We start from the raw sequence: 55167 nt of genomic DNA, 5'->3' as shown, positions 1-55167 counted from the left end.
CCGCCGCGCCGTCCTGTTCGCGCTCCTCGTGCTGGTGCAGGCGGCGATCGGCATCACAACGCTCCTGATGGTGGTTCCGATCGACGTGGCGCTCACCCACCAGGGCATAGCTCTCGTCCTGTTGTTCTTCGCCTGCGCCCATTGGAGGGCGGCGAAGGGACCTTATCCCGTGCCCGGCGGAGAGGCGTCGGCCGAGGAAGACGCGATCTACTGAAGCGCAGCGCGCACGGCGCGCGCCACGCCGAGGCTGCGTTCGGCCTCCTGCCGGTTGCCGTCCTCCAGATGCCATGAGGCCGAAAGGCAGGCATGCGCGAACCCGTAGAGGAGAAAGTCGCGCACCTCGCGCCCGAGCCGGCGGGCAAGCTGCCGGGCGAGCCGTTCGGCGCGGGCGGGATCGCCGCGCAGGTCATCCCTGTCGAGCGGGTTGTAGAAGAGGTTGGCCGCGTCGTAGCAAGCATCGCCGTAAATGCCTGTCGGGTCGATCAGGAGCCAGCCGCGCGGACCGTGAAGCATGTTTTCGTGGTGGAGATCGCCGTGCAGTGGGCGCACGTCGCGCTGGTTTGCAAGGAGCTCGCGGGCACAGTCCGCAGCGTCTGTGAAGAGCGTCTCGCCTCCGTTTCGCCGATCATGGTCGGCGCGGGCGAACAGGCTTCGGAAATGCTCCTCGAGCGGCGTCAGGCCATGCGGGGTGCCGAGGCCCGAGCCGTCGGCCAGCCGGACGAGCATCTCGGCGGCGAGTTCGCTCGCCGCCTCGTCGCCCTTCTCGTTCAATTCGTCGAGCAGGGTGCGCTCGCCGGCATATTCCACCAGATGGGCCTGGTTCTCCCAGCCCAGCAATCTGACGGCATCGCGACCGTTGCGCCATTGCAGGAAGCGCGCGCCGGTCTCCTCGTTCTCGAGGCCGGCGGGCTTCAGATCTTTGACCACGGCGCGGCTGCCATCACCGCGCCTGACGTCCCAGACGAAGCTGGCAGGCGTATTGGCCATGAGCCGCGCCGAGACGATGTCCCACGCGTCGGGAAAGGCAGGCGGTTGCAAGGGAAGTGCCTCAGCCGCGCCCTTCCAGCATCAGGTCCATGTTCTGCACGGCAGCGCCGGAAGCGCCCTTGCCGAGATTGTCGTAGACGGCGATGAGCAGCGCCTGGGCGCGGGCATCGTTGGCGAAGACATGCAGCGTCATGGCGTTGGTGCCGTTATGCCGCTCCGGATCGAGCTCGGCCGTGCGCTCCATGTCGCCGAGCGGCGCGACGTCGACCACACCGCCCTTGACGGACCCGTAGTGATCGGCGAGCGCGGCATGCAGCTCGGCGCCGGTCGGCACGCGGTCGAGCCGGCCGAGATGCAGCGGAACGGCGGTCAGCATGCCCTGTGCGAAATTGCCGACCGCCGGCTGCATCAGCGGCGCGCCGGAGAGGCGCGAATAGGCCTGCAGCTCCGGCACGTGCTTGTGCTTCAGGCTCAGCGCATAGGGCATGAATTCCGGCGCATCCTCGCCCTTGGCCTCGTAATCCTCGATCATCGTGCGGCCGCCGCCCGAATAGCCGGAAATGCCGTTCACCGTGACCGGCAGGTCGGCGGGCAGGAGACCGGCCGAGATCAGCGGGCGCAGGAAGGCGATCGGGCCCTGCGGCCAGCAGCCCGGGTTGGCGACGCGGCCGGCGGTGCGGATCGCATCGGCCTGCGCCCGGTCCATCTCGGCAAAGCCGTAGGTCCACCCGTCGGCGACGCGATGGGCGGTCGAGGCGTCGATGACGCGGGTGGTGTTGTTCTCGATCAGCGCGACGCTCTCGCGCGCCGCATCGTCCGGCAGGCAGAGAATTGCAATGTCGGCGGCATTCAGGAATTCGGCGCGGGCGGCCGGGTCCTTGCGCTTCTCGGCGGGGATCGAGATGACCTCGAGGTCGCGGCGCTCGGCCAGCCGCGTCCTGATCTGCAGGCCGGTGGTGCCGTGTTCGCCATCGATGAAGATTTTCGCCGTCATGGGTCTGTCCTGGGGTCTGTCCTGGAAAGGAATCGGATTTCAGATGGTTACGCGCTCAAGCGGAATCAATTCGTGAGCTTCTCGTCGCGTCGCTCGAAGCTTTATCGTCGGCGCTTGCCGGCGAGAAGACCCAGATAGTGCATGGCGATGGTCGCGCCGGCAATGGCCGTGATGTCGGCATGATCGTAGGCCGGCGCCACCTCCACCACATCCGCGCCGACCATGTTCAGCGCGCCGAGCTGGCGGATGACCGACAGCATCTTGGCGCTGGAGGGACCGCCGGCGACCGGCGTGCCGGTGCCCGGCGCGAAGGCCGGGTCGAGGCAGTCGATGTCGAAGGTCATGTAGACGGGCCGGTCTGCGACGCGTTCGAGGATCGCCGCGGCGATGTCCGAAGCACGCATCTCCTCGACGTCGTAGCCGTGGACGATCCGCAGGCCGCAATCCTCCGGCGCATGCGTGCGGATGCCGACCTGGATCGAGTGGCCGGGGTCGATCACGCCGTCGCGCGCCGCCCGGCCGACGAAGGAGCCGTGGTCGATGCGCCTGCCGTCGTCGAACCAGGTGTCCTGGTGGGCATCGAACTGAACGAGGGCGAGGGGGCCGTGAACGGCCGCGTGTGCCTTCAGGAGCGGCCAGGTGACGAAATGGTCGCCGCCGAGCGACAGCAGGAAGGCGCCGGATTTGAGGATCTTAGCGGCCTCGCGCTCGATCACCGCCGGCGTCTTCTGATGATTGCCGTAATCGAGCAGGCAGTCGCCATGGTCGACCACCGCCAGCGTCTCGAACAGGTCGCGGTCGAACGGATACTGCGGGTCGTTGTCGAAGATGGCCGAGGCGCGCCGGATGGCCTGCGGCCCGAAGCGCGCGCCCGGTCGGTTGGAGACCGCCGCATCGAAGGGAATGCCCCAGACCACGGCATCCGCACCCTTGAGGCTCTTGGTGAACCTGCGGCGCATGAAGGAGAGCGCGCCGGCATAGGTCGGATCGCTTGCCGCGCCGGTCATGGCGCGCGCGGTGAAGGCGTGGTCGATGCTGTTCGACGGCATGGCGCTCCTCCTGACGATGCGCGCTGTATGGGTAGGGTGAATAGCAGTCCGTGCGCAACAAAAAAGCGGACCCGAGGGCCCGCTTCTTCGTTCGGTCTTGCCTTGAAGCCTAGCGCTTCGAGAACTGGAACGAGCGGCGGGCCTTTGCCTTGCCGTACTTCTTGCGCTCGACCACGCGGCTGTCGCGGGTCAGGAAGCCGCCCTTCTTGAGAACGCCGCGCAGCTCCGGCTCGTAATAGGTGAGCGCCTTGGAGATGCCATGGCGCACCGCGCCGGCCTGGCCGGAAAGGCCGCCGCCGACAACGGTGGCGACGATGTCATACTGGCCGTTGCGGTTGGTCGCGACGATCGGCTGCTGCAGGATCATCTGCAGCACCGGGCGGGCGAAATAGGTGCTGAACTCTTTCTTGTTGACCGTGATCTTGCCGGAGCCGGGCTTTACCCAGACGCGGGCGATCGCGTTCTTGCGCTTGCCGGTGGCATAGGCGCGGCCCTGGGCGTCGAGCTTCTGCACATGAACGGGAGCTTCCTGCTCGGCGTTCTGCGCAGCGGTCGCCGCACCCAGCTCTTCGAGGGAGTTGATTTCGGCCATTACTGGGCCCTCACATTCTTCTTGCTCATGGCGGCGACGTCGAGCGTCTCCGGGTTCTGGGCGGTGTGCGGATGCTCCGCACCGGCATAGACGCGCAGATTCTTCATCTGGCGGCGGCCCAGCGGCCCGCGCGGGATCATGCGCTCGATGGCCTTCTCGAGCACGCGCTCGGGAAAGCGGCCCTCGATGATCTGGCGCGCCGTGCGCTCCTTGATGCCGCCGGGATGACCCGTGTGCCAGTAATACTTCTTGTCGGTGTACTTCTTGCCGGTCAGCACAACCTTCTCGGCATTGATGATGATGACGTTGTCGCCATCATCGACATGCGGGGTGAAGGTGGCTTTGTGCTTGCCGCGCAGGCGGTTGGCGACGATGGTGGCGAGGCGGCCGACGACGAGACCTTCGGCGTCGATCAGGATCCACTTCTTCGTCACCTCCGCAGGCTTCTGCGAAAAGGTTTTCATGGGTCTGTCCACTTGACTGATCCCGGCCCGAAGGCAGGGCGTTTCTTGTTGCTTGCGTTCGCACAGTGCCTGCACGAACAAAACCGCGCCAAAAGGCCGGCGCAGCGGCTGTTACCTACAGTCGACGCGGGTCGGCGTCAAGAGGCTATGATGCGTACGCTATAAAAATAACCCAATAAAAACAATGCGTTGGTTTTGTGGTATTTTAATACCGTAAATTTCGGGCTCTTTCACGGCGGATTCGACCGCTCAAGCCCCGCTTGCGGGCGGGGCGGGCGGGATCGAATAGGTGCCGGTGGCGTGGGCGACGATGTCCCCGTCTGCGCCGGCGACGAGCTCTGCCTCGAAGATCATCAGCCTCTTGCCGAGCTTGAGAATGCGGCAATGGCCGTCGACCGTGCCGGCCGGAGCCTTGCGCATGAAGTTGATGTTGAGGTTGGTGGTGACCGCAAGCGCCTCAGGCCCGACATGCGACAGCGCGCAGACATAGCCGCCAATGTCGGCGAGGGCGAAGAGGGAGGGGCCGGAAACGGTGTCGCCGGGGCGCAGGTGCTGGAAGCGCGCCTCGAGCCGCACCGAGCAGCCGCCCGGCCAGACCTCGAGCGCCCGATAGTCGGGCGGCTCGCCGCCGCAGGCCTGCGGAAAGACCTCGCGCAGGAAGCCGTTGACCGCCGCAGCGTCCATCACCGGCTGAAATCCCTCGCGCCGCCGTGCATCCATACCCTGTCTCCTCCCGGGTCTACCGCCTGAAGTGCCATGTGCCCCAAGCGTTCAGGAGAATTGCCGCATTGCCGCCGCAAGACAAGCCGCATTATGTTGGGGATTGAACAATCTCGGACAGGAGGAAGCATGATGGGGGAGGCCGTTGCAGCCGTGGAGCAGGCCGTCAGGCCGCTCGTGTCGAGCACCAGCGCCGACGGGATCCTGACCCTGGCGCTTTCCAATCCGCCGGCCAACGCCCTGTCCATCGCTCTGATGGAAGCGCTGAAGGGGGCGCTGGAGCGGGCGCGCGAGGATGATGGCGTGCGCGTCATCATCGTGCGCTCTTCCGAGAAGCTGTTTTCGGCCGGGCACGACCTGAAGGAAATGACCGCGCATCGCGGTGACGCCGACCGGGGCCGTGCCTTCTTCGAGAGGACGATGCTGCTCTGTGCCAGCCTGATGCAGGCGGTGGTGCGTCACCCCAAGCCGGTGATCGCCGAGGTGGACGGCGTCGCGACGGCCGCCGGCTGCCAGCTCGTCGCCTCCTGCGACCTGGCGGTGGCGAGCGACGTGTCGCGCTTTGCGACGCCTGGCGTCAATATCGGCCTGTTCTGTTCGACGCCGATGGTCGCCCTGTCGCGCAACGTCGCGCGCAAGCATGCGATGGAAATGCTCCTGACGGGTGGCATGATCGATGCGCAGACGGCCCGCGACATCGGCCTCGTCAACCGGGTCGTGCCGCGCGAGACGTTGACCGGGGCAGTCAGGGATCTTGCGCAAACCATTGCTTCCAAATCGCCTTTGACGCTGAAGATCGGCAAGGAAGCGTTTTACGCGCAGGCCGAGATGGGCCTCTCGGAGGCTTATGACTACACGGCTCGCGTGATGGTCGAGAACATGCTGGCGCGCGACGCGGAGGAGGGCATCGGCGCCTTCATCGACAAGCGTCCGCCGGAATGGAAGGGAAAGTAGGATGGAACAGCGCGTCTCCATCATCACGCTGGGGGTCGAGGACCTCGAACGCTCGGTGCGCTTTTACGAAGCCATGGGGCTGGAACGCAACAAGCAGATCACGGAAGGGGTCGCCTTCTTCCAGATGGGTGGCCTGATCCTGGCCCTGTGGCCGCGTGAGGATCTGGCCGCCGACGCCGGCCGGCCAGTGCGTCGGGCGGCCGGCGCGGGCGCCGGGCTGCCGAATGTGGCGCTCGCCTACAACACGCGCACCGAGGGCGAGGTCGCCGCCGTCCTGCGGCAGGCGGAAGAGGCGGGCGGCACGGTGATCAAGCCGGCCCAGCGCGCCGAATGGGGCGGCTTCCAGGGCTATTTCACGGACACGGAAGGCAATCTCTGGGAGGTGGCGCACAATCCCGGCTTTCCGATCTCTGCCGACGGGTCTGTCAGCCTGCCGGAGTGAGGCGTGGCATCCGGCCGGCAACAGGGCCGACCGGACATCGAGCCGCGCTCTGCCCCGGCGATCACGCCGGGGAGCCTAGTGGTCTGGCCGAAACAGATGGTACCCATCTGTTTGGACAAGTCAGCCCACAAGCTATTGATCTGGTGGGGCGATTTTTCTCAACAGATGGGTACCATCTGTTGGGATCGCACCACTAGTCGTCGTTGTCGCTGCTGCACACGAAGAGCGGGCAGCTCATCGTATCGGACGCTGGCACGTGAAGCACCTTGATGTTCTGGAAGATCGGCTGGCACTCGGCGCTGTTGGCCACGAAGCGGTCGTATCGGGGAAGATCGGAGCGGCTTGGCGAAGGGTAGCGCAGGATCGTGGCTCCCCGCGCCTTGACGGTGCTCTGCATCTGGCCGCAGGTCGCGGCGTCGGCCTGTAAAGGGGAGGCAAGCAGAAGCGTGCCGAGGGCGAAGGCAATGGCATTGCGCATGGGACGTCCTTTCTGACTTTGCGTTGATCTGCCGCGCGGCCCGGCTGGCTACCTGACCTCGCAAGCGGCGCGGCTCGATCTTCGTATACAAGGACAAATCCTCGAAAAAGCGCATATATGCTTAAATAAACAAAGCATTGAATATGGTATTCAATATAGTATTCGCAGGGCTTGCGAAATCGGATCCGGCGCGGCGGCATGCGCCTCCGGCAAGCTCGGCGCAGGCGGTGTTGCGATGTCGCGTCGGGTCAGTTGCCGAACACCCAGGGGCGGCGGAACAGGCGCTCGCGGATCTCCGGCTTGCAGCGCAGCACCGGGCAGGACGGCGTGTCGGCCGTCGGGATGTGGGCGCGCACGGCGATGTGGCCGGCCGGGCACAGATACTCGTTCGCCACATAGCGGTCGTAGAGCGTCAGGCTCGGATTGCGCTGCGAGCGATAGCGCATGATCGCCGCGCCCTCGCGGGCGATCCGCGCTTGCACCGACGAACAGCTCATGGCAGTTGAGTTGTAACGGGATATGGCCTCCGCCTGACCGGTGAAGGCGAGCATTCCCAGGACAAGGGCGGCATATCTCAACATGGTCGAACACCCTCAGGTTTGCGCGGACCGGCTGTGAAGCTTAGCACAACCGTACAGCAGCCGATACGATGCGGTTGCCGCACGATGCCCCACTGGAGCGATGATGAATCACGATTCTTATGACGACGCCTATATTTCCGGCATCTTGAACACGGTCAGGACCATTGCCATCGTCGGGGCTTCTGCGAACGAGGTGCGGCCGAGCTTCTTCGTCGCCAAATATCTGATCGACAAGGGCTACCTCGTCCATCCGGTCAATCCGGGGCAGGCGGGCAAGGAAATCCTGGGGCGACCCGTGGTGGCGCGGCTCGCCGACCTGCCGGAGCCCGTCGACATGGTCGATATCTTCCGCCCGTCGTCGGCCATTCCCGGCGTCGTGGAAGAGGTGCTGGCGATGGATCCGCTTCCCAAGGTCGTCTGGATGCAGCTCACCATCCGCGACGACGTCTCGGCGGCGCGGCTGGAGCGGAAGGGCATCAAGGTGGTGATGAACCGCTGCCCGAAGATCGAGTATGCGCGCCTGTCCGGGGAGATCGGCTGGAACGGGGTCAACAGCCGGGTGATCTCCTCCAAGAAGCCGCTGATGCGCAAGGGGTTTCAGAGCTTCGGCATTCGCCAACGGTGAGTTTTTCCCGATTTGCCGCAACGGCGGATGAATCTTCTTTGCCTGGGAAAGCGGCCTCTGTATTGATGCGCAAAGATCGCGTTGAACACGGAGGAAATGTCATGAGCGAGCGCACGCCTGGTTTCAACACGCTGGCCGTCCACGCCGGAGCCCAGCCGGATCCCGCCACCGGCGCCCGCGCCACGCCGATCTACCAGACGACCTCCTACGTCTTCGACGATGCCGACCATGCCGCCTCGCTGTTCGGGCTGAAGGCCTTCGGCAACATCTACACGCGCATCATGAACCCGACCCAGGCGGTGCTCGAGGAGCGCGTCGCCGCGCTCGAGGGCGGCACGGCTGCGCTGGCCACCGCCTCCGGCCATGCGGCCCAGCTCCTGACCTTCCACACGATCATGCAGCCGGGCGCCAACTTCATCGCCGCCAGGAAGCTTTACGGCGGCTCGATCAACCAGTTCGGCCACGCCTTCAAGAATTTCGACTGGCAGGTGCGCTGGGCCGATCCGGAGGACCTGTCGACCTTCGAGAGCCAGATCGACGACAAGACACAGGCGATCTTCGTCGAGAGCCTCGCCAATCCCGGCGGCACCTTCGTCGATCTCGAGAAGATCGGCGACATCGCCCGCAAGCACGGTCTGCCCTTCATCGTCGACAACACCATGGCCTCGCCCTATCTCCTCAGGCCGATCGAGCACGGCGCCGACGTGGTGCTGCATTCGCTCACCAAGTTCATGGGCGGCCATGGCAATTCGGTCGGCGGCGTGATCGTCGACGGCGGCACCTTCGATTGGTCCAGATCGGGGAAATACCCGATGCTGTCGGAGCCGCGCCCCGAATATGGCGGCATGGTGCTGCACGAGACCTTCGGCAACTTCGCCTTCGCCATCGCCGCGCGCGTGCTCGGCCTGCGCGATTTCGGGCCGGCCATCTCGCCCTTCAACGCTTTCCTGATCCTCACCGGCATCGAGACGCTGCCGCTCAGGATGCAGCGCCATTGCGACAACGCCCTGAAGGTGGCCGACTGGCTGCGCGGCCACGATCAGGTCTCCTGGGTCTCCTATCCGGGGTTGCCCGAGGACCCGAACCATGCGCTGATGAAGAAATACGCGCCCAACGGCGCCGGTGCCGTCTTCACCTTCGGCCTCAAGGGCGGCTACGAGGCCGGCATCAAGGTGGTCGAGGGCGTCGAGCTGTTCTCGCACCTGGCCAATATCGGCGATACCAAGTCGCTGATCATCCATCCGGCCTCCACCACCCATCGCCAGCTCTCCGACGAGCAGAAGGTGGCCGCCGGTGCCGGACCCGACGTGATCCGCCTGTCGGTCGGCATCGAGGACGCCGAAGACATCATCGCCGATCTCGAGCAGGCGCTGGCGCAGCTCTGAGGAGCTTCCTCTTGCGTGGCGGCGCCGGTTCTGCAGGCGCCGCCATGCTGTCAATCCTGCGGCAGCGGCAGGGCGCCGTCCGTCTTGACGGCCCGCATGGAGAAATTGGAGCGGATGTCTTCCACCATCGGCAGCTCCAGCAAAACATTGCTGAGCAGCGCCTCGTAGGCGGCAAGGTCCGGCACCACCACTTCGGCGACGAAGTCCGCCGCCCCCGACACCATGTGGCACGACACCACCTGCGGTATCGCCAGCAGCGCCTTCTGCAGGGCGTCGGCGCGGGCCCGCGTGTGCCGGTCGACCCGGATCTCGGTGAAGATCGTCAGGCCGAGCGAGATCGCAGCCCGGTCGAGGACGGCGCGATAGCCCCGGATCACCCCTTCCTGTTCCAGCCGTTTCACCCGCCGCAGACAGGGCGAGGGCGACAGGCCGACCCGGTCGGCAAGCTCCACATTGCTCAGACGGCCGTCCTCCTGCAGGACGCGCAGGATGTTGCGATCTATGGCGTCGAGTGAAATTGGCATGGATAGCCTTTTCAATCTTTGAAATTGGCAGGATATGCCATAAGCCAATCATTTTAAGGTCAAATAAGCAAGGACATGCGCCGGGCTTCCGGTGAATCATGCCGGCCGCCGGAGGATGCGCCCCCGGCGCTGCCCCAGGAGAGCACCATGTCCCAGCAATTGTGGCTGACCTTCATCCTCGCCTCGTTGCCCGTGCACTTCTCGCCGGGTCCGAACAACGTGCTGGCGCTGTCGCGCTCGATGACGCACGGCTATTGGGCCGCGCATCTCGGATCGCTCGGCCGCTACCCGGCCTATCTGATGATCTTCCTCGCGGCGGGGTTCGGGCTGGGCGCGCTGCTTGCCGCCTCGCCGATGGCCTTTGCGGCGCTGAAATGGGCCGGCGCGCTCTACCTGGCCTGGATCGGCTATCGCCTGCTGCGCGCGGCGCGCACGGCCGCTCCACTGGCCCCTGCCGGTGGGCGGGAGGCGTTCAGCCTCACGAGCTTCATGCGTGGCGAGTTCTTCGTGGCGATCATGAACCCCAAGGCATTCATCTTCGCCACCGCCTTCTATGCCCAGTTCATCACGCCGGGGCAGGAGGGCTTCGCTGTCCTGTTCGCCAAGATGATCGCCGTCTCGCTGACGCTGGAATGGATCGCCGCCGGCTGCTTCTGTCTGTTCGGGGCGAAGGTGGCGGGAGCGGCCGGTCGCACCGGCCTCCTTGCCTGGATCATGCGCGGCCTCGGCGCTACGCTGATCGGCTTCGGCCTGCTGCTGGCGGCGTCCTGAGGCGGGCCGTCAGCGCCAGGCGCAATCGAGCCGCGTGAGGCCGTGGAAATGATATGTGTCGCCGTAGCGCGGAGCCTCCGAGAGGCTGATCTGCGGCAGGCGGTCGAACAGCACCTTCAGCCCCACCTGCATCTCAAGCCGCGCCAGGGGCGCACCGATGCAGAAATGGATTCCGGCGCCGAAGGAGACGTTCTTCTGGTCGGCGCGGTCCGGCCAGAAGCGGCGCGGCGCTGCAAAGGCCGCCGGATCGTTGTTGGCGGCGCCGAGCAGCAGGCCGACCTGCTCGCCCGGCTCCAGGGTGATCCCCGGCGCGATCTCCACGGCCTCATAGGCGTAGCGCGTGAACATGTGCAGCGGCGGATCGAAGCGCAGGCATTCTTCCACCGTGGCGGCGGTGCCCTCCGGCGTGGCGAAGAAGCGGCGTGGATCGCCGCCCTGCGCGAGGATGGTGGCGATGGCGTTGCCGGTCTGGTGCACCGTCGCCTCATGGCCCGCATTGAGCAGCAGGATCGCCGAGGAGACGAGTTCGTCCTCGGAAAGGCGTGCGCCGTCCTCCCGTGCGGCGATCAGCAGGCTCAGGAGATCCTCGCCGGGATCCGACCGGCGCCGGCGCGCGTGGGCGCGGATGAAGGCGGAGAACTCCGCCGCCGCCTGGTTGGCGCGGTCCTGGGTGTTCCGGTCACTGCCGTGCATGTACATCGCCACCATGCGGTGCGACCACTCCACGAGCTGCGGTCCCATCTCCGTCGGCACGCCCAGCATCTCGGTGATGATGACCAGCGGAATCGGCGTCGCATAGGCCGAGATCATCTCCGCCGCGCCGTGCCCCTGCAGGTCGTCGATCAGCGCGTTGCACAGCTTCTCGACGCGCGGCCGCAGGCGCTCGACCTGCCGTGAAACGAACGCCCGGTTGACCAGCGTCCTCAGCCGCGTGTGCACGGGCGGCTCGAGCTCCAGCATCGAGTGCGCCTCGACGGCGTCGAAGGCGGCAAGGTGGCTTCGCCCGTTGCGCGCCGCCACGCCGTCCGGCTTCTGGCGCCCGAGGCGGCGGTCGCGCAGGCTTCGGTTCACCGCATCGTAGCCCGCCAGGCACCAGAAGCCGTAGTCCTCCCAGAAGAAGGCCGGCGCCTGCGCATGCAGGAAGGCGTAGGCGCGGTAGGGGTCCTGCACGAAACCCGGCTCGTGCGGATCGAGCCTCGCGCAGCGTCGGGTCGGGTCGAACAGGAGATAGGAGGGGGGCGTCATCCGATGGGTCATGCGCGGCAGCCTATTCGCTGCGGCGTCCGCAGGCCAGACGGAGATGCGAGGCCTCGACCGAGGCTGCCTGCCGCGCGAATCAAGGCGTTCGCGCCGCCCGCTCTTGCGCGAAGGGAAGGGGGCGTCCTATCTATCCCGTTGAACGTAACGATTCTGCCGCATTGCGCGCGCCGCAGCCCCGGGCGCGCGGTTCCAAACCGAAAGGTCTCTCTTCATGCCGAATCCTGTCGATACCGCCATGAATCTGGTGCCCATGGTCGTCGAACAGACGAACCGGGGCGAGCGGGCTTACGACATCTTCTCGCGTCTTCTCAAGGAGCGCATCATCTTCATCACCGGGCCGGTCGAGGACGGCATGGCTTCGCTGATCTGCGCGCAGCTCCTCTTCCTCGAGGCGGAGAATCCGAAAAAGGAAATCGCGCTCTACATCAACTCGCCGGGCGGCGTGGTGACGTCGGGGATGGCGATCTACGACACGATGCAGTTCATCCGCCCGCCGGTCTCCACGCTGTGCATCGGCCAGGCCGCTTCCATGGGCTCGCTGCTTCTGTGCGCCGGCCACAAGGACATGCGCTTCGCCACGCCCAACGCGCGCATCATGGTGCACCAGCCTTCCGGTGGCTTCCAGGGCCAGGCCTCGGACATCGAGCGCCACGCCCAGGACATCATCAAGCTGAAGCGACGCCTGAACGAGGTCTATGTCCAGCACACCGGGCAGGACTACGAGACGATCGAAAGGACGCTCGACCGCGATCATTTCATGACCGCCGACGAGGCCCGCGATTTCGGCCTGATCGACAAGGTGTACACGTCGCGTGAAGAGCTGGAGATGCCGGCGGGTTCCTGATTCGCGGACCATTGCACACGGCCGGCCCCGCCGAAGGGGCGCAGGACGACGTCCGGTGCGGCAGATATTTGCCGCACGATGCGTCATTTCTGTCACAAATTTGTGTTTGCAGGCGGTGTGCGAACGCCTAGGTTAAGCCTATGTTGAGTTTCCACGGCCAAGTCTTTGTTGGGGGGCTTGGCATTGTTGCCGCCGTTTCGGATTTGTGTTTCGCTCCGAAACGGAAGATGGATCGCAAAAGGGCGTCATGAGGGTGCCTGATGCGCTTCAACCATCCGGCATGCCGGTGGTAGTGAAAGGACGTAAGACATGAGCAAGGTCAGCAGCGGCGGCGGAGATTCCAAGAACACGCTGTACTGTTCCTTCTGTGGCAAGAGCCAGCACGAGGTCCGCAAACTGATTGCCGGGCCGACGGTGTTCATTTGCGACGAGTGCGTCGAGCTGTGCATGGACATCATCCGCGAGGAGAACAAATCCTCGATGGTGAAGTCGCGCGACGGCGTGCCGACGCCGCAGGAAATCCTGTCGGTGCTGGACGACTACGTCATCGGCCAGCCCTATGCCAAGCGCGTGCTCTCCGTGGCCGTGCACAACCATTACAAGCGGCTGGCCCACGCTTCCAAGAGCGCCGACGTCGAGCTCGCCAAATCCAACATCCTGCTGATCGGCCCGACCGGTTGCGGCAAGACGCTGCTCGCCCAGACCCTGGCGCGCATCATCGACGTGCCCTTCACCATGGCCGACGCGACGACTCTGACCGAGGCGGGCTATGTCGGCGAGGATGTGGAGAACATCATCCTGAAGCTCCTGCAGGCGGCCGACTACAATGTGGAGCGGGCCCAGAGAGGCATCGTCTACATCGACGAGATCGACAAGATCTCGCGCAAGTCGGACAACCCGTCGATCACGCGCGACGTGTCGGGCGAGGGCGTGCAGCAGGCGCTTCTGAAGATCATGGAAGGCACGGTCGCTTCCGTGCCGCCGCAGGGTGGCCGCAAGCATCCGCAGCAGGAATTCCTGCAGGTCGACACGGCCAACATCCTGTTCATCTGCGGCGGCGCCTTCGCCGGGCTCGACAAGATCATCTCCGACCGCGGCCGCAAGACCTCGATCGGCTTCAGCGCCAACGTCGCCTCGCCGGAGGACCGCCGCACGGGCGAATTGTTCCGTCAGGTGGAGCCCGAGGATCTCTTGAAATTCGGCCTCATCCCCGAGTTCGTCGGCCGTCTGCCGGTCCTGGCGACGCTCGAGGATCTCGACGAGGCTGCGCTGGTGCAGATCCTGACCGAGCCGAAGAACGCGCTGGTGAAGCAGTATCAGCGCCTTTTCGAGATGGAGAACGTGGAACTGACCTTCCACGAGAACGCGCTCGCCGCCATCGCCCGCAAGGCGATCGAACGCAAGACCGGCGCGCGCGGCCTGCGCTCCATCATGGAGGCGATCCTGCTCGACACCATGTTCGAGCTGCCGGCGCTGGAGGGCGTTCAGGAAGTCGTCATCTCCGACGAGGTTGTCGCCGGCAACGCCCGCCCGCTTTACATCTATGCGGAGCGCGAGAAGGAAAAGGGCAACGCCAGCGCCTGACGCGTTCGCCGCCGGATGAACCGTCCGGCGGCCGCTTCTGTGCGGCGAGCCGGCTCGTTTTCATGTGGGCAGGCGCCTGTCCGGTGGATTTTGCCGGCTGATTGTTTCGGCATCGCATGCCGGCACTTGATCTCACCGACCGGCGCCTCCAACTAAGGGAGGAAAAATGGTGGGGTGGCCTCCGACCTTGCATTGCGCAAAAATGCGGATGCTTCTGGCGGATAACACTCTGGCCGTTTAGACTCTGGTCCGCGATCGGCTCTTGAGCGGTCGCGGTATGAAAGGCTGAAAAATGACGCAATCCCCCAAGACTGCCGGCGAAACGCTGTATCCTGTGTTGCCTCTCCGGGATATCGTGGTTTTCCCGCACATGATCGTTCCGCTCTTTGTCGGCCGCGACAAGTCGATCAAGGCGCTGGAAGAGGTGATGGGGGCCGAACGGCAGATCCTGCTCGCCACCCAGATGAACGCCGCCGACGACGATCCGGAGCCGAGCGGCATCTACGACGTCGGCACGCTGGCCAATGTGCTGCAGCTCCTGAAGCTGCCGGACGGCACCGTCAAGGTGCTCGTCGAGGGCACCTCGCGCGCCCGGGTGAAGAGCTTCACCGAGCGCGAGGACTTTCACGAGGCCTATGCCGAGCTGCTGCCCGAGCCCGAGGAAGACGAGGTGGAGATCGAGGCGCTGGCGCGCTCGGTGGTCTCCGACTTCGAGAACTACGTGAAGCTCAACAAGAAGATCTCGCCCGAAGTGGTGGGCACGGCGAGCCAGATCGAGGATTACTCGAAGCTGGCCGACACGGTGGCCTCGCATCTGGCGATCAAGATTCCCGAGAAGCAGGAAATGCTCGCCACGCTCTCCGTGCGTGAGCGGCTGGAAAAGGCCATGGGCTTCATGGAAGCCGAGATCTCCGTCCTGCAGGTGGAAAAGCGCATCCGCTCGCGCGTCAAGCGCCAGATGGAGAAGACGCAGCGCGAGTACTACCTCAACGAGCAGATGAAGGCGATCCAGAAGGAGCTCGGCGAGGGCGAGGACGGCCGCAACGAGGCCGCCGAGCTCGAGGAGCGCATCGCCAAGACCAAGCTCACCAAGGAAGCGCGCGAGAAGGCCGAGGCCGAGCTGAAGAAGCTCAAGACCATGTCGCCCATGTCGGCCGAGGCGACCGTCGTGCGCAACTATCTCGACTGGCTGCTTTCGCTGCCGTGGAGGAGGCCGAGCAAGGTCAAGCAGGACCTGGCCTTTGCCGAGGAGGTGCTGGACGCCGACCATTTCGGCCTCGAGAAGGTCAAGGAGCGCATCGTCGAATATCTCGCCGTGCAGAGCCGGCAGAAGAAGCTGAAGGGCCCGATCCTGTGCCTCGTCGGCCCTCCCGGCGTCGGCAAGACCTCGCTCGGCAAGTCGATCGCCAAGGCGACTGGCCGCGAATTCGTGCGCATGGCGCTCGGCGGCGTGCGCGACGAGGCCGAGATCCGCGGACACCGGCGCACCTATATCGGCTCCATGCCGGGCAAGGTGATCCAGTCCATGAAGAAGGCCAAGAAGTCCAACCCGCTCTTCCTGCTCGACGAGATCGACAAGATGGGCATGGATTTCCGCGGCGATCCGTCCTCGGCGCTGCTCGAGGTTCTGGATCCGGAGCAGAACGCCACCTTCATGGATCACTACCTCGAGGTGGAATACGACCTGTCGAGCGTGATGTTCGTCACCACGGCGAACACGCTCAACATCCCGCCGGCGCTGATGGACCGCATGGAGATCATCCGCATCGCCGGCTACACCGAGGATGAGAAGGTGGAGATCGCCAAGCGGCATCTGCTGCCCAAGGCGATCCGCGAGCATGCGCTGGAGCCCAAGGAGTTCTCGGTCAGCGATGGCGCGCTGCAGGAGATCATCCGCACCTACACGCGGGAAGCCGGCGTGCGCAACCTCGAGCGCGAGCTGATGAAGCTGGCGCGCAAGGCGGTGACGGAGATCCTGCGCAACGCCAAGAAGGATGGCGGCAAGAAGTCCGTCAAGGTGACGGAAAAGAACCTTGCCGACTATCTGGGCGTGCCGCGCTTCCGCTTCGGTCAGGCCGAGGGCGAGGATCAGGTGGGCGTCGTCACGGGCCTTGCCTGGACTGAGGTCGGCGGCGAATTGCTCACCATCGAGGGCGTGATGATGCCCGGCAAGGGCAAGATGACCGTTACCGGGAATCTGCGCGACGTGATGAAGGAATCGATCTCGGCGGCGGCGTCCTACGTCCGTTCGCGGGCCGTCGATTTCGGCATTGAGCCGCCCGTCTTCGACAAGAAGGACATCCACGTGCACGTGCCGGAAGGCGCGACGCCCAAGGATGGCCCCTCGGCGGGTGTCGCCATGGCCACGGCGATCGTCTCGATCATGACCGGCATCCCGGTTCGCAAGGACATCGCCATGACCGGCGAGATCACGCTGCGCGGACGCGTGCTGCCGATCGGCGGCCTGAAGGAGAAGCTGCTCGCGGCCCTGCGCGGCGGCATCAAGAAGGTGCTGATCCCCGAAGAGAACGCCAAGGACCTGGCCGACATTCCCGAGAACGTGAAGAACGGTCTCGAGATCGTCCCGGTCAGCCGCGTCGGCGAGGTTCTCGAACATGCGCTGACCCGCCGTCCGGAGCCCATCGAATGGGTCGAGCCGGTCGACAATGCCGCCAAGGTGGACGTCGGCGCGGAGGCCGAGGGTCAGACGGTCGCCCACTGACCTGCAGCGCCGCACGTCCGAATGGACGCACAAAGGACGCCGCAAGTTCTTGAAACTGTGCATCGGCCCGGAAATCGATTTCGATCTCCGGGCCGATGCGTCAGACCCTGCTGCAGGGGGCGTTTCGGTCTCCAGAGGCAGCGGCAGACGGGAAAACTTGAAAAGCCGGGCGCTATAGCATTTTGCAGTCAGGTGGAAACACCTGACGTCCGCATAAATGCGGAAAATCAAGAGATAGAGCGTTCTTTGTGCGTCCAAAGGGACGCACGGCGCTCCAGCGCCCGGTTTTTCTGTCGAAAACCCCGGAAAACATGGGGTTTCAGAGGTTTTTCAAGCTTTTCTTGCTTGGTCGTAACAACACTTCTCCCTAGAGTATGCCGAGCCGAGTGAGTCGCATCATTCGGCCCTTATCAGGAAGGGGTAATTACATGAACAAGAACGAGCTCGTATCCGCAGTCGCTGAAGAGGCAAACCTCTCCAAGAGCGACGCCCAGTCCGCGGTCGATGCGGTTTTCTCCGTCATCGAGGGCGAACTGAAGAAGGGTGGGGACGTGCGCCTCGTCGGCTTCGGCAACTTCTCGGTTTCGCGTCGTGAGGCCTCCACGGGCCGCAACCCGCAGACCGGTGCCACCGTCCAGATTCCGGCCCGCAACGTGCCGAAATTCTCGGCCGGCAAGGGCCTGAAGGACGCGGTCAACTGATCGCATCCGCCAAGGACTGCAAGAAAAGCCGGGTCTCAGCCCGGCTTTTCTTTTGCCTGCCGCTTGCGGGCCGGGCCGAGGGCGCCGCGCCTCGGCCATCAGACGGCGATAAGCGTCAGCGCCACAGCTCCATGCGCAGGAGCGGGTAGGGGCGGCCGTCGCCATCGCGCTCGGAGCGTCCCGTCACCCGGAAACCCATCCTGCGATAGAAGCCGAGGCCTGCTCGTTCTGCTCGTTGACGTCGAGCGTCAGCCGGCCGGCGATGCGCCGGGCGTGGCCGATCAGCCGCGATCCGTGGCCCTTTCCGCGTTCCGCAGGGTCGACGAACAGGCTGTCGACATGCGCGCCGCTGAGGCCCAGGAAGGCCAGCGGCGAATCGTCCGCATCCGCCATCACCCAGAGCGTCGCATTCGGCAGATAGGTTTCCGCGACGTCGGCCTCGATGGCGCGAAAATCCTCCTGCGAGAGGAAATCGTGTGTGGCGCGCACCGAGCGCCGCCAGATGTCGAGGAGGCTGGGAAGATCGTCTTCTCGTGCGCTGCGAATCTGGGGCACGATCGCCTCCATGCGAAACCGGCTGCGGGCGGCAAGGGGGCCGCGGCCAGGTGCCGGATCGGCTGTTGCGCGGCGAGGCGAATGGTGGGCGATGACAGGCTCGAACTGCCGACATCTTCGGTGTAAACGAAGCGCTCTACCAACTGAGCTAATCGCCCGTTCCAAGCGGTCCGTTTAGGAGGTTCGGGCTCGGATCGCAAGCAAAAATCGGTTTCGGCGGCGCCGTTTGGGACAATCGCAACAAAGTACGACAAAGCGCGATGAGCCTGCTTGACAGGCCCTCAAGAACCGCCTAATTCACCGCCCATCGACGCGTTGCTGCTTCGGCGCAACGCCTCAAGCGCGGGTGTAGCTCAGTTGGTTAGAGTGCCGGCCTGTCACGCCGGAGGTCGCGGGTTCGAGCCCCGTCACTCGCGCCACTTTTCAATCAGATAGAGAAGTGGCGATCGCGCGAAGCAGGAAGGCCGGACCGGCACTTCCGCCTCCTAATCCCCTTTTACCGACTCTACCCCAAGAACGACCTACTGGACGAGCACCGGGCGCTCGCAATTGACGCCGGTCACCCGCACATCCACCTCGCCGACCTTGACGCCGGCCAGCGCCAGGACGTTGTAGAGCAGCGCGTCGACGGGCGCGGCGACGCTCGACAGGGTCGCGGCAAGCGCCGCCTTGAACAGGGGCTCGAGGCCGAGCGACAGCGTCAGGACGCGAACGTCGAGATCGAGCTTGCCGAGCAGCGTCGCGGTGATCGAGCCGATGATGTCCTTGGTCGACACGGTCTTCACCCGGCCCTGCAGGATGTCGGAGCTGGAGAAGTTGAGGCGGCTCATCTGGAGGTTCTTGCTTTCCACATGGGCGATGCCGGTGATCTTGACGAGGCCCGCGGCGTTCACCAGCTCGGCCCGGGTCACCCGGGCCCCGGTGGAGAAGTTCGACAGCACGGATGGATCCACGTTGCCGATGGCGATTTCCAGGACCCCGGGCACGGCATCGATGGCGACGCTGCCGCCGGTGGCGGAGGAGGGGCTGCATTGGATATCGGCGATGCGCGCCTCCGCATGCGCCACCTCCACATAGAGCGGCAGGCGGATCTTGGTGCCGGCGAGCAACTGCAGCCCGCTGATCTCGATCTCGACCTTCAGGCGCGTCTGGGCGGTGCGGACCGCAGTGCCGATCGGTGCCAGGGCATGGCTCGGCGTCCCCACGGGCGGCTCTCCGATCGCCAGGTTGATCCTGATCGCCCCGAGACCGAGCAGGTTGATGCCGCTGTCGATGCTGATCTGCGTGTCGCCGTTCGACAGGGCCGCTGCGGCGGTGATCATCTCGAGCACGCCGATCTTCATCTCCCAGGGGGCGTCCGTGGCGATGGTCAGCGGTCCCTTCGGGTCGAGGTTCAGGAGCTTTTCGAGCTTGAAGGTGCTGGCGTTCTTGGAGGTGGCGGTCTCCAGCGTGCGCAGCACGGCCTGCACCGCAGGCGGCACGCCGCTCGTCAAGCGGAGCGAGGAAAGCAGCTGCGGCAAGGTCAGGTCCGTTGCCAGGATCTGGTCATAGGTCAGGGCGGTCAGGTTGAGCCGCGTCGCCAGCACCTGGAGGAACGACAGCACGTTGACGTCCGCATCAAGCAGCGCCTCGTAGTCCATCGCCTTCAGCGAGATGGTGGTGCCGAGCAGCTGGCCGAGAACGCCGTTCAGGATGCCTCCGTCGAGGCTGGCGAGGCGCGAGCCGATCGAGAAGCCGGCGAGCTTTTCCGCCGAGGCCGTCCCGACCACGCCGATTTCCGGCGCGCTGGTGAAGAGGGAGCCGAAATAGAGCACGCCCTGCTTGCGGATCATCACCTTGGCGGCGTCCGGGGACGTCGCCATCTCGACGAAACGCAGGCTGGTGGCAATCGAGGGGTCGGCGAAGTAACGGCCGCGCACGAGGCGGGCTATGCCGTTCCTGGCCTGTTCGAGATGGTCTTCCGCCGAGAGATACCGGTCGTCGAGCAGCAGCCCGTCTGAGGTCTCGACGGCGATCTTCTCGTTGTTCAGGGCGAAGAACTTGGCGACCGCCTTTTCGGCGTTCCTGATGTCCGCCGCGGCGATGATGGAGGCAAGGTCGGCCGTCTTCTGCAGCCTGCGCTGCTGCAGCGTGAGGTTTCCGTAGTCGACGCCCAGTGCGAGGCAACCGATCATCACCGGCAGGATCAGCGCGAACAGCGTGGCGACATTGGCGCGCCGGTCGCGCAGCAAGGCCCGCAGATGAGCGAGGAAGATGGAGGCCATGTCACATCCCTCCCAGCCTTATGGTCGAAAAGCCGGTGATCTCCTTGCCCGGCATCGCATAGGAATACAAAGACCAGATCGGCAGATCCCGCGCGTCGTATTTCAGCGTCACGGTGAACTGGTTCGGGTTCGTCGCGTCGTCGACCGCGGCGATCTTAAGCTTGTGCGCATCGATGAACGGATGATGCATGGTCGATTTTTCGATAAAATTCTCGGCCAGGCTTTGCCGTTCCGACTGCGACAGCCCCGCGACCGCCGCCCGGGCCGCATCCGCACTCAATTGCTGCACGGAGTGAGCGGCCCCGAGATAGATGCCGTAGGCGATCATGGAAAACACCGTCAGGAAAAAGACCGGTGCGATGATTGCGAATTCAAGCGCCGCTGCGCCGTCTGTTCGATTCAGGAATCGAAGAGAATGATTCTTTTGCACAACACATACTCCCAAGCCCTTCGGGAGGATTCGGGAGGAGGAATAAACAAAGAATAAATATCGGGATTGGCTTCTAATATAGATTTTTGCAATCTAAGATTACATACTTTCTATTCTTACAACTTCAAATTGTCTTGTCTAAACATCTTAGGAAACAACTTAAAGTTATGCAAGAGGCCACCGCCGGATTCTTGTCGGGCGAGGATTCCTTGATCTGAAGGCTGTTGAGACGATTCCGCCTCGCGGAACCACAGCCGGGAATTGAATGTCGCGAACCCCTGCCGGATACGAGCGCGTTCCGGCGGACCGTCGCTCGGTCTTTCTCCTGCGCCGAAATGTCCCGAGGATCGGGGAACGTTTTTCTCCACGCTTCCCAGTGCCCTGGTCTCTCTTGGAAATTTCATGCACGGCGGCGCGTCCTATGGAATTTCCGTTCCGGAGCGGTGTCGTGCGAGGTGAGGGCGGCGCCAAGCTTGCCGGCGAGGTCGCCCTTGTGGGTCACGTCGACATCGTCGAGACCGAGCCATGTGGCCATGCGCCGGAGCTCGCCGGCAAGCGCTTCGGCCGTGTCCTGCGGCGCGCCGGTCTCCTGGTGCGCCGCCCGGACGCTGAGACGGCGGCCGGCACGGTCGGCCTTGAGGTCCACGCGGGCGACGATCCGCTCACCGAGCAGGAAGGGCAGCACGTAATAGCCGTGGGTGCGCTTGTGGGCGGGGGTATAGATCTCGATGCGGTAGTGGAAACCGAAGATGCGCTCGGCGCGCGAGCGCTCCCAGACCACCGGATCGAACGGGGCGAGCAGGGCGGCGCGGCGGATCCTGCGTGGCATCTGCGCGTCGCGATGCAGATACGCCTGGTTTCGCCACCCCTTGATCTCGACCGGCAGCACGGCGCCCTCTTCGACGAGCTCGCCAAGGCGCGCCTTGCTGTCTGCGGGGGAGAGGCGAAAATAGTCGCGCAGGTCGCTTTCCGTGGCGACGCCCAGGGCCCGCGCGGCGATCGCCATCAGGCCGCGCTGCGCGTCCTCGACCGGCGGCGTCGGCGTGTCGACGACCGAAGGCGGAAGCACGCGTTCGGGGAGATCGTAGAGCCGCTCGAAGCTCGGCCGCCGCGAATGGGTGGTGATGCGCCCCGCCCAGAACAGCCATTCGAGGGCACGCTTCGTGTCGCTCCAGCCCCACCAGCCGCCGCTGCCCTTCTCGCCGTCGAAGGCCGAGGCGGCGAGCGGACCGCGCGCCGCGACCTCCTCATAGATGGATTCGATGAAGGTGCGCTTGGTGCGGCCGAAATGCGCCAGGCCCTTGTAGATGCCTTCGCCGGCCTCGGCCCGCTCCATGCGCCAGCGCAGCAGCGGCTGCGTCTCCACCGGCAGCAGCGAGGCCTCGTGCGCCCAATATTCGAACAGCATGCGCGGCTTGCGCGACTGGGCGCGCTCGAGCAGGTCAGTGGGGTAGGGGCCGAGCCGCGAGAACAGCGGCATCAGATGCGCGCGCGCCACCACGTTGACGGAATCGATCTGCAGCAGCCCAACACGGTCCAGCACGCGCCGTGCGTGCTTGCGCGTGACCTCCGTTTCCGGAACGCGGTCGGCAAATCCTTGTGCCCCAAGGGCGATTCGCCGCACCTCGCCGGGCGTCAGCCGTTCCTTCTGCATCATCAGATTCCGTCACTGCCAATTCTTTTCAAAAAGAGGTAAACGCCCGCCAGCCCGTCCGCCACCCATTTGCCGCCCTGGAGCGCGAGTCTCCTGACATGAAATCGGGGGCTTTACATGGGCGGCCCGTCGATTAGGTGAAGGGTGAGGGCTGTGCACAAGCCGTCGTTTGGCCAGAACCGTCGCGGATGCGCCTCACAATGCCGCATTCCCGCCAAGGTTTGACTTGCGTCGCCAAGCGCCCTGCGCTAACCCTCGCCGCGTTGCAACATGAGCCTAGCCTTGCTGCCTCGGCTGAAGGGCGCACTGAGCCGGTCTCGGGCCTCGATACGCAGCCTCGCCCGCGGCGGGCAACGGAAAGTCGGACCATGAATGAGCTTCTGAGTTCATACCTACCCATAGTCATCTTCATCGGCGTGGCGCTCATCGTGGCTCTCGCGCTGGTGGCGGCCCCTTTCCTGGTGGCCTACCGCAATCCGGACCCGGAGAAGCTGTCGGCCTATGAGTGCGGCTTCAACGCCTTCGACGATGCCCGCATGAAGTTCGACGTGCGTTTCTATCTGGTGTCGATCCTGTTCATCATCTTCGACCTGGAAGTGGCGTTCCTCTTTCCCTGGGCGGTCTCCTTCGGCCAGATCGGCTGGCTGGGCTTCTGGTCGATGATGGTGTTCCTCGCGGTGCTGACCATCGGCTTCGTCTATGAATGGAAGAAGGGAGCGCTGGAATGGGATTGAACCAAGGCACGCTCGTGGCGCCCGCGCCCAAGGGGCTGATCGATCCCCGCACCGGAAATCCGGTCGGCGCGGACGATCCGTTTTACGCAGGCGTCAACGCCGAACTCTCCGACAAGGGGTTCCTCGTCACCTCGTCCGAAGCCCTGATCACCTGGGCGCGCACCGGCTCGCTGATGTGGATGACCTTCGGTCTCGCCTGCTGCGCGGTGGAGATGATGCATGTCTCCATGCCGCGCTACGACGCCGAGCGCTTCGGCATCGCGCCGCGCGCCTCGCCGCGCCAGTCGGATGTGATGATCGTCGCCGGCACGCTCACCAACAAGATGGCGCCGGCGTTGCGCAAGGTCTACGACCAGATGCCGGAGCCGCGCTACGTCATCTCCATGGGCTCCTGCGCCAATGGCGGCGGCTACTATCACTATTCCTATTCGGTGGTGCGCGGATGCGATCGCGTCGTGCCCGTCGACATCTATGTGCCCGGCTGTCCGCCCACCGCGGAAGCGCTGCTCTACGGCATTCTTCTGTTGCAGAAGAAGATCCGGCGCACCGGCACGATCGAACGTTAGAGGCGGATGATGAGCGAAGCGCTGAAGGACCTGGCGGCCTACGTCACGGAAAAGCTCGACGCGCAGATTCAGGACGCGGTCGTCGCCTATGGCGAACTGACCTTCCTGGTCGAGCCGGGCGACATTATCGACGTGCTGACCTTCCTGAAGAGCGACGTACAGTGCCAGTTCTACGCCTTTGTCGACATTTCGGGCGTCGATTACCCGGCCCGCGACAAGCGTTTCGAGGTGGTCTACCACCTCCTGTCGCCGCGCCAGAACCAGCGCGTCCGCGTCAAGGTGTCGACGGATGAGGACGCTCCGGTCCCGTCCGTCGTCGAGGTCTTCCCGGCGGCCAACTGGTTCGAGCGCGAGATCTACGATCTCTACGGCGTGCTCTTCACCGGCCATCCGGACCTGCGCCGCATCCTCACCGACTACGGTTTCGAGGGGCACCCGCTGCGCAAGGACTTCCCGCTGACGGGCTTCGTCGAGGTTCGCTACGACGACGACGCAAAGCGCGTCGTCTACGAGCCGGTCGATCTCAGGCAGGAGTTCCGCAATTTCGATTTCCTCTCGCCCTGGGAAGGGACGGACTACGTCCTGCCGGGCGATGAGAAGGCGAAAGAGTGAATGGTGAATAGTGAATAGTGAATGGAAGAGGCCAAACCAGAGCGGGAAAAGATCCACGATTATCGTGACTTGAACGTCTGGAAGGATTCGATGGATATCGCGGTCGACATCTACACAATCACGCGCACGTTTCCGCGCGACGAAATGTTTGGGATGACTTCCCAGATGCGTCGGGCTGCGACTTCGATTCCTGCGAATATTGCTGAAGGATTTGGACGAGCGCAGAGAAAGGTGTTCGTCCAATTTTTGCGTGTTGCTCAGGGGTCGCTAAAGGAACTTGAGACGCACACTCTTCTTGCCGCACGTGTTGGTCTGCTCAACGAAGGCCAGACGCGCGGGCTTGAAGCCAGATACGAGAAGCTGGGGAAGATGCTGGTGTCGTTCATACGCTCGTTGGAGCGCGGAAGAGGTGATGCATGACCATTCACTATTCACCATTCACTATTCACCTTTCACTCCGCAATCCCGTTGCTGGAGCGCGCTTCGATGCCTGAAACCTCCGTCCGCAACTTCAACATCAATTTCGGCCCGCAGCACCCGGCCGCGCATGGCGTCCTGCGCCTGGTGCTCGAGCTCGACGGCGAGGTGGTCGAGCGTGTCGATCCGCATATCGGCCTCTTGCACCGCGGCACCGAGAAGCTGATCGAGGCCAAGACCTATCTGCAGGCGATCCCGTATTTCGACCGGCTCGACTATGTCGCGCCGATGAACCAGGAGCATGCTTTCGCGCTCGCCGTGGAGCGGCTGCTCGGCATCGACGTGCCGATCCGCGGCCAGTTGATCCGCGTGCTCTACTCCGAGATCGGCCGCATCCTGAACCATCTCCTGAACATCACCACCCAGGCGCTGGATGTCGGCGCGCTCACCCCGCCGCTGTGGGGCTTCGAGGAGCGCGAGAAGCTGATGGTGTTTTATGAGCGGGCCTGCGGCGCGCGCATGCATGCGGCCTATTTCCGGCCGGGCGGCGTACATCAGGACCTGCCCGAGAAGCTTGTCGAGGACATCGGCAACTGGATCGACCCGTTCTTCGAGACCGTCGACAATCTCGACGATCTGCTCACCGGCAACCGCATCTTCAAGCAGCGCAACGTCGATATCGGCGTGGTCAGCCTGGAGGATGCCTGGGCCTGGGGCTTCTCCGGCGTCATGGTGCGTGGCTCGGGTGCTGCCTGGGACCTGCGCAAGAGCCAGCCCTACGAATGCTATCCGGACATGGATTTCGACATTCCGATCGGCAAGAACGGCGACTGCTACGACCGCTACCTGATCCGCATGGAGGAGATGCGCCAGTCGGCCAAGATCATGCGCCAGTGCGTCGAGCGCCTTCTGGGAGCCGAGCGCACCGGTCCCGTCTCCAACATGGACGGCAAGGTCGTGCCGCCAAAGCGCGGCGAGATGAAGCGCTCGATGGAAGCGCTGATCCATCACTTCAAGCTCTACACCGAAGGCTATCACGTGCCGGAGGGAGAGGTGTATGCCGCCGTGGAGGCGCCGAAGGGCGAGTTCGGCGTCTATCTCGTTTCCGACGGCTCCAACAAGCCCTACCGCTGCAAGCTGCGCGCGCCGGGCTTTGCCCATCTCCAGGCCATGGATTTCCTGTGCCGCGGCCATCTTTTGGCCGACGTCGCCGCCGTGCTCGGCTCCCTCGACATCGTGTTTGGTGAGGTAGACAGATAAATGTCAGTCCGCCGTCTTGCAGACGAAGCCGTCCAGCCCGAAAGCTTCGCCTTCTCCCGTGCCATGGGCGCGGAGGTGAAGCGCTGGATCAAGAAATATCCCAAGGGGCGCGAGCAGTCGGCGGTGATCCCGCTGCTGATGCTGGCGCAGGAACAGGAAGGCTGGGTCACGCGGGCGGCCATCGAGCATGTCGCCGGCATGCTCGACATGCCGCTGATCCGCGTTCTGGAGGTGGCGACCTTCTACACCCAGTTCCAGCTCGCCCCCGTCGGCACCCGCGCCCATGTCCAGGTGTGCGGCACCACGCCGTGCATGCTGCGCGGGGCGGGCGATCTCATCGATCTGTGCAAGTCGAAGATCCATCCCGAGCCTTTCCATACGAATGAGGGCGGCACGCTCTCGTGGGAAGAGGTCGAGTGCCAGGGCGCCTGCGTCAACGCGCCGATGGTCATGATCTTCAAGGACACCTATGAGGACCTGACGCCGGCCCGCCTTGCCGAGATCATCGACGCCTTCGAGGCCGGCAAGGGCGGCGCGATCAAGCCGGGCCCGCAGGTCGACCGGCTCTATTCGGCGCCGATGGGCGGCCTGACCTCGCTGACCGACGAAAAGGCCGTGACCGTCAAGGGCAATGCAAGGGGCGCCGCCGCCTCGAAAGGCTCGGGCACGAAGGTGCCGCCGTCCAAGGCCGCCAAGCCGAAGACCGACGCCATCGAGACGGACGCGGCCGTCGCCTCGCCGTCTTCGATGAAGAGCAGGAGCAACGGCGAGAAGCGCGCCAGCGTCAAGCCGCCTCGGGAGAATGCCGTCGCCGCCGACCTCGTTTCCGAAGACGACGGCAAGACCACCCGGGTGCGGTCCCACAGCGGCCGCCGGACGGCGGAGCCGGCGAAGCTGCTCGACGACAAGAACCGGCCGCAGGCGGTGACCCGGCCGGCAGAGCCGGACGATCTGAAGATGATTTCGGGCGTCGGTCCGAAGATCGAGGGCATCCTGCACGATCTCGGCATCTTCACCTACGCGCAGGTCGCTTCCTGGAAGAAGGCCGAGCGCGAATGGGTCGACGGCTATCTGAAATTCCACGGCCGCATCGAACGCGAGGACTGGGTCAAGCAGGCCAAGGCGCTCGCCAAGGGCGGCGAAGCCGAATACATCAAGGTCTTCGGCAAGAAGCCGCGGTGAGGGACGTAAGCCATGCTAGCTGACAAGGACCGCATCTTTACCAACATCTATGGCCAGTTCGACCAGTCGCTCAAGGGCGCCATGGCGCGCGGCCACTGGGACAACACCAAGGGGCTGCTCGACAAGGGGCGCGACTGGATCATCAACGAGATGAAGGCGTCGGGTCTGCGCGGCCGCGGCGGCGCCGGCTTCCCGACCGGCCTCAAATGGTCCTTCATGCCGAAGGAGCCGGGTGAGCGGCCGCATTACCTCGTCGTCAACGCGGACGAGTCCGAGCCCGGCACCTGCAAGGACCGCGACATCATGCGCCATGATCCGCACACGCTGGTCGAGGGCTGCCTGATCGCCGGCTTTGCCATGGGCGCCCACGCGGCCTACATCTATGTGCGCGGCGAGTTCATCCGCGAGCGCGAGGCGCTGCAGCGCGCCATTGATGAGGCTTACGAAGCAGGCCTGCTCGGCAGGAACAACAAGAACGGCTGGGACATGGACGTCTTCGTCCATCACGGCGCCGGCGCCTATATCTGCGGCGAGGAAACCGCGCTTCTGGAAAGCCTTGAGGGCAAGAAGGGCCAGCCGCGCCTGAAGCCGCCGTTCCCGGCCAATGTCGGCCTCTACGGCTGCCCGACCACGGTGAACAACGTCGAATCCATCGCGGTCGCGCCGACGATCCTGCGGCGCGGCGCCTCATGGTTCTCGTCCTTCGGCCGCGACAACAACAAGGGCACCAAGCTCTTCTGCATCTCCGGTCACGTGGAAAACCCGTGCACGGTGGAGGAGGAGATGTCGATTCCCTTCCGCGAGCTGATCGAGCGCCATTGCGGCGGCATCCGCGGCGGCTGGGACAATCTCCTCGCCGTCATTCCCGGCGGCTCCTCGGTGCCGCTGGTGCCGGCACATGAGATCATGGACACGCCGATGGATTTCGACGCGCTGCGCGAGTTGAAATCGGGCCTAGGCACCGCCGCCGTGATCGTCATGGACAAGTCCACCGACATCGTGAAGGCGATCGCGCGCCTGTCGTATTTCTACAAGCACGAGAGCTGCGGCCAGTGCACGCCGTGCCGCGAGGGAACCGGCTGGATGTGGCGCGTCATGGAGCGTCTGGTCGTCGGCCAGGCGCAGAAGCACGAGATCGACATGCTGCTCGACGTGACCAAGCAGGTGGAAGGCCACACGATCTGCGCCCTTGGCGATGCGGCCGCCTGGCCGATCCAGGGCCTGGTGCGCCATTTCCGCCCGGAGATCGAGCGGCGCATCGACGAATTCACCCGCAACGCCCACCAGGCCCGGCCGGTGCTGGTGGCGGCGGAGTAAGAATGAAGTTTGCTCCGGATGGGGCGAGAGGCAAGCGGACAGCGACCATGGCAAAACTGAAAGTCGACGGCACGGAGATCGAGGTTCCCGATCACTACACGCTGCTGCAGGCCGCCGAGGAGGCGGGCGCGGAGGTGCCGCGCTTCTGTTTCCATGAGCGCCTGTCGATCGCCGGCAACTGCCGTATGTGCCTTGTCGAGGTGAAGGGCGGGCCGCCCAAGCCGGCCGCCTCCTGCGCCATGGGCGTGCGCGACCTGCGCCCCGGCCCCAACGGCGAGCCGCCGGAGATCTTCACCAACACGCCGATGGTCAAGAAGGCCCGCGAGGGCGTGATGGAGTTCCTGCTCATCAACCATCCGCTCGATTGCCCGATCTGCGATCAGGGCGGCGAATGCGACCTGCAGGACCAGGCGATGGCCTTCGGCGTCGATTCCTCGCGCTACCACGAGAACAAGCGCGCGGTGGAAGACAAATACATCGGCCCGCTCGTCAAGACGATCATGACGCGCTGCATCCACTGCACGCGCTGCGTCCGCTTCACCACTGAAATCGCTGGCATTTCCGAGCTTGGCCTGATCGGCCGCGGCGAGGATGCCGAGATCACCACCTATCTCGAGCAGGCGATGACATCGGAGCTCCAGGGCAACGTCATCGACCTGTGCCCGGTCGGTGCGCTGACCTCCAAGCCCTATGCCTTTCAGGCGCGCCCGTGGGAGCTCGGCAAGACCCAGTCCATCGACGTGATGGATGCCGTCGGTTCGGCCATCCGCGTCGACACGCGTGGCCGCGAGGTGATGCGCATCATGCCGCGCGTCAACGAAGCGGTGAACGAGGAGTGGATTTCCGACAAGACCCGCTTCATCTGGGACGGCTTGCGCACCCAGCGCCTCGACCGCCCCTATGTGAAGAAGGGCAAGCGCCTGCAGCCGGCCACCTGGGCGGAGGCGTTCGACGCGGTCGCCAAGGCCGTCGCCAAGGCGGCACCGGAGAAGATCGGTGCCATCGCCGGCGACCTGGCGAGCGTCGAGGAGATGTACGCGCTCAAGAAGCTGATGCAGTCGCTAGGCTCGCCCAATTACGATTGCCGCCAGGACGGAACCGTCCTCGACCCGGCGTTCGGCCGCGCCGGCTACGTCTTCAACCCGACCATCGAGGGCATCGAGGATGCCGACGCGCTGCTGATCATTGGCGCCAATCCGCGCTTCGAGGCCTCGGTGCTCAACGCGCGCATCCGCAAGCGCTGGCGCGCCGGCGATTTCCCGATCGGCGTCATCGGCGAGATGGGCGACCTGCGCTACGACTACGAGCTGCTGGGCGCCGGACCGGAGACGCTCAAGGAATTGGTCGACGGTTCGGCAAGGTTCGCCTCCGTCCTAAAGAAGGCCAAGCGGCCGATGATCATCGTCGGCCAGGGCGCTCTGACGCGCCCCGACGGGGCAGCCGTCCTCGGCCTTGCCGCCAGGCTGGCCGAAAGCGTCAAGGCCGTCTCGGCCGAGTGGAACGGCTTTGCCGTGCTGCACACGGCGGCCAGCCGCGTCGGCGGCCTCGACCTCGGCTTCGTGCCTGAAAAGGGCGGCAAGGACGTGAAGGGCATGGTGGGTGCCATGGACGTGCTTTTCCTGCTCGGCGCCGACGAGATCGACATGAACGCCGTCGGCGACGCCTTCACGGTCTATATCGGCACGCATGGAGACGCCGGCGCGCACCGCGCCGACGTCATCCTGCCGGCCGCCGCCTACACGGAAAAATCCGCCACCTACGTCAACACCGAGGGGCGGGTGCAGATGACCAACCGCGCCGGCTTCGCGCCGGGCGAGGCGAAGGAGGATTGGGCCATCCTGCGCGCCCTGTCGGACGTGCTGGGCCACAAGCTGCCCTTCGATTCGCTCAACGCGTTGCGCACCGCGCTCTATGCGGAGCACAGGCATTTCGCTGCGGTCGATGCGATCGCCCCGGCGGACGCGGCGGCCATCGGCAACCTTGCCAAGCTTGGCGGACGGCTCACCAAGGCTCCCTTCACCTCGGCGGTGAGGGACTTCTACCTCACCAACCCGATCGCGCGCGCTTCCGCCGTCATGGCCGAATGCTCGGCGCTGGCGCGGGGCGAACTGAAACAGGCGGCCGAGTAGACGCATGGAAACCATCTTCGCAACCTACGTCCTTCCCGGGCTGCTGATCCTCCTGAAGTCGGTGGCGGCGATCGTCGTCCTTCTGATCTTCGTCGCCTACATCCTTTATGCCGACCGCAAGATCTGGGCGGCGGTGCAGCTGCGCCGCGGCCCCAACGTCGTGGGCCCGTGGGGACTGTTCCAGGCGTTCGCCGATCTCTTCAAGTTCGTCTTCAAGGAGCCGGTCATCCCGTCGGGCGCCAACAAGGGCGTGTTCCTGCTGGCGCCGGTGGTGGCCGCGGTGCTCGCCATTTCCGCCTGGGCGGTGATTCCGGTCAGCGAGGGCTGGGCGATCGCCGACGTCAACATCGGCATCCTCTACGTCTTCGCCATCGCCTCGCTGGAAGTCTATGGCGTGATCATGGGCGGCTGGGCGTCGAACTCGAAATATCCGTTCCTCGGCGCCTTGCGTTCCGCCGCGCAGATGGTCTCCTACGAGGTCTCCATCGGTTTCGTCATCGTGACGGTGCTCCTGACGGTCGGCTCGCTCAACCTGACCGACATCGTTCTGTCGCAGGGCGACGGGCTCGGCACCATGCTCGGCCTGCCGAACACCTTCCTCGACTGGAACTGGCTCGCCCTGTTCCCGATGTTCATCGTGTTCTTCATCTCGGCGCTCGCCGAGACCAACCGCCCGCCTTTCGACCTCGTGGAAGCCGAATCGGAACTCGTCGCCGGTCACATGATCGAATATTCCTCGACGCCGTTCCTGCTCTTCTTCCTGGGCGAGTATGTCGCCATCGTCCTGATGTGCGCGCTGACCACCATCCTGTTCCTGGGTGGTTGGCTGCCGCCCTTCGACTTCGCTCCCTTCACCTGGGTGCCGGGCGTCATCTGGTTCGTCCTCAAGGTGTGCATGGTGTTCTTCATGTTCGCCCTGGTGAAGTCCTTCGTGCCGCGCTACCGCTACGATCAGCTCATGCGGCTTGGCTGGAAGGTGTTCCTGCCGTTGTCGCTGTTCATGGTCGTCGCCACGGCGGCGTTCCTGAAGTTCGCGGGGCTTGCATGATCATGACGATGCCCGTTTTCGCCACGCGCGCCGGAGAATAGTGATGTCTGCGCTCGCTCAAGCAGCCAAATCCTTGCTTCTGAAAGAATTCGTCGGAGCCGTCGTGCTCTCCATGCGCCAGTTCTTCGCCCCCAAGGCGACGCTGAACTATCCGCATGAGAAGGGGCCGGTCAGCCCGCGCTTCCGCGGCGAACATGCGCTGCGCCGTTATCCCAACGGCGAGGAGCGCTGCATCGCCTGCAAGCTGTGCGAGGCGATCTGCCCGGCGCAGGCCATCACCATCGAGGCCGGCCCGCGCCGCAACGACGGCACGCGCCGTACGGTGCGCTACGACATCGACATGGTGAAGTGCATCTATTGCGGCTTCTGCCAGGAGGCCTGTCCGGTCGATGCCATCGTCGAGGGACCGAATTTCGAGTTCGCGACGGAAACGCGCGAGGAGCTTTACTACGACAAGGAAAAGCTGCTCGCCAATGGCGACCGCTGGGAGCGGGAGCTGGCGCGCAACATAGCTTTGGACGCACCGTACAGGTGATATCGACAGGAGTGGACGGGGGCAGGGCGCTCGTCTAAACACACGGCAAATCTGCGGCCCGGTGGGACGCAGGATCGAACCGGGACGCTGCGTCCCGGCCAGGCTAGGTACCGAGGGAACCATGCTGACAGGACTTGAGGCGATCTTCTTCTATCTCTTCGCCTTCCTAACCGTCGCGGCGGCCTTTATGGTCATTTCCGCGCGCAATCCCGTGCACTCGGTGCTCTATCTGATCGTCGCCTTCTTCAACGCGGCCGGCCTGTTCCTCTTGACGGGGGCCGAGTTCGTCGCCTTCATCATGCTGGTCGTCTATGTCGGCGCGGTCGCGGTGCTCTTCCTGTTCGTCGTCATGATGCTCGACGTCGACTTCGCCGAGCTGAAGCAGGGCGCGCTGCAATATGCGCCGGTCGGCGCGCTGGTCGGCATCATCCTGGCCGCCGAGCTGGTGGTGGTGCTGGGCGGCTATGCCTTCGCGCCGGACCTTGCCGGCGACGTCGCCAAGCCGGCGCCGCCGATCGCCGTGCGCCACAACACGGCGGCGCTCGGCGACATCCTCTACACGGATTACATCCACTACTTCCAGATCGCCGGCATGGTGCTGCTGGTCGCCATGATCGGCGCCATCGTGCTGACGCTGCGGCACAAGGCGGGGGTCAAGCGCCAGGACATCTCCGCACAGGTCGCGCGCACGCCCGAAACGGCGATCGAGATCAGGAAAGTCGAAACGGGCGAGGGAATCTGACCATGCTGGAAATCGGCATCGCACACTATCTGACCGTCTCGGCGATCATGTTCACGCTCGGCGTGTTCGGCATCTTCCTGAACCGCAAGAACGTCATCATCATCCTGATGTCGGTGGAGCTGATCCTGCTTGCGGTGAACCTGAACTTCGTCGCCTTCTCATCGGTGCTCGGCGATCTGGTCGGGCAGGTCTTCGCCCTTTTCGTTCTCACCGTCGCGGCGGCGGAAGCCGCGATCGGCCTTGCCATCCTCGTCGTCTTCTTCCGCAACCGCGGCACCATCGCCGTCGAAGACATCAACATGATGAAGGGCTGAGAGCCGGACCATGTATCAAGCGATCGTTTTCCTTCCGCTTGTCGGATTTCTGATTGCCGGTCTCTTCGGCCGCTCCATCGGCGCGAAGGCGTCCGAGCTCATCACCTCGGGCTTCCTGGTGATCGCCGCGCTGCTGTCCTGGGTTGCCTTCTTCGGTGTGGCGCTGGGCGAGGGCGAGGCCTTCACCGTGCCGGTGCTGCGCTTCATCGCCTCGGGCAATCTGGACGTCTCCTGGGCCTTCCGGATCGACACGCTGACGGCGGTCATGCTGGTGGTGGTCAACACCGTGTCGGCGCTGGTGCACATCTACTCCATCGGCTACATGCACCATGACCCGCATCGGCCGCGCTTCTTCGCCTATCTGTCGCTGTTCACCTTCGCCATGCTCATGCTGGTGACGTCCGACAATCTGGTGCAGATGTTCTTCGGCTGGGAGGGCGTCGGCCTTGCCTCCTATCTGCTGATCGGCTTCTGGTACAAGAAGCCCTCGGCCAATGCCGCCGCCATCAAGGCCTTCGTCGTCAACCGCGTCGGCGACTTCGGCTTCCTGCTCGGCATCTTCGGCCTGTTCATGCTGTTCGGCTCGGTCAATTTCGGCACGATCTTCGCCAATGCGGCGACCTATCTGCCGGCCGAGGGAGCGGAGGCGGGCGAGGCGGTGCTGACCTTCCTCGGCTATTCGCTCGACAAGGGCGGCGCCCTGACGGTCATCTGCCTGCTGCTGTTCATGGGCGCCATGGGCAAGTCGGCCCAGGTGCCGCTGCACACCTGGCTGCCGGACGCCATGGAGGGCCCGACCCCGGTGTCCGCGCTCATCCATGCGGCGACCATGGTCACCGCCGGCGTCTTCATGGTGGCGCGCCTGTCGCCGGTCTTCGAGCTGTCGCACACGGCGCTCACCGTCGTCACCTTCGTCGGCGCCTTCACGGCCTTCTTCGCCGCCACGGTCGGCCTTGTGCAGAACGACATCAAGCGCGTCATCGCCTATTCCACCTGCTCGCAGCTTGGCTACATGTTCGTGGCGCTCGGCACGGGCTTCTACAGCGCGGCGATCTTCCACCTCTTCACACACGCCTTCTTCAAGGCGCTGCTGTTCCTGGGCTCCGGCTCGGTCATCCATGCCGTCTCCGACGAGCAGGACATGCGCAAGATGGGCGGCCTGCGGAAGCTGATCCCGCAGACCTACTGGATGATGGTCATCGGCACGATCGCGCTCACCGGCGTCGGCATTCCGATGACGGTCATCGGCACCGCCGGCTTTTTCTCGAAGGACGCGATCATCGAGGGGGCCTTCGTCGCCGAGAATTATTTCGCGACCTTCGCTTTCATCCTTTTGACGGTCGCTGCGGTGTTCACCAGCTTCTACTCCTGGCGCTTGATCTTCATGACCTTCCACGGCAAGCCGCGCGCCTCGGCCGACGTCATGCACCATGTGCACGAATCGCCGCTCGTCATGCTCGTGCCGCTGTTCATCCTGGCGGCGGGCGCGCTCTTCGCCGGCTTCCTCTTCGAAGGGTTCTTCGTCGGTCACGAATACGAGCATTTCTGGAAGGGCGCGCTGTTCACCCTGCCGGACAACCACATGCTCGAGGAGTTCCACCACGTCCCGGTCTGGGTGAAGCTGGCGCCGTTCGTCGCCATGCTCGCCGGCCTCTACGTGGCCTGGCTGTTCTACATCCGCTCGCCGGAGCGGCCGAAGGCGCTGGCCCGCCAGTTCAGCGGTCTCTACGCCTTCCTGCTCAACAAGTGGTATTTTGACGAACTCTACGACTTCCTGTTCGTGCGTCCGGCCAAGCGCCTCGGCTACTTCCTGTGGAAGAAGGGCGACGGCGCGGTCATCGACGGCCTCGGTCCGGACGGCGTCTCGGCCCGGGTGGTGGGCGTCACCAACCGGATCGTCAAGCTGCAGAGCGGCTATCTCTATCACTATGCCTTCGCCATGCTCATCGGCGTTGCGGCTCTCGTTACCTGGATGATGCTTGGAGGCACGTTCTAAGCCATGACCGACTGGCCCATTCTTTCCACGGTCACCTTCCTGCCGCTGGTCGGTGCGTTCCTCATCCTGCTGATCCGCGAGGACGGCAATGGCGCGCGCCGGAACATCCGCAACGTGGCGCTGTTGACGACGGTCTTCACCTTCGTGCTGTCGCTGTTCATCTGGGTGGGCTTCGATGCCACCACGCCCGGTTTCCAGATGGTCGAGAAGCGGGATTGGCTCGATTCCGGCATCTCCTACCATATGGGCGTCGACGGCATCTCGATGCTGTTCGTCATCCTGACGACCTTCCTGATGCCGTTGTGCATCCTGGCGAGCTGGGAAGCGGTGGACAAGCGCGTCAAGGAATACATGATCGCGTTCCTGATCCTGGAAACGCTCATGATCGGCGTGTTCTGCGCGCTTGACATCGTGCTGTTCTACGTCTTCTTCGAGGCTGGCCTCATCCCGATGTTCATCATCATCGGCGTGTGGGGCGGCAAGCGGCGCGTCTATGCGAGTTTCAAGTTCTTCCTCTACACGCTGCTCGGCTCGGTGCTGATGCTGCTCGCCGTGATGGCGATGTACTGGCAGTCCGGCACCACCGACATCACGACGCTGCTCACCCATGTCTTCCCGACCGGTATGCAATACTGGTTGTGGGTTGCCTTCTTCGCGTCCTTCGCCGTCAAGATGCCCATGTGGCCGGTCCACACCTGGCTTCCCGACGCGCATGTCGAGGCGCCGACCGCCGGCTCGGTGATCCTGGCGGGCATCCTCCTGAAGATGGGCGGCTACGGCTTCCTGCGCTTTTCGCTGCCGATGTTCCCGGTCGCCTCGATGGATCTGGCGCCCCTGATCTTCACGCTCTCCGTCGTCGCCATCATCTACACCTCGCTGGTGGCGCTCATGCAGGAGGACATCAAGAAGCTGATCGCCTATTCGTCGGTGGCCCATATGGGCTTCGTCACCATGGGCATCTTCGCTCTCAACCAGCAGGGCGTGCAGGGCGCCATCTTCCAGATGCTGTCGCACGGCCTCGTCTCGGGCGCGCTGTTCCTGTGCGTCGGCGTGATCTACGACCGCATGCACACCCGCGAGATCGCCGCCTATGGCGGCCTTGTCAACAACATGCCGAAATACGCGGCGGTGTTCATGATCTTCACCATGGCCAATGTCGGCCTGCCGGGCACCAGCGGCTTCGTCGGTGAATTCCTGACGCTTCTGGCCGTGTTCGAGGTCAACACCTGGGTGGCGCTGTTCGCGGCCACGGGCGTCATCCTGTCGGCCGCCTACGCCCTGTGGCTCTATCGCCGGGTGATCTTCGGCGCGCTCACCAAGGAGAGCCTGAAGAGCCTGCTGGACCTTTCGACCCGCGAGAAGCTGATCCTCTATCCGCTGGTGGCGCTGGTCATCTTCTTCGGCATCTATCCGGCGCCCATCCTCGATGCGACCGCGGTCTCGGTCGAAGCGCTTGTCAACAATATCCCGCTCGCGGCCGACGCGGCGCGGGAAGCGGCCATGGCCGCGGCAAAGTAAACGGACGAAACGAAATGACGCCTGATCTGACGATAAGCCTGATCCTTGCCGTGCCGGAGCTGCTTCTGGCTGTGGGCGCCATGGCGCTCCTCATGGTCGGCGTCTTCTCGGGGGAGCGCGCCAACGCGACGGTGACCGGCCTTGCCGTGGCGCTGCTCGTCGGCGTGATCGCGCTGATGGTCATCTTCCCCTCCGACGGCCGCGCCTTCGGCGGTGCCTTCGTCAGCGATCCGTTCGCCCGTTTCATGAAGATCCTGACGGTGATCGGCTCGGTCGTCACCCTCATCATGTCGGTCGGCTTCGCCAAGGCGGAGAAATTCGACAAGTTCGAGTATCCGGTGCTCGTCATGCTGTCGACGCTGGGCATGATGCTGATGGTGTCGGCCAACGACATGATTGCGCTCTATCTCGGTCTCGAGCTGCAGTCGCTGGCACTTTACGTGATCGCCGCGATCAACCGTGACAGCGCGCGCTCCACGGAAGCGGGCCTCAAATATTTCGTCCTCGGCGCCCTGTCGTCCGGCATGATGCTCTACGGCATCTCGCTGGTCTATGGTTACACGGGCAACACCGGCTTCGACGTCATCGCCGCCTCGCTTTCGGGGGCGGAGCGCCAGCTCGGCCTGGTCTTCGGCCTGGTGTTCGTGCTTGCCGGCCTCGCCTTTAAGATTTCGGCCGTTCCCTTCCACATGTGGACGCCCGACGTCTATGAGGGTGCACCGACGCCGGTGACCGCTTTCTTCGCTGCCGCGCCCAAGATGGCCGCGATGGCGCTTCTCGTACGCGTGACCATGGGGGCCTTCGAGCCGATCGCCCTCGACTGGCAGCAGATCGTCGTCTTCATCTCCATCGCCTCGATGGGCCTCGGCGCCTTCGCCGCGATCGGCCAGCGCAACATCAAGCGCCTGATGGCCTATTCCTCGATCGGTCACATGGGCTATGCGCTGGTCGGGCTTGCCGCCAATTCCGAGGCCGGCGTGCGCGGCGTTGCGATCTACATGCTGATCTATCTGGCGATGACGCTCGGCACCTTCGCCGTGATCCTGGCCATGCGCCGGCATGAGGGCAATGTCGAGCAGATCGACGACCTGGCGGGCCTGTCGGCCACCAATCCGATGATGGCCACCATCATGACCATCATGATGTTCTCGCTGGCCGGCATTCCGCCGCTCGCTGGTTTCTGGGGGAAATGGTACGTGTTTCTCGCCGCGATCAACGCCGGGCTTTACACCCTTGCCGTGATCGGCGTGCTCGCCTCGGTGGTCGGCGCCTATTACTATCTGCGCGTCATCAAGATCATGTGGTTCGACGAGCCCGCCGGCGGTTTTCAGCCGATGGCCGGGGAGTTGCGCCTGGTGATGCTCCTGTCCGGCGCCTTCGTGCTTTTCTACGTCCTGATCGGCGGACCGGTCGGGCGGATTGCCGAGGCTGCCGCCAAGACGTTCTTCTGATCTGATGGGATTTCGCCTGGCGCCGTCCGCCACCGCCGCGGGCTATCGGCTTGAGGCACATGAAAGCGTCGGCTCCACCAACGTGATTGCCCTCGAGCGGGCGCGCGAGGGGGACCCGGGCAATCTGTGGATCACCGCCTCGCAGCAGGTGAGCGGCAAGGGACGGCGCGGGCGCCAATGGGCGACGCCGCCCGGAAATCTCGCCGCCACCCTGCTGATGACCGGCCGCTTCGAGCCCGCGACGGCGGCCACGCTCGGCTTCGTGGCGGGGCTTTCCATGTCCGATGCACTGGCTGCGGCGGCACCGGATGCGCGCATCGCGGTCGCAGCCGACGGCGGCACGGTGACACGCGGGCGCTTCGAGCTGAAGTGGCCCAACGACGTGCTGGCCGGCGGAGCGAAGATTTCCGGCATCCTGCTTGAATCCAGCCTTTTGCCGGACGGGCGCTTCGCCATCGCGATCGGCATCGGTGTGAACGTCGTCTCCCATCCGCAGGACGTTCCCTATCCGGCGACGTCGCTGAGAGAGCTCGGCTACAAGGGGGATGCGGGAGACCTCTTTCTTGCGCTTTCGGACGCCTGGGTCGATAACATCCGCCTCTGGAATGGCGGGCGCGGCCTTCAGGCGATCCGCGAGCGCTGGCTGCAGCGTGCCGCCGGTCTCGGCGCGCCCGTGTCCATCCGCGTTGACGGCCGCGTCGTGCGCGGCACTTTCGAGACCATCGACGAAGCCTGCTGCTTCGTGATCCGCGAGGCGGATGGTTCGCTGCTGAGGGTCGCTGCCGGCGACGTTCATTTCGGCGCCGTTGCTTCGGCGCAAACTGATTGAGAGAAAGGGAACCCATGGCGCGTTCCAGCACCAGGAAACCGGCCGGCGAGGCCGAACTCGTCTTTTGCCCGTTGGGCGGTGTCGGCGAGATCGGCATGAATTTCGGCCTCTACGGCTTTGGCCGGGCCGGCAAGCGCGAATGGATCATCGTCGATTGCGGCGTGACGTTCCCCGGACCGGAACTGCCCGGCGTCGAGCTCGTGCTGCCAGATGTAAGCTTCATCGAGAGCGAGCTGGAAAACCTGCGCGGCATGGTCATCACCCACGCCCATGAGGACCATTATGGCGCCGTGCTCGACCTTTGGCCGCGGCTGAAGACGGACGTGTGGATGACGCCGTTCGCCGCCGGGCTTCTGGAGGCCAAGCGCCAGTCCGAAAGCAACGCGCCGCAGGTGCCGGTTCGCATCTTCCGCGCCGGCGAGACCTTCGAGGTCGGGCCGTTCCGCATCGAAGCCGTCGCCGTCGCCCACTCGATCCCCGAGCCCGTCTCGCTCGCCATCACCACGCCGCTCGGCACCGTGGTGCACACCGGTGACTGGAAGATCGACCAGGCGCCGGCGATCGGCCCGAAGACCGACGAGGCGCGGTTCCGCGCCATCGGCGATCAGGGCGTTCTGGCGCTGGTCTGCGATTCCACCAACGCCATGCGCGAAGGCGAGTCGCCAACCGAGGAAGCCGTCGGCGAGGGGCTGCGGGAGGTGATCGCCGCCGCCAAGGGCCGTGTCGCCGTCACCACTTTCTCCTCCAATGTGGGGCGCATCCGCTCGATCGCCGAGGCGACCCGTGATGCCGGGCGCGAGCTCGTGGTGCTCGGCCGCTCGCTGAAGCGCGTCATCGACGTCGCCGGCGAGCTCGGTTATCTCGACGGCCTTCCCGCTGTCCTCGACGAAGAGGAGTTCCAGCTTGTCCCGCGCGACAAGGTGGTGATCCTGTGCACCGGCAGCCAGGGCGAGGGCAGGGCGGCGCTCGCCAAGCTCTCCCGCGACGAGATGCGCAACGTTGCGCTGACGGCCGGCGATACGGTCGTCTTCTCCTCACGCGTCATCCCGGGCAACGAGAAGGCCATTCTCGAGATCAAGAATCTGCTGATCGAGCAGGGCATAAGGATCATCGAGGACGACGACGCGCTGGTGCACGTTTCCGGCCATCCGCGGCGCAGCGAGCTGAAGCGCATGTACAGCTGGACACGGCCGCAGATCCTCGTGCCGGTGCATGGCGAGGCGGCCCATCTGGTGGCCCAGGGCTCGCTCGGCGCGATGGAGGGCATTCCGCAGGTGGCGCAGGTGCGCAACGGCGACATGCTGCGCCTGGCGCCCGGCCCGGCCGAGATCGTCGGCGAGGTGCCGCACGGACGCTATTTCAAGGACGGCCGCCTGATCGGTTCCGACGAGGAGATGGGCATCCGCGACCGGCGCAAGCTTTCCTTCGCCGGTCACGTCGCGGTCAACATCGTCCTCGACGACCGCAGCGAGCTGGACGGCGATCCCGACATCGTCGCCATCGGCGTCGCCGAGGCCGACGAGAGCGGCACGCTTCTCGAGGACATCATGCTGGAAGCGGCGGTCGGCGCCGTGCGCAGCATCCCGCGGGCGCGCCGCAAGGATCTCGACCTGGTCTCTGAAGCTGCCCGGCGCGCCGTGCGTAACGCGGCCAACGCTGCCTGGGGCAAAAAGCCCATTGTGACCGTCTTCGTCACGCAATAAGCAAGGGGCATCGAGGCCGTCATCCGGTCAGGGCTTATGGAAGAGCAGGGCTCATGCTTGGACGATTGAACCATGTGGCGATCGCGGTGCCGGACCTTGGCAAGGCGGCCGCCCTTTATCGCGACACGCTCGGCGCCACCGTCTCGGCGCCGCAGGCCTTGCCGGAGCACGGCGTCACCGTGGTCTTCGTCGAGCTCGGCAACACCAAGGTCGAGCTCCTGGAGCCCCTCGGCGAAGCGTCCCCGATCGCCGCCTTTCTCGCCAGGAATGCCGATGGCGGCATGCATCACCTCTGCTACGAGGTGGATGACATCATGGCGGCGCGCGACCGTCTGAAGGCGGTGGGTGCCCGCGTGCTCGGCGATGGCGAGCCGAAGATCGGCGCCCATGGCAAGCCGGTCCTCTTCCTTCACCCGAAGGATTTTGCCGGCACGCTGGTCGAGCTCGAACAGGTCTGAGGACAGAATGGGCTGGGTTTCACTTTTCGCCGTCTTCTTCATCATCTGGTGGACGGTTCTGTTTGCGACGCTTCCCTTCGGCCTGCGCACCCAGGACGAGGAGGACGACGTGACGCTGGGCACCACGGCCAGCGCGCCGCGCGGCCCGCACATGCTGCGCGCCGTGATCCGCACCACGCTCGTGTCGCTGGTCATTTTCGGGCTGCTGTATTTCCTGACGCGCGGCCTCGGCCTGTCCTTCGACGACATTCCGCGCATCGTGCCGAAATTCGATTGATCGGCGGCCGGCGGCAAGGCCGGCGAGAGCATTACGCATGCCACGCGCCGTCGACGTGCGGGGAGGGTTCGCCGGCTCGCGAAGGGCTTGTGCTTTGCTGCAATGACGCAAAAAAAAATGCAAGGCCCGAGGCCTTGCTAACTCAACGCGTCCGATCCTTAACCGTATCAACGTCGGCGGCTGCGGGTAACCGCGCCTGGACCGCATCCTCCCAAGACTTTGACCGCGTAACGAGGATGAATTTGGCTCCACCCTCTTGTTATGGGAGCGCACCTTAGATCAAGTTGAGACGAATTGTCACGAGGAAAATTGGCTTTGAAGCGCATTGTTATCGCTCATTGCGGGCCTCGGCCTCTCGAGCGGGATGAGGAAAAGTGCGAAGCGGTTTTCCGCCGCATCCCGCTCAATTTTTTTTGGAATCGATCGCGTTTATGACTTTGGATTGATTCAATCCAAAGTCATCGCGATCCAGTCGGCTGGGGCAAGACCCGCTTCCCTTGGAATAGCGGCCCATTCGACCGGTCACGCGGGTTTTCAATCCCTTGCGAAATGGTTAAGAAGCCGGGCTTGGGCAGCATGTCTGCCTGATTCCGAACTGGCTCCCTCGAGCCGACTGAATGGATGCGTCTATGCGACTGTCGCGCTACTTCCTGCCGATCCTGAAAGAAACGCCCCGCGAGGCCGAGATCGTCTCGCACCGCCTGATGCTGCGTGCCGGCATGATCCGCCAGCAGGGGGCTGGCAGCTTCTCCTGGCTGCCGCTCGGCAAGCGCGTCCTCGACAAGGTCTGCCGCATCGTCCGCGAGGAACAGGACCGCGCCGGCGCCCAGGAAATTCTGATGCCGACCATCCAGTCCGCCGATCTGTGGATCGAGAGCGGCCGCTATGACGATTACGGCAAGGAGATGCTGCGCATCGTCGACCGTCACGAGCGCAAGATGCTGTACGGTCCGACCAATGAGGAGATGGTGACCGACATCTTCCGGTCCTATGTGAAGTCCTACAAGGATCTGCCGCTCAATCTCTATCACATCCAGTGGAAGTTCCGCGACGAGGTGCGGCCGCGCTTCGGTGTCATGCGTTCGCGCGAGTTTCTGATGAAGGACGCCTATTCCTTCGACCTCGACTACGAGGGCGCCAGGGCCGCCTACAACCGTATGTTCGTCGCCTATCTGCGCACCTTCGCGCGGATGGGGCTTCAGGCGATCCCGATGCGCGCCGATACGGGGCCGATCGGCGGCGACTTGAGCCACGAGTTCATCATCCTCGCCTCCACCGGCGAGAGCGAGGTGTTCTGCCACAAGGATTTTCTGCAGTTCGCCGTCCCGTCTGCCGATGTCGACTTTGCCGATGACGCCGGGATCGCCGCCATCGTCAAGGCCTGGACGACGCCCTATGCCGCCACCGACGAGATGCATGACGAGGCCGAGTGGAACGCCATCGCGGAGGGCGAGAAGGTTTCCGCGCGCGGCATCGAGGTCGGCCATATTTTCCACTTCGGCACCAAGTATTCCAAGCCCATGAACGCCACGGTCACCGGGCCGGACGGCAAGGAGCATTTCGTGTCCATGGGATCCTACGGCATCGGGCCGAGCCGCCTTCTGGCGGCGATCATCGAGGCGAGCCACGACGAGAACGGCATCATCTGGCCGGAAAGCGTCGCGCCTTTCGACATCGCGCTGATCAACATGAAGGCCGGCGACGAGGCCTGCGACCAGGCTTGCGCCACGCTTTACGAGGCGCTTCAGGCTGCCGGCCGGGATGTGCTCTACGACGACACCGACAGCCGCGCCGGCGGCAAGTTCGCCACCGCCGACCTGATCGGCCTGCCATGGCAGGTGATCGTCGGCCCGCGCGGCGTGGCGAACGGCGAAGTCGAGATCAAGAACCGGGCGACCGGCGAGCGCGAAACCATGCCGCTTGATGCCGTGATCAATCGTTTCAGCGCCGGGGCCGCATGACGCGAGGGCGCCCGGCCATCCAGCCCGCGAGGTTCGACGATGAGTGACGCCGCCACCCGAAAGGCAGCCGCCGCCGCGCCGCCCGCCGAGCCGAAGGGTGCCGGGCCCTTCTCCCACTTCGAGCGGCTGATCGCCTGGCGCTACCTGCGCTCGCGCCGCAAGGAAACGGTGATCTCGGTGATCGCCTCCATTTCCTTCATCGGCATCATGCTGGGCGTGGCGACGCTGATCGTCGTGATGGCGGTGATGAACGGCTTTCGCGCCGAACTGCTGACGCGCATCCTTGGCGTCAACGGGCATCTGATCGTCCAGCCGATCGACATGCCGCTCAGCGATTACGACGCCGTCGCCGCGCGGATCGAGGGCGTCGAGGGCGTACGGCTCGCCATGCCGATGGTGCAGGGCCAGGTGCTGGTCTCCGGCCGCTCGGGCGCCGGCAGCGGCGCCATCGTGCGCGGCGTGCGCGCCGACGATCTGGCCCGGCTCGACCTCGTCTCGAAGAACATCCGCGACGGCTCGCTGGTCGGCTTCGCGGCCGGCGAGGGGGTGGCGATCGGCACGCGCATGGCCCAGAGCCTTGGCCTTTCGGTGGGCGACACGGTGACGCTGGTGGCGCCCGAGGGCGATGTCACGCCCTTCGGCACGACACCGCGCGTCAAGGCCTATCCGATCGCCGCGACCTTCGAGATCGGCATGTCCGAATATGATGCGTCCATCATCTACATGCCGCTCGAGGAAGCGCAGCTCTATTTCAACGCCGAGGGGCTGGTGCAGTCGATCGAGCTGTTCGTCAACGACCCCGATGCCGTCGACGCGTTGCGCCCGGCGGTGGAGGCGGCGGCGCAACGGCCGATCCTCCTGTCCGACTGGCGCCAGCGCAACAGCACCTTCTTCTCCGCGCTCGAGGTGGAGCGCAACGTGATGTTCATGATCCTGACCATGATCGTGCTGGTGGCGGCGCTCAACATCATCTCAGGCCTCGTCATGCTGGTGAAGGACAAAGGGCACGACATCGCCATCCTGCGCACCATGGGCGCCACCAGCGGTGCCATCATGCGCATCTTCCTGATGACCGGCGCCGCCATCGGCGTTGCCGGCACCCTCGCCGGGGTGATCCTCGGCGTCGTCATCTGCTGGAACGTCGAATCGATCCGCCAGTTCTTCTCCTGGCTCTCCGGGACGACGATCTTCAACCCCGAGCTCTACTTCCTGAGCAGGCTGCCGGCCAAGATGGAGGCGGACGAGACCGTCGCCGTGATCGTGATGGCGCTGGCGCTCTCCTTCCTGGCGACCCTGTTTCCGGCCTGGCGGGCCTCGCGGCTCGATCCGGTCGAAGCGCTGAGGTACGACTGATGGCCGCCATTCTCGAACTGAAGGGCATCGAGCGCAGCTATCGCGAGGGCCACGGGCGCCTGACGATCCTCAAGGATGCGGCGTTCTCGCTGCAGCCGGGCGAGATGGTGGCGCTGGTGGCGCCGTCCGGCGCCGGCAAGTCGACGCTGCTGCATCTGGCCGGCCTGCTGGAGGCGCCCGACGCCGGCGAGGTGATCGTTGGCGGCAAGGCCTGCGGCAGGCTCTCCGACGATGCACGCACGGCGATCCGCCGCAACGAGATCGGCTTCGTCTACCAGTTCCATCACCTCCTGCCGGAGTTTTCGGCGGAGGAGAACGTCATGATCCCGCAGATGGTGGCCGGCATGGCCCCGACGGAGGCGCGCAGCCGGGCCGTGCAATTGCTCGACTATCTGCGCGTCGGCCATCGCGCCAGCCATCGGCCGGCCGAGCTGTCGGGCGGCGAGCAGCAGCGTGTCGCCATCGCCCGGGCCGTCGCCAACGCACCGCGCGTGCTGCTGGCCGACGAGCCGACCGGCAATCTCGACCCGGTCACGGCGGGCTATGTCTTCGATGCGCTCGAAGCCCTGGTGCGCCAGTCGGGGCTTGCGGCCCTCATCGCCACGCACAACCACGAGCTTGCCGCGCGCATGGATCGTGTGGTGACGCTCGACGGCGGAAAGGTCGTCCCGCTGACGCAGTGAAGCGCGATCGCTGTCTTTTGGGATTGAACGGTGCGGGGCACCGTGTCGTCGGCGTCCCGCGAACCCATTTACGCGGCGCGCCGGTGCGGTGGCGAACCGGCGCCTCGCGGCAAAATTTTAGAACGCCCCGATGAAGACTGCGGCGACCATGACGAAGGAACTGACGGCGACGAGCGAGACGACATCCTGAACAAGTTCGGTCATGAAATCCTCCTGATCTCTCTATGGTCTCTTTATGTGCTATTTTTGTTCCAATGTCAAGGATGGCTGGGCCTCTCCCGCCGTTGCCTGGCGAAAGGGTTGACGTTCCGTAAACGTCGGGCGGGTGTCGGCTTGCGGGCTGCAAAAGCAAAGAGGCGGGCAGGGCCCGCCTCAGGAAGGTCGCATCCTGGCGACAAAAAACTCAGTCGCCCACCGCGACGCCTTCGCGGCGCGGATCGGCGGCGCCTTCGAGCCCGTCCGGCAGGATGGCGATCCCGTGCAGGCCGGAGTTGAGATCGCCGACCGAGGTCTTGAAGCCGAGTGCCTGAAGGTCATCCTCGAGCGCCTCGGCGGCGGTTCCGGCCTCCACCGTATAGGTGCCGAAGCGGTTGGTGAGATGCGGCAGGTCGATCGCCTTTTGCATGTTCATCTGCCAGTCGACCAGCGCGATGACCGTGTTCGCCACATAGGGAATGATGTTGCTGCCGCCCGGCGAGCCGAGCGCATAGAGCGGCTTGCCGTCCTTCAGGATGATGGTCGGCGACATGGAGGAGCGTGGCCGCTTGCCGGGCTCGACGCGGTTGGCCACCGCCTCGCCGGCCTCCTGCGGCGCGAAGGAGAAGTCGGTGAGCTGGTTGTTGAGAATGAAGCCGCCGGCCATCTGGCGCGAACCGAAGGCGCTTTCCACCGAGGTCGTCATCGAGGCGATGTTGCCGTCGCCGTCGACGATGACGAAATGCGAGGTGGACGGCTGTTCGAGGCTCATCCCGTCGATGCGCAGTTCCGCCTTGTCCCAGGGCGGCGAGCCGGCCTTCACCTCGTCCTCGCCGAGCGCCGTCGGGCGGCGGATCAGCGCCGAGCGGTCCTTGAGATAGTCCGGGTCGAGCAGCCCGCCCGGCAGTTTCACAAAATCGCCGTCGGCCATGTAGCGGCCACGGTCGGCGAAGGCGAGGCGGGTCGCATCGCCGATGATGCGCCAGCTTTCCGGATCGTCCGGGCCGAGACCGGCAAGGTCGAAATGGGACACCATGCCGAGAATCTGGCCGACGGTCAGCGCGCCGGAGGAGGGAGGCCCCATGCCGCAAACGTCGAGCCCGCGATAGGGCGCGCACACCGCCTCGCGCTCCTTCACCTGATAGGCGGCGAGATCCTCCAGCGAAAGCAGACCGGGATTGGTCTCGTGGCCCTTGACGGCGGCGACGATCTTCTCGGCCACCGACCCCTTGTAGAAGCCGTCGGCGCCCCCGGCGGCGATCGCCTTCAGCGTCTCGGCATAATCCGGATTCTTGAGCACCGTGCCGACGGCGAGCGGCTCGCCGGCATCGTCGTAGAAATAGGCGCGGGCGGCGGCCTGCATGTCGAGCTTGCCCTTGTCCTCGGCAAGCAGCGCGTTGAGGCGCGGCGAGACGGCAAAGCCCGCCTCGGCCATGTCGATCGCCGGCTTGAGGACGTCGGCCCAGGCAAGCTTGCCGGCCTTCTCGTGCACGGCCTCCATCAGCCGCACGACGCCGGGCGTGCCGATTGAGCGGCCGCCGACCACCGCGTCAAAAAAGGCGAAGGGTTCGCCCTTGTCGTCGAGGAAGAGCTCGGGCGTGGCGGCGGCCGGCGCCGTCTCGCGGCCGTCGAAGGTGGTCAGCTTGCCGCTCGCCGCATCGTACCAGACGAGAAAGGCGCCGCCGCCGATGCCGGAGGATTGCGGCTCGACGAGGCCGAGCACGGTCTGCACGGCCACCAGCGCGTCGGCGGCGCTGCCGCCCTGGCGCAAGATCTCGAGGCCGGCCTGTGCGGCAAGCGGGTTGGCCGCCGCAACCATCTGCTTTGTCGCACGGACGGCGGCCTTGTCGATCACGCCGCTGGCGATTTCCGGGGCGTGCGCGTCCGTCGCCTGCTGCGCGGCGAGGGGTCCCGTGGCGATCAACAGGCCGGATAAGACCGCAAGGGTTTTCAGTGTGGGGGGAACGGGCATGCCAGGCACTCCTCTGCTCGGCGGAAGTGCCGGCGCGGCACTTCCAATGCGAAAGGGTGGCGCTTCAGCGGCGTTCGGCGGGGCCGAATGTCTCCTCGAAGGCGGCTTTCAGTGCCACGTCGAAATCCTCCATCGTCACCGGCAGGCCGAGATCGACCAGGCTGGTGACGCCATAGCCGCTTATACCGCACGGCACGATGCCGCCGAAATGAGCCAGTTGCGGCTCGACATTGACCGCGATGCCGTGGAAGCTCACCCAGCGCCGCAGCCGGATGCCGATGGCGGCGATCTTGTCCTCGGCCGGCAATCCGCCGGGCAGGGTAGGCTTGTCCGGCCGCGCCACCCACACGCCGACACGGTCCTCGCGCCGCTCGCCCTTCACGTTGAAGCGTGCCAGCGCGCCGATGATCCAGTCCTCGAGCGCGGCGACGAAGGCGCGGATGTCCTCGCGGCGCGTCTTCAGGTCGAGCATCACATAGGCGACGCGCTGGCCGGGGCCGTGATAGGTGTATTCGCCGCCGCGCCCGGTCTTGAAGACGGGAAAGCGCCCGGCATCGAGCAGGTCCTCCTGCCTGGCGCTGGTGCCGGCCGTGTAGAGCGGCGGATGCTCCACCAGCCAGACGAGCTCGCCCGCCTTGCCGTCGCGAATCAACCTGGCGCGCTCTTCCATGAAGGCGAGCGCGGCTTCGTAGTCCGTCAGCCCGGGTTCGATGCGCCACTCGACGGGCGGCGCCTCGCCGCGCGGCAGGAAGGCGGTGTCGATCTCACCACGTGCGCTCATGACGGGGTCTGCTCCAAGCAATTGTCGTCCCGCACATATGGCGATAAATCGGCGTCCGGTCCAGTCGCGGCGCCGGCCTGTGTGTGGCGAACATTTTTGCGGAATCGCACATTGCCGGACTTGTGTCCCCAAACCCGATTTGCTACATGCCCGTTGCCGGTTCGAACCGGCCTTTCGTTGCGTGCGGTCGTGGCGGAATTGGTAGACGCGCAGCGTTGAGGTCGCTGTGGGGCAACCCGTGGAAGTTCGAGTCTTCTCGACCGCACCAGTCTCATCGAAACAGTCTGTGTTTTCGCGGGTTTGACAGGCATGTCAAACCCATGGGTGGGACACCTTCACTCTTTCCCGATCCTGCATCATGCCGCCGGCTTCGCCGAATGCGCGGATCGCATCAGCGGTTTCCTTTGCGCCTGAGGAGCAGGGCTTTTGTCCCGATGCCGGCTGCGACGGCGGAAAAGCCGGCCCACATCCCATCCGATAAGAACGTTCGTACTCCAGGCGGATCGACTATGCGCCCTGGGATGCGCTTTTTCCGGAGAGGTGTTGGCGGTCCCATCGCGCCATGCGGTGGGCATTGCCGAGTTGCATGGCTTCGGCGAACGCCGATTTCACGGGTCCGAAGACCGTCGAGATCAGGATTTTCGGGCTGTCGGCCAGTTCGGGCTTGCGCATTTCGTCATCGGTCGAGCCGCGGTGCAGGGATCGAATGTCCATCATCACCACATCGCCCGCATTCACTTCGAGTTGCGTCACCTCCCTCGTGCCGGCCAGATCATCGAGCAGTTTGTCGTCCAGAGGCGTCGGCACGAGATGGGAGCCTCGCGCGATTCTCAGGCTTCTCCCGGTCTGCAGATAGACAAGGGCCTTGATGCAGCCATCGCCGCGCATGCTCCACGGGTCGATCGCATCGAGAAACGTGCTGTACTCGCCGCGCAGCAGGTCCGTGTGCCAATGCTGAGACCGGTTGACCGTGACGTCGCTCAAGCCGATCGCAAAATAAGGCGCGCCTCCATAGTATTTTGACAGGAATTCGTTGATCGAACTGTTCGCGGCGATTTGGGAATGGAGAAATGAGAGCGCCGGGAAACGATGGAAGCCGGCCAGATGATAGGAATGCGCGACGTCGCGCGTCTGTCCCATGCTGCCGAGGTTATCCAGTGTCGTCTTGCGAAATTCCTCGATCCTCTCATCGTTGAAGATCGACGGGAGGACGCAGCATCCATCCCTGTTGAGCTGTTCGACTAGCCCATGCACCTGCATTTCTTCCCCTCCCTGAAAAAAGGCCGTGGGCGATGGTTGTGAGAAAGGTGCGTTTCTCGAACAGGTGCCGCTCTCAGCGAATGGAGGCATCCCGGGTGAACTATATCCCGAGTTTTCTTCGCACCTTGTTTGCGAGTGTTCGCGATGATGATTCCCCCCAGACACACCGGTCACGCCAGAGCTTGTTATAATTGTTTCCGCTGTTCGGGACCAGATCGGAGATCGTTCCGTCGCGGGTCTTGTTCCTGATCGCTACCACTTCCCCGCCTGGCATGATCTTGACGATGTTGGTCCGGCCGGTCGCGTCGACGTTGAGCCGCGAGGAATCGCCGAACTCGATGGCGCGCCAATCGTCGGTTTCGGCCAGAATGCGGCCGAACATATAGGGGCCCGTCGGATCGAGCGGAGAAACGCCGTAATGGCCGCTCTTGCAGTGGGCGAGAACCCGCTGAATCGCTCTGTCGAGAACGGAGCTGCCCGGTTTGGCAAAAATGATTGCGTTGCTGACCGACCAGGATGGATGGCCGGGGATGTCCCGAAACACCACCATTTTGCTTCGGCTGCGCGGCTCGATGCGGCGCACATGCATGTAGGACAGGTCGGAGTAGAGGCCGCCGAATTTCATCAGAAGGCAATAGCGCGCAAGGTCCGCCTTGTAGGCGTATGGGCGCATGACCCGGTAGGCCGCCAACACCTCGCTCCCAAAGCTTTCGGACAGGAAATCCTGCAGTTCCTCGTCGCCGTAGATATGGTGGCTCGCCTCGGGATAGGTCTGCCTGAACGAGGCGATGTTGCGTTCCAGCGCATCCGATCTCGGCGCCTCGGCCGCCGGCCGGTCCGATATGAGTATCTGGAAAATCCTCTGGAAGTGCATCCTGCGTCGACCGAACCTGAAATGAGACTAACGCTGGGAAGCGCCAGCCAGCACCACCGCGATGACAGCCAGCAGCGGTCCCAGCCATTTGAAGTGGCCGATGATATGCGCCCACCAGGCCTGCTGCCCGGGTTTGCCTTCGACCGGCATTTTGAGATAGCCGAACCCCACGCCGGTCATCCACAGCGCGACGCAAAGCATGATGAACTCGTCGATATAGTCAGCGATCACGCCGCCCTCCCTTGATCTCTGCTCGTGGAGGAAACCACACGTTGCGACCGCCAGCAAGCGGCGGCAATGGTTGAATGGCTCCCGCCGCCGGCCATCGTTCGGCCGCAGGCGGCGACGAGAACAGGCGGGCAGGGCCGTGCAGGGCGGCGAAGATTGACGGGAACAGTCGCCGGCCTGATGCGTTGCGTCGACATGCTTTACACGCTTCGGGTCATTGCCGTCCTCTTCGCCGCGCTGGCGCTGGTGCCGGCGGGAGCGCATCTGTTCTCGATGGCAAGCAAGCTGCAGATGGACAGGGGTGCCTATCTTAGCGCCCAGCGGGCCTATGATGGCTGGAGCCTGTTCGGCATCGTGGTCATCGCGGCCCTCATAAGCTGCCTCGCCCTGACCGTCGCGCTCTATCGGGCAGGCGAAAGCTATATCCTCGCCGCGCTTGCATTCCTCTGCCTCGTCGGCACGCAAGGCATCTTCTGGACCTTCACCTTTCCGATGAACAGCGCAACCGAGAACTGGACGATGCTGCCGCCGAAATGGGAGTTCCTGCGCATGCAATGGGAGCTCTCGCACGCCGGCAGCGCGGCCCTGAATTTCACCGCACTCGTTCTCCTTGTCATCGCCACGACCAAAAGCTGAATCGCTGTTCGGAAGGACGCTTTGCGGACGTCGTGCATTCAGGGCGCCCGCGTGAGCACATGAGGTTGTAGAAGAAGGTTGCCTATCGATGGAAGCGGCAGGTAAAACGACGGCGCCGACATCGAACTCCGTGATTCAAACAATGCATTTTCTGATCGTATTCCTCGGCATTGTCGCCACGATAGCCTTCTTCATCATCCGTGCGCACTACGCCTATGGCGTCGCCAGGGAAATCAACCGCGACACCAAGGGGTTGCAGCACAGAGCGAAACGGTCGTTCCAGAACCTGGTCGGAACCAGGCTCTCGCGGGTTCGCGACCCACAGCTCGCGGCCGCCATTCTGCTGATCCAGATCGTGCGGACGGGATCTCCCGTCACCGCACAGGAAAAGACCGCCATCCTGGATTGCTTTCACGATCCGATGAGAGTCGAAAATCCGTCGGCGATGTTCGCAAAGGCCTGGGAGTATACGGAGAACCGGGCATTCTTCTCCATGGTGGCCGACGAGCTCTTGCCGCTGCTGAGGGACCGGCTCGGCAACACGGAAAAGCAGCAACTCGTCGAGATGCTGCACAAGGTGGCAAGCGCCTACAACGACGTCGGCGAGCTCCAGCAATCGTCGATCGCGCGCCTGAAGAAGCGCCTTTTCCTTTAGATCGCGATCGCCTCCAAAGAATCAGAGCGGGATGCGGGCGGAAAACCGCTTTAAGCCGCTATTCGTTCCTGTTTCTGACGATGATGACCGGTGGCGGCGCATAGATCCAACTGTCGTGGAACGTGGCCGCGTTGGCGCGCCGTTCCACCCGTCGATCGAGTTCAAGGCGCTGCAGGCATTCAGCGAAGGCGTCGTTCTTTCGGGTGAAGCCGTAAGAGCGGCATTTCTCTTCATCCGCGATGCGCTGCTCTTCGGGCGTCATCGTCGTGCAGCCGGCGGCCAGAGCCGCCGGGATCAGAAGGAGAGCGAGGGACAAACGCATCTGCGAACTCCAGAAGAACATGCCCGAACCCACCGCCCTCCATAGCACATCACACGCGCGGCCTTGCAACAAGCGGCCTCATCTCGGGGTTGTTGGGTTTTTCATTGCGCCTCGTCGATGGCTAGAGCCAGAATCGCTTTCGAAGCTCATTGATCTGTAGAAGACTCTGGCTCGATGTGATCTCAAAATCCGCATAGAGCCTATCCAGCCAACCCGGCTCCTTGTCCATTTCGATGAACTCGGAAACGATTTCGAAGTACCTGTTCTCCAACACGTCTCCGACGCCTTTCACGTTGGTTAGAGCGACCAGACCTGTTGGAGGGCAGTCCAGACAGGTCACGGATACCTGTGGCATGTATTTTCTGATCGCATAGAGAATTTTCCAAACATCGCCGGTCCACCAGTTCGCAAAGGGCTCATCCGAACTTGGCTTCTGTTGTTCGCGAAGTGCCATCCTTTCGGTTATCGGAAAACAGTCGTGCAGCAGAACCACTGAGTTCGATCGGACGTAGCGGCTGACATGCAGGAGGTCACGAAGCAGGAACTCGAACAAATGCATCCCATCAAGGAATGCGAGATCAACCCCACCAGGAAAGAAGGTTCGTAGGTCATTGTTCCGGAAAAAGTGATCGCTCGGCTCCTGTATGAGGAAAGTGCGGTTGCGGCTCCCGATGCAATCGGTGTCGAATTGGAATTTGGGATCGATGGCAACTGCGTCGCATTGCGCGAGCTTCAACGAGCTGCCTTTCGCGGTGCCGATCTCAAAATACGACTCCGGTTTCAGGGAGTCGTGAAGGCTACCGATGAATTGGAGGTAGTTCACGCCCTGATGCTGGTCGCGGACATTTTCGCTGGAGATATGCTTCTTGAGGTCCATCCAGATCGTCTCCCATGAACACGTGAAATTCGACAGATTGGGGCGGACATCACTGCTGCTTTGAAGACGAACGCTGGAGGTGTCCGCCATGTCTCCAAATGCAAAGGAGCATGAATTTTTGCCGAGTCGCTGGGCCATGCCGGCCATCCTGCGCACGGGCTTCTCTTTGTAGTCTGGAGAGAGATACAGAACTCCATCGATATCTGAGAACCAATCGACCTTATGGTGAGCCGTGCCGATGGGGGTGATGTAAAAAGTGCACAGTCTCATGAGGCCGATGCTCTTCAGGAGATCCAGCCCCATGATGTTGAAAACACGCTCACTCTCCGTGACTTGAGACAGTACGCCCGAGACGATGCCAGTGAGTTTTTCGATCTGCTGCTCCCAGCGCTGACTAACGTGGTCTTCGCCAACGGGTACGGAAAATCCGTCGAGCACAAAACATGCATCGGAATCTTCAGTCAGTATGCGATTGATCAGTTTGGGCAGTTCTTGTTCCGCGTCCAGCCACGATTTATCTCCGACACGAAGCGCGACATAGAAGCGCCTGCGGTAGCGCTGGATTGCATCTGTGAGGCCCAGGACGTCCGATGCGGAAACGGCCTCGTCGGCGAGTGAGGTGATGCGGTTGATCGCTTGCGGAAATAGCAGGTGACTGCCGAGCGGAATAACGAGGCGCCCGTGACCGAAGGCATCAGTGCTTTTAACCGGCCCTTGCCTGGGTTTCTCGATGTGCGAGGTCGCTAGCTCGGGATAGATCGTTTGGATAGGGCCAAAGAACTCCGTGCCGACATATTCCAGGTTTCTTATCCTTGGCAGCAATCCGACCAGGTTCGCCTTCTCAAGACCGCCAAAATAGTTCCAGGCATGGTGAGCAAAGTTCTCGATCCCGCAAATTCGGACGATCAACTCGGGTTCCTGAACTGAGGTAAATGGACGGTCTGCCCGCTTGGAAATCTCCCTTGCTAGATAGGTTTTTACCGTGCTCCACACCTGTTCGGTGATCGCTGGATTCTTGGTGAAATGAAGAAACAAGTCTTCTGCCGGAAGGTAGAGACCGAGGATCTCTCCCTTTCCGCCACTGGCGACGAGGTACTGCATGCCTCTTCCGCGGAAGGCATAAACGAATTTGTCCCAAAATACGAAGCTTCCAAGAAACTCCGCTGGCGCGCCGGAATAGATGTCAGTCACGTCCAAGCGGCCCTGTTCGAGAGCATAGGTCTGATAGGCCGATCTCTTTTCAGCGTCGATGATCTCGCCTTTGATGCCTTCGTCGCAAAATGTAAGCTGTTCAATCTGATCGACCATCGCCGCCGACAATTCGAAGATCTCTCCGGCGAGGAATTCTTCAGATTTCAAGGATTGGCTTTCCTGCTTTCCGAACTCACAGAATTTTGTCGTCAGCGCCAACGCCGAGTTTAGTTCAAGATCTGGGATGGGTGTGGTGAGCAAACGCTGGTCGACTTCGGCGCTGCCATTCTCGTGGCTCGGTCGGAGGAGGGCTCCTTGAACCAACGCACCGAAATTCTCGATCAACGGTGAAGACGCCGGGTCGATAAGTGATTGGAGCCGGACACCGCCGCCCAACTTAATGACTTCCACGGCCAATGCCGTTTGGAAAGTCTGTCGGTATCTGGCGATAAAATCCACCAGTCGATCAACGACTTCGGCCCTGGGAAATACATCGAGAAGGCCTTTGACT

Annotated in this window: 55 protein-coding genes and 3 tRNA genes (1 of these 58 only partly in view); 36 read left to right on the top strand and 22 right to left on the bottom strand. The window is 64.0% G+C overall.

Annotated features, from left to right (window positions below; translation table 11 throughout):
- A protein-coding gene (locus NUU27_RS07570) for a COX15/CtaA family protein (RefSeq protein WP_257761486.1) crosses the window boundary here: on the top strand, positions 1 to 214 show its end. It extends 893 nt beyond the left edge of the window; 214 of the gene's 1107 nt are visible here — the last part of the coding sequence; its start codon lies beyond the left edge, outside the window; the stop codon is at positions 212 to 214.
- On the opposite strand, the gene NUU27_RS07565 is transcribed toward NUU27_RS07570, so the two are convergent.
- The 6 genes from NUU27_RS07565 to NUU27_RS07540 form a co-directional block, all read right to left on the bottom strand.
- The gene (locus tag NUU27_RS07565; protein WP_257761474.1) at positions 208 to 1038 is read right to left on the bottom strand and encodes an aminoglycoside phosphotransferase family protein; all 831 of its coding nucleotides are present in this window, start codon (positions 1036 to 1038) and stop codon (positions 208 to 210) included. The genes NUU27_RS07570 and NUU27_RS07565 overlap by 7 nt on opposite strands.
- A gap of 10 nt (positions 1039 to 1048) precedes the next feature.
- Positions 1049 to 1981: an N-acetyl-gamma-glutamyl-phosphate reductase gene (gene argC / locus NUU27_RS07560; RefSeq protein ID WP_257761473.1), complete on the bottom strand. Its 933-nt coding sequence runs from the start codon at positions 1979 to 1981 to the stop codon at positions 1049 to 1051.
- A 101-nt stretch (positions 1982 to 2082) separates the two neighbouring features.
- Positions 2083 to 3030: an agmatinase gene (gene speB / locus NUU27_RS07555; protein WP_257761472.1), complete on the bottom strand. Its 948-nt coding sequence runs from the start codon at positions 3028 to 3030 to the stop codon at positions 2083 to 2085.
- 109 nt (positions 3031 to 3139) lie between these two features.
- The gene (gene rpsI / locus NUU27_RS07550) at positions 3140 to 3622 is read right to left on the bottom strand and encodes a 30S ribosomal protein S9 (protein ID WP_257761471.1); all 483 of its coding nucleotides are present in this window, start codon (positions 3620 to 3622) and stop codon (positions 3140 to 3142) included.
- Complete coding sequence (gene rplM, locus NUU27_RS07545; RefSeq protein ID WP_257761470.1) at positions 3622 to 4086, bottom strand: 50S ribosomal protein L13; 465 nt, start codon at positions 4084 to 4086, stop codon at positions 3622 to 3624. Before rplM ends, rpsI begins: the two co-directional genes overlap by 1 nt.
- A gap of 249 nt (positions 4087 to 4335) precedes the next feature.
- The gene (locus tag NUU27_RS07540; RefSeq protein WP_257761469.1) at positions 4336 to 4806 is read right to left on the bottom strand and encodes a PaaI family thioesterase; all 471 of its coding nucleotides are present in this window, start codon (positions 4804 to 4806) and stop codon (positions 4336 to 4338) included.
- Positions 4807 to 4938: 132 nt separating this feature from the next.
- Here NUU27_RS07540 and NUU27_RS07535 point away from each other — a divergent pair, with 132 nt between their 5' ends.
- Together NUU27_RS07535 and NUU27_RS07530 are read left to right on the top strand one after the other, a co-directional pair.
- Positions 4939 to 5760 (top strand): enoyl-CoA hydratase, encoded by an 822-nt coding sequence (locus NUU27_RS07535; RefSeq protein ID WP_257761468.1) that lies wholly within the window; start codon positions 4939 to 4941, stop codon positions 5758 to 5760.
- A gap of 1 nt (position 5761) precedes the next feature.
- Positions 5762 to 6202: a VOC family protein gene (locus tag NUU27_RS07530; protein ID WP_257761467.1), complete on the top strand. Its 441-nt coding sequence runs from the start codon at positions 5762 to 5764 to the stop codon at positions 6200 to 6202.
- Positions 6203 to 6395: 193 nt separating this feature from the next.
- Here NUU27_RS07530 and NUU27_RS07525 read toward each other — a convergent pair whose 3' ends face one another.
- Positions 6396 to 6680, bottom strand: coding sequence for a hypothetical protein (locus tag NUU27_RS07525; protein ID WP_257761466.1), 285 nt, complete (start codon positions 6678 to 6680; stop codon positions 6396 to 6398).
- Positions 6681 to 6928: 248 nt separating this feature from the next.
- Entirely contained in the window at positions 6929 to 7261 is a 333-nt protein-coding gene (locus tag NUU27_RS07520; protein WP_257761465.1) for a hypothetical protein, read from the bottom strand.
- Positions 7262 to 7364: 103 nt separating this feature from the next.
- Between NUU27_RS07520 and NUU27_RS07515 the strand changes: the two genes are divergently transcribed.
- Entirely contained in the window at positions 7365 to 7886 is a 522-nt protein-coding gene (locus NUU27_RS07515; RefSeq protein WP_257761464.1) for a CoA-binding protein, read from the top strand.
- 101 nt (positions 7887 to 7987) lie between these two features.
- Complete coding sequence (locus tag NUU27_RS07510) at positions 7988 to 9271, top strand: O-acetylhomoserine aminocarboxypropyltransferase (RefSeq protein ID WP_257761463.1); 1284 nt, start codon at positions 7988 to 7990, stop codon at positions 9269 to 9271.
- Between the two features lie 50 nt (positions 9272 to 9321).
- On the opposite strand, the gene NUU27_RS07505 is transcribed toward NUU27_RS07510, so the two are convergent.
- Positions 9322 to 9843, bottom strand: coding sequence for an Lrp/AsnC family transcriptional regulator (locus NUU27_RS07505; protein WP_374565994.1), 522 nt, complete (start codon positions 9841 to 9843; stop codon positions 9322 to 9324).
- 99 nt (positions 9844 to 9942) lie between these two features.
- On the opposite strand from NUU27_RS07505, the gene NUU27_RS07500 reads away from it, so the two are divergent.
- A complete protein-coding gene (locus NUU27_RS07500; RefSeq protein ID WP_257761461.1) occupies positions 9943 to 10566 on the top strand; it encodes a LysE family translocator in 624 nt (207 codons plus the stop codon).
- A gap of 9 nt (positions 10567 to 10575) precedes the next feature.
- On the opposite strand, the gene NUU27_RS07495 is transcribed toward NUU27_RS07500, so the two are convergent.
- Positions 10576 to 11823, bottom strand: coding sequence for a cytochrome P450 (locus NUU27_RS07495; protein ID WP_257761460.1), 1248 nt, complete (start codon positions 11821 to 11823; stop codon positions 10576 to 10578).
- A 214-nt stretch (positions 11824 to 12037) separates the two neighbouring features.
- Here NUU27_RS07495 and NUU27_RS07490 point away from each other — a divergent pair, with 214 nt between their 5' ends.
- The 4 genes from NUU27_RS07490 (at position 12038) to hupB (ending at position 17677) form a co-directional block, all read left to right on the top strand.
- Positions 12038 to 12670, top strand: a complete 633-nt coding sequence (locus tag NUU27_RS07490) for an ATP-dependent Clp protease proteolytic subunit (protein WP_257761459.1) — start codon at positions 12038 to 12040, stop codon at positions 12668 to 12670.
- A 309-nt stretch (positions 12671 to 12979) separates the two neighbouring features.
- Positions 12980 to 14254 carry an ATP-dependent Clp protease ATP-binding subunit ClpX gene (clpX, locus tag NUU27_RS07485; protein ID WP_257761458.1) on the top strand — a complete coding sequence of 425 codons (1275 nt, stop codon included), beginning with the start codon at positions 12980 to 12982 and terminating at the stop codon, positions 14252 to 14254.
- Between the two features lie 292 nt (positions 14255 to 14546).
- Positions 14547 to 16976 carry an endopeptidase La gene (gene lon / locus NUU27_RS07480; RefSeq protein WP_257761457.1) on the top strand — a complete coding sequence of 810 codons (2430 nt, stop codon included), beginning with the start codon at positions 14547 to 14549 and terminating at the stop codon, positions 16974 to 16976.
- 428 nt (positions 16977 to 17404) lie between these two features.
- The gene (gene hupB, locus NUU27_RS07475; RefSeq protein ID WP_257761456.1) at positions 17405 to 17677 is read left to right on the top strand and encodes a DNA-binding protein HupB; all 273 of its coding nucleotides are present in this window, start codon (positions 17405 to 17407) and stop codon (positions 17675 to 17677) included.
- Positions 17678 to 17860: 183 nt separating this feature from the next.
- Here hupB and NUU27_RS07470 read toward each other — a convergent pair whose 3' ends face one another.
- Together NUU27_RS07470 and NUU27_RS07465 are read right to left on the bottom strand one after the other, a co-directional pair.
- Entirely contained in the window at positions 17861 to 18232 is a 372-nt protein-coding gene (locus NUU27_RS07470) for a GNAT family N-acetyltransferase (protein ID WP_257761455.1), read from the bottom strand.
- Between the two features lie 82 nt (positions 18233 to 18314).
- A tRNA-Val gene (locus NUU27_RS07465) sits at positions 18315 to 18390 on the bottom strand.
- Between the two features lie 184 nt (positions 18391 to 18574).
- On the opposite strand from NUU27_RS07465, the gene NUU27_RS07460 reads away from it, so the two are divergent.
- Positions 18575 to 18651 (top strand) — tRNA-Asp (locus NUU27_RS07460).
- 102 nt (positions 18652 to 18753) lie between these two features.
- On the opposite strand, the gene NUU27_RS07455 is transcribed toward NUU27_RS07460, so the two are convergent.
- From NUU27_RS07455 to NUU27_RS07445, 3 genes are all read right to left on the bottom strand, one after another.
- Complete coding sequence (locus tag NUU27_RS07455) at positions 18754 to 20496, bottom strand: pilus assembly protein TadG-related protein (RefSeq protein ID WP_257761454.1); 1743 nt, start codon at positions 20494 to 20496, stop codon at positions 18754 to 18756.
- 1 nt (position 20497) lies between these two features.
- Positions 20498 to 20926: a TadE/TadG family type IV pilus assembly protein gene (locus NUU27_RS07450; RefSeq protein ID WP_257761453.1), complete on the bottom strand. Its 429-nt coding sequence runs from the start codon at positions 20924 to 20926 to the stop codon at positions 20498 to 20500.
- A 400-nt stretch (positions 20927 to 21326) separates the two neighbouring features.
- Positions 21327 to 22583 (bottom strand): winged helix-turn-helix domain-containing protein, encoded by a 1257-nt coding sequence (locus NUU27_RS07445; protein WP_257761452.1) that lies wholly within the window; start codon positions 22581 to 22583, stop codon positions 21327 to 21329.
- A 365-nt stretch (positions 22584 to 22948) separates the two neighbouring features.
- Here NUU27_RS07445 and NUU27_RS07440 point away from each other — a divergent pair, with 365 nt between their 5' ends.
- The 22 genes from NUU27_RS07440 to NUU27_RS07335 all read left to right on the top strand — a co-directional run bounded on the left by NUU27_RS07440 (position 22949) and on the right by NUU27_RS07335 (position 45665).
- On the top strand, positions 22949 to 23314 hold the full coding sequence (locus NUU27_RS07440; protein WP_257761451.1) for an NADH-quinone oxidoreductase subunit A: 366 nt from the start codon (positions 22949 to 22951) through the stop codon (positions 23312 to 23314).
- A complete protein-coding gene (locus tag NUU27_RS07435) occupies positions 23305 to 23880 on the top strand; it encodes an NADH-quinone oxidoreductase subunit B family protein (protein WP_257761450.1) in 576 nt (191 codons plus the stop codon). The genes NUU27_RS07440 and NUU27_RS07435 overlap by 10 nt, the downstream gene beginning before the upstream one ends.
- Positions 23881 to 23889: 9 nt before the next feature.
- Entirely contained in the window at positions 23890 to 24492 is a 603-nt protein-coding gene (locus tag NUU27_RS07430) for an NADH-quinone oxidoreductase subunit C (RefSeq protein WP_257761449.1), read from the top strand.
- Between the two features lie 21 nt (positions 24493 to 24513).
- Entirely contained in the window at positions 24514 to 24912 is a 399-nt protein-coding gene (locus NUU27_RS07425; protein ID WP_257761448.1) for a four helix bundle protein, read from the top strand.
- Between the two features lie 66 nt (positions 24913 to 24978).
- On the top strand, positions 24979 to 26169 hold the full coding sequence (locus NUU27_RS07420; protein ID WP_257761447.1) for an NADH-quinone oxidoreductase subunit D: 1191 nt from the start codon (positions 24979 to 24981) through the stop codon (positions 26167 to 26169).
- Positions 26170 to 27351, top strand: a complete 1182-nt coding sequence (locus NUU27_RS07415; protein ID WP_257761446.1) for an NADH-quinone oxidoreductase subunit E — start codon at positions 26170 to 26172, stop codon at positions 27349 to 27351.
- Between the two features lie 12 nt (positions 27352 to 27363).
- Positions 27364 to 28668 (top strand): NADH-quinone oxidoreductase subunit NuoF, encoded by a 1305-nt coding sequence (gene nuoF / locus NUU27_RS07410; protein ID WP_257761445.1) that lies wholly within the window; start codon positions 27364 to 27366, stop codon positions 28666 to 28668.
- A gap of 47 nt (positions 28669 to 28715) precedes the next feature.
- Positions 28716 to 30797 carry an NADH-quinone oxidoreductase subunit NuoG gene (gene nuoG / locus NUU27_RS07405; protein WP_257761444.1) on the top strand — a complete coding sequence of 694 codons (2082 nt, stop codon included), beginning with the start codon at positions 28716 to 28718 and terminating at the stop codon, positions 30795 to 30797.
- Positions 30798 to 30801: 4 nt separating this feature from the next.
- Positions 30802 to 31845, top strand: a complete 1044-nt coding sequence (gene nuoH, locus NUU27_RS07400) for an NADH-quinone oxidoreductase subunit NuoH (RefSeq protein WP_257761443.1) — start codon at positions 30802 to 30804, stop codon at positions 31843 to 31845.
- A 43-nt stretch (positions 31846 to 31888) separates the two neighbouring features.
- Positions 31889 to 32380, top strand: coding sequence for an NADH-quinone oxidoreductase subunit NuoI (nuoI, locus tag NUU27_RS07395; protein ID WP_257761442.1), 492 nt, complete (start codon positions 31889 to 31891; stop codon positions 32378 to 32380).
- Between the two features lie 121 nt (positions 32381 to 32501).
- A complete protein-coding gene (locus NUU27_RS07390) occupies positions 32502 to 33122 on the top strand; it encodes an NADH-quinone oxidoreductase subunit J (RefSeq protein ID WP_257761441.1) in 621 nt (206 codons plus the stop codon).
- A gap of 5 nt (positions 33123 to 33127) precedes the next feature.
- Complete coding sequence (gene nuoK, locus NUU27_RS07385) at positions 33128 to 33436, top strand: NADH-quinone oxidoreductase subunit NuoK (RefSeq protein ID WP_257761485.1); 309 nt, start codon at positions 33128 to 33130, stop codon at positions 33434 to 33436.
- Positions 33437 to 33446: 10 nt separating this feature from the next.
- A complete protein-coding gene (gene nuoL / locus NUU27_RS07380; RefSeq protein WP_257761440.1) occupies positions 33447 to 35432 on the top strand; it encodes an NADH-quinone oxidoreductase subunit L in 1986 nt (661 codons plus the stop codon).
- A gap of 3 nt (positions 35433 to 35435) precedes the next feature.
- A complete protein-coding gene (locus NUU27_RS07375; protein ID WP_257761439.1) occupies positions 35436 to 36950 on the top strand; it encodes an NADH-quinone oxidoreductase subunit M in 1515 nt (504 codons plus the stop codon).
- Positions 36951 to 36964: 14 nt separating this feature from the next.
- Positions 36965 to 38401, top strand: coding sequence for an NADH-quinone oxidoreductase subunit NuoN (gene nuoN / locus NUU27_RS07370; RefSeq protein WP_257761438.1), 1437 nt, complete (start codon positions 36965 to 36967; stop codon positions 38399 to 38401).
- A 4-nt stretch (positions 38402 to 38405) separates the two neighbouring features.
- Positions 38406 to 39230: a biotin--[acetyl-CoA-carboxylase] ligase gene (locus NUU27_RS07365; protein WP_257761437.1), complete on the top strand. Its 825-nt coding sequence runs from the start codon at positions 38406 to 38408 to the stop codon at positions 39228 to 39230.
- A gap of 14 nt (positions 39231 to 39244) precedes the next feature.
- Positions 39245 to 40933, top strand: a complete 1689-nt coding sequence (locus NUU27_RS07360; protein ID WP_257761436.1) for a ribonuclease J — start codon at positions 39245 to 39247, stop codon at positions 40931 to 40933.
- Between the two features lie 53 nt (positions 40934 to 40986).
- Entirely contained in the window at positions 40987 to 41391 is a 405-nt protein-coding gene (gene mce, locus NUU27_RS07355) for a methylmalonyl-CoA epimerase (RefSeq protein WP_257761435.1), read from the top strand.
- A 7-nt stretch (positions 41392 to 41398) separates the two neighbouring features.
- Positions 41399 to 41668, top strand: a complete 270-nt coding sequence (locus NUU27_RS07350; RefSeq protein WP_257761434.1) for a DUF1467 family protein — start codon at positions 41399 to 41401, stop codon at positions 41666 to 41668.
- A 629-nt stretch (positions 41669 to 42297) separates the two neighbouring features.
- The gene (gene proS, locus NUU27_RS07345; RefSeq protein WP_257761433.1) at positions 42298 to 43629 is read left to right on the top strand and encodes a proline--tRNA ligase; all 1332 of its coding nucleotides are present in this window, start codon (positions 42298 to 42300) and stop codon (positions 43627 to 43629) included.
- Between the two features lie 39 nt (positions 43630 to 43668).
- Complete coding sequence (locus tag NUU27_RS07340; RefSeq protein WP_257761432.1) at positions 43669 to 44982, top strand: lipoprotein-releasing ABC transporter permease subunit; 1314 nt, start codon at positions 43669 to 43671, stop codon at positions 44980 to 44982.
- Positions 44979 to 45665: an ABC transporter ATP-binding protein gene (locus tag NUU27_RS07335; RefSeq protein ID WP_257761484.1), complete on the top strand. Its 687-nt coding sequence runs from the start codon at positions 44979 to 44981 to the stop codon at positions 45663 to 45665. Before NUU27_RS07340 ends, NUU27_RS07335 begins: the two co-directional genes overlap by 4 nt.
- Before the next feature lie 403 nt (positions 45666 to 46068).
- Here the strand turns inward: NUU27_RS07335 and ggt are convergent, their stop codons facing one another.
- Positions 46069 to 47832 carry a gamma-glutamyltransferase gene (ggt, locus tag NUU27_RS07330; protein WP_257761431.1) on the bottom strand — a complete coding sequence of 588 codons (1764 nt, stop codon included), beginning with the start codon at positions 47830 to 47832 and terminating at the stop codon, positions 46069 to 46071.
- A gap of 64 nt (positions 47833 to 47896) precedes the next feature.
- Positions 47897 to 48613: a lipoyl(octanoyl) transferase LipB gene (gene lipB / locus NUU27_RS07325; protein WP_257761430.1), complete on the bottom strand. Its 717-nt coding sequence runs from the start codon at positions 48611 to 48613 to the stop codon at positions 47897 to 47899.
- 183 nt (positions 48614 to 48796) lie between these two features.
- Here lipB and NUU27_RS07320 point away from each other — a divergent pair.
- Positions 48797 to 48881, top strand: a tRNA-Leu gene (locus tag NUU27_RS07320).
- 239 nt (positions 48882 to 49120) lie between these two features.
- Here the strand turns inward: NUU27_RS07320 and NUU27_RS07315 are convergent.
- The 3 genes from NUU27_RS07315 to NUU27_RS07305 form a co-directional block, all read right to left on the bottom strand.
- Entirely contained in the window at positions 49121 to 49873 is a 753-nt protein-coding gene (locus NUU27_RS07315; RefSeq protein WP_257761429.1) for a hypothetical protein, read from the bottom strand.
- A gap of 100 nt (positions 49874 to 49973) precedes the next feature.
- On the bottom strand, positions 49974 to 50747 hold the full coding sequence (locus NUU27_RS07310) for a glycosyltransferase family 32 protein (protein WP_257761428.1): 774 nt from the start codon (positions 50745 to 50747) through the stop codon (positions 49974 to 49976).
- 27 nt (positions 50748 to 50774) lie between these two features.
- Positions 50775 to 50978, bottom strand: coding sequence for a hypothetical protein (locus NUU27_RS07305; protein ID WP_257761427.1), 204 nt, complete (start codon positions 50976 to 50978; stop codon positions 50775 to 50777).
- Between the two features lie 153 nt (positions 50979 to 51131).
- Here NUU27_RS07305 and NUU27_RS07300 point away from each other — a divergent pair, with 153 nt between their 5' ends.
- Both NUU27_RS07300 and NUU27_RS07295 read left to right on the top strand, forming a co-directional pair.
- Entirely contained in the window at positions 51132 to 51611 is a 480-nt protein-coding gene (locus NUU27_RS07300) for a hypothetical protein (protein ID WP_257761426.1), read from the top strand.
- A gap of 142 nt (positions 51612 to 51753) precedes the next feature.
- Entirely contained in the window at positions 51754 to 52266 is a 513-nt protein-coding gene (locus tag NUU27_RS07295; protein ID WP_257761425.1) for a TerB family tellurite resistance protein, read from the top strand.
- Positions 52267 to 52324: 58 nt separating this feature from the next.
- Here the strand turns inward: NUU27_RS07295 and NUU27_RS07290 are convergent, their stop codons facing one another.
- Both NUU27_RS07290 and NUU27_RS07285 read right to left on the bottom strand, forming a co-directional pair.
- Positions 52325 to 52588: a hypothetical protein gene (locus NUU27_RS07290; RefSeq protein ID WP_257761424.1), complete on the bottom strand. Its 264-nt coding sequence runs from the start codon at positions 52586 to 52588 to the stop codon at positions 52325 to 52327.
- Positions 52589 to 52709: 121 nt separating this feature from the next.
- Positions 52710 to 55167, bottom strand: a 2458-nt coding sequence (locus tag NUU27_RS07285) for a class I SAM-dependent methyltransferase (protein ID WP_257761423.1), incomplete at its 5' end; no start/stop codon positions are given.

This window comes from Nitratireductor sp. ZSWI3, assembly GCF_024655565.1.
GTDB lineage: Bacteria > Pseudomonadota > Alphaproteobacteria > Rhizobiales > Rhizobiaceae > Nitratireductor.
Note: the sequence above shows the minus strand (reverse complement) of the source record. Positions and strands in the feature narration are given on the sequence as shown.

What these genes read in the sequence shown, in the direction of transcription:
- argC (WP_257761473.1), bottom strand. Translation starts at nt 1,981, where the DNA reads ATGACGGCGAAAATCTTCATCGATGGCGAACACGGCACCACCGGCCTG.
- speB (WP_257761472.1), bottom strand. Translation starts at nt 3,030, where the DNA reads ATGCCGTCGAACAGCATCGACCACGCCTTCACCGCGCGCGCCATGACC.
- rpsI (WP_257761471.1), bottom strand. Translation starts at nt 3,622, where the DNA reads ATGGCCGAAATCAACTCCCTCGAAGAGCTGGGTGCGGCGACCGCTGCG.
- rplM (WP_257761470.1), bottom strand. Translation starts at nt 4,086, where the DNA reads ATGAAAACCTTTTCGCAGAAGCCTGCGGAGGTGACGAAGAAGTGGATC.
- NUU27_RS07540 (WP_257761469.1), bottom strand. Translation starts at nt 4,806, where the DNA reads ATGGATGCACGGCGGCGCGAGGGATTTCAGCCGGTGATGGACGCTGCG.
- NUU27_RS07535 (WP_257761468.1), top strand. Translation starts at nt 4,939, where the DNA reads ATGGGGGAGGCCGTTGCAGCCGTGGAGCAGGCCGTCAGGCCGCTCGTG.
- NUU27_RS07530 (WP_257761467.1), top strand. Translation starts at nt 5,762, where the DNA reads ATGGAACAGCGCGTCTCCATCATCACGCTGGGGGTCGAGGACCTCGAA.
- NUU27_RS07525 (WP_257761466.1), bottom strand. Translation starts at nt 6,680, where the DNA reads ATGCGCAATGCCATTGCCTTCGCCCTCGGCACGCTTCTGCTTGCCTCC.
- NUU27_RS07520 (WP_257761465.1), bottom strand. Translation starts at nt 7,261, where the DNA reads ATGTTGAGATATGCCGCCCTTGTCCTGGGAATGCTCGCCTTCACCGGT.
- NUU27_RS07515 (WP_257761464.1), top strand. Translation starts at nt 7,365, where the DNA reads ATGAATCACGATTCTTATGACGACGCCTATATTTCCGGCATCTTGAAC.
- NUU27_RS07510 (WP_257761463.1), top strand. Translation starts at nt 7,988, where the DNA reads ATGAGCGAGCGCACGCCTGGTTTCAACACGCTGGCCGTCCACGCCGGA.
- NUU27_RS07500 (WP_257761461.1), top strand. Translation starts at nt 9,943, where the DNA reads ATGTCCCAGCAATTGTGGCTGACCTTCATCCTCGCCTCGTTGCCCGTG.
- NUU27_RS07495 (WP_257761460.1), bottom strand. Translation starts at nt 11,823, where the DNA reads ATGACCCATCGGATGACGCCCCCCTCCTATCTCCTGTTCGACCCGACC.
- NUU27_RS07490 (WP_257761459.1), top strand. Translation starts at nt 12,038, where the DNA reads ATGCCGAATCCTGTCGATACCGCCATGAATCTGGTGCCCATGGTCGTC.
- clpX (WP_257761458.1), top strand. Translation starts at nt 12,980, where the DNA reads ATGAGCAAGGTCAGCAGCGGCGGCGGAGATTCCAAGAACACGCTGTAC.
- lon (WP_257761457.1), top strand. Translation starts at nt 14,547, where the DNA reads ATGACGCAATCCCCCAAGACTGCCGGCGAAACGCTGTATCCTGTGTTG.
- hupB (WP_257761456.1), top strand. Translation starts at nt 17,405, where the DNA reads ATGAACAAGAACGAGCTCGTATCCGCAGTCGCTGAAGAGGCAAACCTC.
- NUU27_RS07455 (WP_257761454.1), bottom strand. Translation starts at nt 20,496, where the DNA reads ATGGCCTCCATCTTCCTCGCTCATCTGCGGGCCTTGCTGCGCGACCGG.
- NUU27_RS07445 (WP_257761452.1), bottom strand. Translation starts at nt 22,583, where the DNA reads ATGATGCAGAAGGAACGGCTGACGCCCGGCGAGGTGCGGCGAATCGCC.
- NUU27_RS07440 (WP_257761451.1), top strand. Translation starts at nt 22,949, where the DNA reads ATGAATGAGCTTCTGAGTTCATACCTACCCATAGTCATCTTCATCGGC.
- NUU27_RS07435 (WP_257761450.1), top strand. Translation starts at nt 23,305, where the DNA reads ATGGGATTGAACCAAGGCACGCTCGTGGCGCCCGCGCCCAAGGGGCTG.
- NUU27_RS07430 (WP_257761449.1), top strand. Translation starts at nt 23,890, where the DNA reads ATGAGCGAAGCGCTGAAGGACCTGGCGGCCTACGTCACGGAAAAGCTC.
- NUU27_RS07425 (WP_257761448.1), top strand. Translation starts at nt 24,514, where the DNA reads ATGGAAGAGGCCAAACCAGAGCGGGAAAAGATCCACGATTATCGTGAC.
- NUU27_RS07420 (WP_257761447.1), top strand. Translation starts at nt 24,979, where the DNA reads ATGCCTGAAACCTCCGTCCGCAACTTCAACATCAATTTCGGCCCGCAG.
- NUU27_RS07415 (WP_257761446.1), top strand. Translation starts at nt 26,170, where the DNA reads ATGTCAGTCCGCCGTCTTGCAGACGAAGCCGTCCAGCCCGAAAGCTTC.
- nuoF (WP_257761445.1), top strand. Translation starts at nt 27,364, where the DNA reads ATGCTAGCTGACAAGGACCGCATCTTTACCAACATCTATGGCCAGTTC.
- nuoG (WP_257761444.1), top strand. Translation starts at nt 28,716, where the DNA reads ATGGCAAAACTGAAAGTCGACGGCACGGAGATCGAGGTTCCCGATCAC.
- nuoH (WP_257761443.1), top strand. Translation starts at nt 30,802, where the DNA reads ATGGAAACCATCTTCGCAACCTACGTCCTTCCCGGGCTGCTGATCCTC.
- nuoI (WP_257761442.1), top strand. Translation starts at nt 31,889, where the DNA reads ATGTCTGCGCTCGCTCAAGCAGCCAAATCCTTGCTTCTGAAAGAATTC.
- NUU27_RS07390 (WP_257761441.1), top strand. Translation starts at nt 32,502, where the DNA reads ATGCTGACAGGACTTGAGGCGATCTTCTTCTATCTCTTCGCCTTCCTA.
- nuoL (WP_257761440.1), top strand. Translation starts at nt 33,447, where the DNA reads ATGTATCAAGCGATCGTTTTCCTTCCGCTTGTCGGATTTCTGATTGCC.
- NUU27_RS07375 (WP_257761439.1), top strand. Translation starts at nt 35,436, where the DNA reads ATGACCGACTGGCCCATTCTTTCCACGGTCACCTTCCTGCCGCTGGTC.
- nuoN (WP_257761438.1), top strand. Translation starts at nt 36,965, where the DNA reads ATGACGCCTGATCTGACGATAAGCCTGATCCTTGCCGTGCCGGAGCTG.
- NUU27_RS07365 (WP_257761437.1), top strand. Translation starts at nt 38,406, where the DNA reads ATGGGATTTCGCCTGGCGCCGTCCGCCACCGCCGCGGGCTATCGGCTT.
- NUU27_RS07360 (WP_257761436.1), top strand. Translation starts at nt 39,245, where the DNA reads ATGGCGCGTTCCAGCACCAGGAAACCGGCCGGCGAGGCCGAACTCGTC.
- mce (WP_257761435.1), top strand. Translation starts at nt 40,987, where the DNA reads ATGCTTGGACGATTGAACCATGTGGCGATCGCGGTGCCGGACCTTGGC.
- NUU27_RS07350 (WP_257761434.1), top strand. Translation starts at nt 41,399, where the DNA reads ATGGGCTGGGTTTCACTTTTCGCCGTCTTCTTCATCATCTGGTGGACG.
- proS (WP_257761433.1), top strand. Translation starts at nt 42,298, where the DNA reads ATGCGACTGTCGCGCTACTTCCTGCCGATCCTGAAAGAAACGCCCCGC.
- NUU27_RS07340 (WP_257761432.1), top strand. Translation starts at nt 43,669, where the DNA reads ATGAGTGACGCCGCCACCCGAAAGGCAGCCGCCGCCGCGCCGCCCGCC.
- ggt (WP_257761431.1), bottom strand. Translation starts at nt 47,832, where the DNA reads ATGCCCGTTCCCCCCACACTGAAAACCCTTGCGGTCTTATCCGGCCTG.
- lipB (WP_257761430.1), bottom strand. Translation starts at nt 48,613, where the DNA reads ATGAGCGCACGTGGTGAGATCGACACCGCCTTCCTGCCGCGCGGCGAG.
- NUU27_RS07315 (WP_257761429.1), bottom strand. Translation starts at nt 49,873, where the DNA reads ATGCAGGTGCATGGGCTAGTCGAACAGCTCAACAGGGATGGATGCTGC.
- NUU27_RS07310 (WP_257761428.1), bottom strand. Translation starts at nt 50,747, where the DNA reads ATGCACTTCCAGAGGATTTTCCAGATACTCATATCGGACCGGCCGGCG.
- NUU27_RS07295 (WP_257761425.1), top strand. Translation starts at nt 51,754, where the DNA reads ATGCATTTTCTGATCGTATTCCTCGGCATTGTCGCCACGATAGCCTTC.
- NUU27_RS07290 (WP_257761424.1), bottom strand. Translation starts at nt 52,588, where the DNA reads ATGCGTTTGTCCCTCGCTCTCCTTCTGATCCCGGCGGCTCTGGCCGCC.